This is a genomic window from Streptomyces sp. 1222.5 (assembly GCF_900105245.1).
Taxonomy (GTDB): domain Bacteria; phylum Actinomycetota; class Actinomycetes; order Streptomycetales; family Streptomycetaceae; genus Streptomyces; species Streptomyces albidocamelliae.
Window position 1 is genome coordinate 56,319 of the sequence record NZ_FNSZ01000002.1, and the last position, 57,671, is coordinate 113,989.

The following is a 57,671-nucleotide window of genomic DNA, read 5'->3' on the forward strand; positions in this document are numbered from 1 at the left end:
CCGGCGAGGGGGCCGTAACCGCCGAAGGGCCGGTTGCCGTCCTCCACGTCGAAGGTGATGCGCTCCTCGCAGACGACGCTGGTCGCGATGCGTGTGGCGCCCGTGAGGGCGGGCTCTCCGAAGACGGAGACGTACATGCCGCGCGCCCGCTCCTCGGCGGAGTGCAGCCACCGGGTGATCTGCCGGGGGTCGTCGTACTCCATGGTGAGCACGACGGGGGAGAAGAACTCGGGCGGGTGGAAGGCGTCCTGCCAGGGCAGGTGCAGCAGGGTCGGCTCGACGACGCCGCCGGTGAGGTCGACCCGGCCGCCGTGGACGGTGAACTCGCGGTACGCCGAAAGGAATTCCGCCGCGTCCTGCACGGCGTCCGGATAGATCAGCGGTGCCACCCGAGTGGCGGGGTCGCCGCGCTCGCCCACGCGGATCGTTGCGAGTGCTCCGGTAAGCCGGGGCAGGACCTCGCGGACGAGCGAGCGGTGGACGAAGACGATGTCGGTGCACAGGCAGTCCTGGCCCGAGTTGTACAGCCGGGCGTCGAGCACGGTACGGCAGACCGCGTCGGGGTCCGCCCCGGGGCCGACGACGAGCGGGTTGGGGCCGGAGCCGAAGGTGAGCAGTAGCGCGTCGCCGGGCAGTTCGGCCGCGACCGCGCGGCCGTTGTCCGGCTGCCCGGTGAAGACGACGGCGTCGGAGCGGGCGCAGTCGGCGAGGAACCGCTTCTGCGAGACCGGTTCCATGACGATCCGTCCGGCGCCCGTGCCGCGCAGATGCGGGCCGAGGATCTCGTGGACGGCCATGGCCGCCGGCGCGACCCGTGCGGAGGGCCGGATGCGGACCTCGTCGGTGTACAGCGAGGGGATGACGCCGAACAGGACGTAGGAGTAGAGCAGGTTGTTCGACGGCAGGAAGGTCGCGAGCCGGCCGAGCCGACGCGGCGCATTGCGCAGCAGCTCCCACGGTGCGCCGGAGAGAGCGCGCAACGAGCGGAAGAGTTCGTCGTTCGCGGCCTGGGCGGTGGCCACGCGGGTGAGGACGCCGTGCAATTCGTCCCGGTGCCGCAGGAGTGTGTCGACGAATCGAGGGACGACCGCGTCCGCCACGGCCGCGAACGGCCTCGGCGGGGCCGCCGGCCGGTCGTTCGATCTCATGGTCGGCGACGTGTCGCGCCCCGCCTCGATGACGCTGCTGTGCATGCGCGTACCCCCTTGCACCTGCCCGTGACCTTCGGGCTCGATCAGGAAGCGTCTCCCGCCCGGACGGCCTCGCGCATCTCGGTTCGTGCTCTCTTTCAGAGAAAGCGAACCCACTGAGCATTCTCGGAGAACGACCGCGGGTCAGCGGCCACTAGCATTCACGACTACACCGGTGCACAGCCCAGGGCGCCGAATTCCGTCGTTTACGCAAAAGCCTCGAAAATATTCTGTGAAGAGGAAGGAGAAACGCTTTGTCCGCCAGTGAATTTCGTTTCAGCGTTTTCCTCTCCACGGTTGTTCTTGATTCGGGGATTCTGCTCGCCCATGGGCCGCGCCAGCAGCGGATCGTGCTGGACGCTGCGTGGGAGCGCTGCGTGCGCGACCTGTCGGGCACGGTGTTCGGGCCGGAGGCTTTCGCGGATCTCGCTCCGAACCGTGCGGCCGCCCCGGGTGTCCTGCAGGCGCTGAGGGAGCGGCACCTGATCGTGCCGGAGGGCTGCGACGAGGAGGCCGCGCTGAGGGCCTCGTTCACGGACCGGCCGGAGAGCTCCGGCCATGACCCGGCGGCGGCCGCTGCCGGGTCATGGCCGGTCACCCGCTACGGGCTGCCCCCGCGCCTGTCCGACACCGCCGCAGCCGCCGCGGGGGCCGGGGAGGCGGTGCGCGTGCTGTTGATCGGCGGCTGCGTCACGCAGTTCACCGAGGAGCCGCTGCACGCCCTGGGCCGCGAACTGGGTCTCGACGTGCGCATCGAGCACCTGTGGCCGGGGCCCTCGGCGGGCCTCGCCCGTGCGGTGCGACGGTCGCGTCCCGATGTCACGGTCTACCAGCCCGGTGTCCAGCCGTTCCTGACGGGCCTGTTCGACGGCGCGCACACCTGCGACGACGAGGAGCGGGCGCACCGGCTGGCGCTGATGAAGAACGCGCTGACCCTGGCCGTCCGCGCCCTGGCGGACGCGCTGGAGGGCTCGCTGGGCCTGGTCCACAACATCGCCCCGCCGGCGCTGTCGCCGTTCGGCCGGTACGACTTCGCCGAGGAGTACGGTCTGCGGCGCCTGGTCGCCGAGCTGAACCAGCACATCGACCGGTGCGTGCGCAGCCACCCCCACTTGATGGTCGTCGACGAGGAACGGCTCGTCGCCCGGTACGGCGCCGCCGCGCTCTTCGACGACCTCGTGTTCCCCTTCGGCCACCACGGCGGCTCGGTCGATCCGGGCGACGAGCGCCCGCACCAGTTGCCCGCGCTCGGCCGTGCCCTGGCCGGCGAGTACCTGGCCTGTCTGCGGGCCCACCGCGGTACCGGCCGGATCAAGCTGGTCGTGACCGACCTGGACGGCACGCTGTGGCCGGGCATCGCCGCCGACGACGGCTTCGACTGGGTCGACGGCGACGCCACCAGCCGCTGGCTGCACGTCGGCCTGCACCAGGCGCTGTCCGTGCTCAAGAGCCGGGGCGTGCTCCTCGCCACGTGCAGCAAGGGCGACGCGCACGCCACCCTGGGTGTGTGGGAGGAGGCGGGCGGCCGGCTGCCGCTCGCTCCCGGCGACTTCGTGCTGCACCGCATCAACTGGCGGCCCAAGTCGGAGAATATTGCCGACCTGTGCGCCCGCCTCGGTTTCACCCCCGACCAGGTCCTCTTCCTGGACGACAACCCCGTCGAGCGGGCCGAGGCGGCCGCCGCGCTGCCCGGCCTGCACATCGCTGAAGGGCCCGTGCACGGCTTCCGCGAGCTGCTGCTGACCAGCGCCGCTCTGGAAGCGGGCCGGCGCACCGAGGAGGCGGCGCGGCGCACCGACACCACACGGGCGATGCTGCGCCGCGAGGAGCTGCGCTCCGGCCTGGACCGGGACGCTTTCCTGCGCTCCCTGGACGTCCGGGTGCGGGTGGCGGAGGCCGGGCCGGAGCACCTGGCGCGGGCGGCCGAACTCTTCAACCGGACCAACCAGTTCACGACGACGGCCTGGCGTACGGGCCCGGAGGAACTGCGGCGTGTCCTCGCCGAACCGGGGACGCGGCTGCATGTCGCGCACGTGTCCGACCGGTTCGGTGACTACGGCCTGACCGGCGCCTGCCTGGTGCGGGGCGGGACAGTGACGGCGTTCGCGCTGAGCTGCCGGGTGATCGGCCTCGACGTCGCGGTGCCGTTCCTGGTCGCCGCTCTCGAGGACGGTGCCGGCGGGCGGCGCGCGGCTCTGGCCGGGCTGGCCGGCCGGATCGTCGTCACGGACCGCAATACCCCGGCGCGGGAGCTGTTCCTGGACGCCGGGTTCGGTGCGGCGGGGGACGACGGCCTGCATGTGCTGGCCGATCCCGGGCGGCTGCCCGAGCTGTCCGCCCTGCCCGTCGCCGTGCTGTCCGCGGCCGCGGCCGGTCCGGGTGGGCCGTGAGCGGCGCCGGCGGAACGCCGCCACCGCAGACCGAGACAGTCATCACTAGGGGGAGAACCGTGCGAGCAGTGGTCACCGGCGGTGCGGGTTTCGTCGGATCGCATCTGTGCGAGCGGCTTCTGTCCCGCGGCGACGACGTCGTCTGCGTGGACGACCTGTCCACGGGCCGCGCCGGCAACGTCGCGCACCTGCTCGACCACCCCGGTTTCCGCTTCGTGCACCAGGACGTGACCGAGGGCCTGGAGGTCTCCGGCCGGGTCGATGCGGTGTACCACCTGGCCTCCCCTGCCTCGCCCCGCGACTACCTGCGGCTGCCGGTGGAGACCCTGCTGGTGGGCTCGTACGGCACCCGCAACGCTCTGGAGCTGGCCCGTCGTCACGGCGCCGCGTTCCTGCTGACGTCCACCTCCGAGGTGTACGGCGACCCTCTGGTGCACCCGCAGCCCGAGAGCTACTGGGGCAACGTCAACCCGGTCGGCCCGCGCTCCGTCTACGACGAGGCCAAGCGCTTCGGGGAGGCGCTGACCATGGCCTATCGGCGCACCCGCGGGGTGCGCACCACCATCGTGCGGATCTTCAACACCTACGGTCCGCGGATGCGCGCCGACGACGGCCGGGCCGTGCCCGCCTTCGTCACGCAGTCGCTGGCCGGTCTGCCGCTGACGGTCACCGGCGACGGAAGCCAGACCCGTTCGCTGTGCTACGTGGACGACCTGGTGACGGGGCTCGTGCGGGCCTTGGAGGCGGGCGTTCCCGGTCCGGTCAACCTCGGTAACCCCGAGGAGGTGACCATGCGCCGACTCGCGCTGACGATCCGCGAGATCTGCGGGTCGTCGAGCGAGGTGACCTTCGTTCCGCGGCCGCAGGACGACCCGATGCTGCGCCGGCCGGACATCTCGGCCGCCCGCCGTGAGCTGGGCTGGGCGCCCGGGACCGCGCTCGCGGACGGTCTCGCGCGCACCGTCGCCTGGTTCCGGGAGGCCTCCGCGCCCGGTGCCCTTTCCCTTCCCGACCTCGTTCACTCCCGGCCCGTGCCGGCGCCGCCGACCCGGCGCCGGCGACCCGCAAGCTCCGGCCCGACCGCCGGACCCGACTCCCCCAGGAAGGGGGACACGATCCATGACCCAGCAGGAACGCTTCGCCGTCAGACGGCCGAGCGAGGTACCGCTTGACCGCCTGGTCGACCTGGTACGCGCCTACGAGGAACACACCACGGGAGTGGCCGCCTGCACCCGGGAGGACATCCTCCTGGAGACCGGCCACCCCGGTTACGAGGACAACAGCTGGTGCCTGACCGGCCCCGACGGCCAGGTGTTCGCCTGGGCGGCGCTGACCGCGCGCGGCGACACCCTGGACGCCGCGCTGACCGTACGGCCCGGCCGGCACGCCGAGAGCGCGGCCCGCACCCTGCTGGCCCGGCTCCTGGACCGGGCGGACGAACTCACCGCCCAGCAGGGCGTGCGGTATGCCCTCACCGTCGGTGGCGTGCTGGGCGGTGACGCCGTGGTTCCGTCGGTGCTTCAGGAGGCGGGATTCAGCCCCGGTGCCACCGCGGGCCAGTACACGATCGACCTGACGCTGCCGCCGCTGCCGCCCGTGCTCCCCGACGGGGGAAGCATCCGGCAGGCCGGCCCGGACGATCTCGCCGCCTTGCACACGCTCCATCTGACCAGCCGGGCCAAGGGTCCCAAGACCGAGGATGCGGGCCTCTTCGATGCCCGCATACGGCGGTTGCTCGACTCCGGTGGTGCAGTACTGCTACTGGAGGTCACCGGCCGTCCGACCGGCTACGTCCTGACCCAGGCCGCCGAAAGCAAGGAGGGCCGTGTGCTGGAACTCGCGGTCGCTCCGGCATACCGCGGACTGGGCATCGGGTACGCCCTGCTCACCGCGGCACTCGCCGAACTGCGGGCCCTGGGCGCGGCCCGCGCCCGGGTCCTGCTGGACACGGGCGACTTGCATGACCCCGAGGCGCTCGGGCGCGTCCTCACCGTCCAGGCGGCACGGACCGTCACCCGTTTCCACCGCTTCGACGACTGACCCGGCTCGCGCCCGGAAACCGGGCCGCGTGCCGCGCACGGTCGTGCATGACGGGGACGGTGCTCCCGACCGAGTCCGTCCCGACGTCTGACCGCAACGATACCGATCCGCCCGCGCCATCGAAGCACTCGCCGGACGTTCGGCGCTTCTTTGTGAAGTCCCCGCCGTATCCGGCTCCGTGAAGCCCCGCCCCGCCCGGCCCACCGGCCCCCCGTATCCGAACGGAGCCCCTGATGAACCGCACCGCCGCCTCCCGGCGCCTGCTGATGGTGATGCCCTACAGCCAGTTCGTCCGCAAGGCCGCCGAGGCCGGCTTCGAGGTCTGGGCCATCTGGGACCCCTCCCTGCGCGAGCAGGCGTACCTCGACGAAGTCGCCGTGCACGCACAGGAGTTGCTGCTGACCGACTTCGGTGACGAGGCCGGCCTGCGCGCCCTGATCGCCGAGACGGTCCGCGCCCACGGCATCGGCACCGTGCTGCACCTCGGTGCGGAGGAGTCGATGCCGCCGGCCCTCGCGGAGGCCGAGGCGCTCGGGGTGTCCCCCAACCCGGCCGCCGCGGTCGGCGCCCTCAACGACAAGGCCGCGATGCGGGCGCTGCTCGCCGCGCAGGGCCTGTCGCCGGTGCGCTCGCGGACGGCCGGGACCGCCGAGGAGGCCGCCGCCGCGGTGGCCGGGCTGCCGCTGCCCGTCGTCGTCAAGCCGGCCCGCGCCTCCGGCAGCCGCGGCATCGCGCTGATCCGCGACGCCGACGACCTCCGCGAGTGGACCGCCCGCGTCACCGAGGCCGGCCTCGCCGGCCCCTACCTGGTCGAGGAGTATCTCGAAGGCTCCGAGTACAGCGTGGAGACCCTGTCCGCCGACGGCGAGCACCACGTCATCGGCATCACCGCGAAGCAGACCACGGGCGCGCCCTTCTTCGTCGAGACCGCGCACCTCCACCCCGCCCCGCTCGGCCCTGACGAGCGGGCCGCCCTGCATGCGGTCGTCATCGGGCTGCTCGACCTGGCCGGCTACCGCTTCGGGCCCGCCCACACCGAGGTCGTCCTGACCGCGCACGGCCCGCGCATCGTGGAGTCGCAGACCCGGCTGGGCGGCGACCGCATCCCGCTGCTCATCGAGACCGCGTCCGACTACGACATCGAGGCCGCGATCTTCCGGACCCTGGCCGGAGCCCCCGTCGAACCGCCGGCGCCGCGGCACACCGCCTCCGTCGGCTTCTTCCTCCTGCCCGCCGGCCGGCTGGAGTCCGTCACGGGACTCGACGCCATCCGCGCGCTGCCCTTCGTGCAAGTGCTGCACTTCCCCTTCCGGCCGGGCGACGAACTGCCGCCCACCACCAACTCCGCCACCCGCCACGGCTACGTCGTCGTCGACGCCGAGTCGCCCGCCGAGGCCCGGAACCGCATCGCCCGTGTCCGCGGACTGCTGCGCGCGGACGTCCGCGAAGCCGCCCTCACCACCACCCCGAAGGGAGCCCTTCGATGAGCACCCGCAAGACCGTGCTGCTGATCGGCGGCGTCGACGCCCACGTGGACCGCTTCACCGCGCTCGGCGTCAAGATCGTCCTGATCCAGCACCCCGACAAGGTCACCGAGCACCAGATGCGCGCCGTCGACGTCCTGCTCGTCGTCGACTACACCGACTGGGACACCGTGCGGCCGTACGCCGAGGCGGCGCGCGCCGTCCACGGCGTGGACGCCGTGGTCTCGCTCACCGAGCCCGGCCTGAACCCGGCGAGCCGCCTCGGCGACCTGTTCGGGCTGACCGACGGCCGCCGGCACGAGGTGAGCCGCCGGATGCGCGACAAGTGGCTGATGCGCCGCCATCTCGCCGACCGGGGCCTGCCGGTGCCGCACACCGCCCAGGTGTCCGACCGGGCCTCGCTCGACGCCTTCGGCGAGCGGGCCGGGTATCCCTTCATCGTCAAACCGGTCTCCACCACGGCCGGGTTCGGCCTCCTGCGGGCCGAGAGCCCGCAGGACCTGGACCGGGTGTGGGCACGCGTGCGGGAGCTGGACGGCGGCCGCACGGACCGCGGGTCGACCATGTTCACCGTCGACGGCTTCCTGATGGAGTCCTACATCGACGGCCCCGAGTTCAGCGTCGAGGCGCTCAGCTTCGCCGGCCGGCACGTCGTCGTCGCCGTCACCGAGAAGCTGACCGCCGAGGAGCACTTCGCGGAGCTCGGGCACGCGGTGCCCGCCCGGCTGTCCGGCACCGACCGGCAGCGGCTGACCGGCGCCGTGGAGGAGTTCCTGACCGCCATGGGCGTCACCGACGGTCCCAGCCACACCGAGATCCGGCTGTCCTCGCGCGGGCCGGTGGTCATCGAGTCCCACAACCGGCTCGGCGGCGGCCACATCGTCGACCTCGTCGAGGCGGCATACGGCATCGACATGATCGCCTACGGCGCCGCCTGGCCGCTCGGGCTCGTCGAGCCGCTCGCCGCGCCACCGGAGCCGAAGGCGGCGGCCGCCATGCGGGCCGTGGTCCGCGAGCCGGGCACCGTCACCGCGGTGAGCGGCGTGGAGCGGGTCCGGGCCCGGCCGGACGTGCTGGCCGCTCAGGTCTCCGTGCGTCCGGGCGACACCGTACGGCCGCTGGGCGACAACTGGGATCGCCTTGGCAGCGTCGTCGTCACCGCCGCCGACACCGACAGTGCGGTGGAGCTGTGCGAGCGCCTGGTGCGCCAGGAGATCCGTATTCGCCTCGAGCCCGCGGCGGCACCCGTGCCGGCCCGGGCCGCCTGAGCGGCGGGCCTCGCCGGAAGGAGTCGACCGCGTGTCCGAAGAACTCCCGCTACTGCGCACCCTCGGCGAGGATCTCGCCGTAGTCGTCGCCCGCGACCCGTCGCTGTCCAGTCGTCTGCAAGCCGTCGGCCACACCGGGCTGTCCGCCGTGTGGACGCACCGGGTAGCGCACCGGCTGTACCGGCGGCGGCTGCGGACGGCGGCGAGCCTGCTCGCGCGGATCGCCCGCCGCCGCACCGGTGTCGAGATCCATCCCGGTGCGGTCCTGGGCCGCCGTGTCTTCATCGACCACGGCGCGTCCGTGGTGATCGGGCAGACCGCCGTCGTCGGCGACGACGTGACCATCTACCAGCAGGTGACGCTGGGCGCGGTGGGGTGGTGGACCGACAACGACCGCCCGCCCGGCGCCCGCCGGCACCCCGTCGTCGGCGACGGGGTGATACTCGGCGCGAACGCGACCGTGCTGGGTCCCGTGACCATCGGCGACCGGGCCCTGATCGGCGCGATGGCCACCGTCACCGAGGATCTGCCACCCGGGGCCCGGGTGTACGCCCCGCGCTCCGTTGTCCGTCCTGGCCCCGGCCTGCGACCGGTACCGGACACCGCGGCCGGCACCGCCCGGGGCCCCGCCCCCGCCGACGGGCCCGGCGTCACACCCGGCACCGCGCCCGACACCGCCTCCGACGCCGTACGGCTGCTTGCCTCGGCAGGTTCCTGGTGACCGTACGCCCCACCCCACCCCCACCCCACCCCTCTCCCCTCCCTCCCCCTCCAGGAGTCGGTCCATGACCACCGCCCTGCCCGCGGCGACCGCCACCCGGCGCGTCGCCGCAGACCTCGAAGAACTCATCGGACACACACCGCTGGTCCGCCTCGCTGTCCCCGGCGCCGCCCCCGGCACCGAGGTCCTCGCCAAGCTGGAGTCCGCCAACCCCTTCGCCAGCAGCAAGGACCGCGCCGCCCTCGCCATGCTCAGCGGTGCCGAGCTGCGCGGCGACCTCGGGCCCGGCGGCACCGTAGTGGAGTCCACCTCCGGAAACACCGGCATCGCCCTGGCCGCGCTGAGTGCCCGACGCGGCTACCGCTGCGTCGTCGTCCTGCCCGACAGCGCCACGCCCGAGCGGATCGGGCTGCTGACGGCGCTCGGCGCACGGGTCGTGCAGACGCCCAGCGACGAGGGGTTCGCCGGCGCCATCGCCAAGGCCGAGGAGATCCAGGCCGCCACCCCCGGCTCCTGGTACGTCCGCCAGCACGAGAACCCCGACAACGTCCGGGCCCACTACGAGAGCACCGGGCCCGAAATCTGGGCGGACACCGGCGGCCGAGTGGACGTCCTGGTCGCGGGCGTCGGCACCGGCGGCACCCTCACCGGTGCCGGCCGCTACCTGAGGGAACGCAATCCCGCGCTGGAGGTCGTCGCCGTGGAGCCGGAGGGCTCGCCCGTCCTCTCTCGCGGCCACGCCGGCACCCACCGAATCCCCGGTCTGAACGGCGGCTTCGTCTCCCCCACCACCGACGTCTCGCTCATCGACCGGGTGCTCACCTGCTCCGACGAGGCGGCCCTCACCACCGCCCGCACGCTCACCCGGGAGCAGGCCGTCTTCGCCGGGCTCTCCTCCGGTGCCGCCGTGCACGCGGCGTCGGTGCTGGCCCGGGACGCCACCTACGCGGGCCGGACCATCGTCACCGTGCTGCCCGACACCGGGGAGCGGTACGTCAGCATCTGGAACGAAGGGACCCCCGCATGACCACGCTCGTCCTGCACCGCGGATCGCTGCGCGCCAACCCCTACGAGCGGTGGCTGGCCGACCACGGCGAGAAGCTCGTCCTGCTGGGCTCGGCCGAGCAGCTGGCCCTGTTCGGCGAGGAACTTCCCACCGGGGCGCCGTACCTGCACGCCGAGGTGCTGGCGGACTACGACACCGGACCGCACGTCCTCGCCCGGGCCGCCGAACTCGTGGAGGAGTTCGGCGTCACCGACGTCGTCGCCTGCCAGGAGTTCGACATCGAGCGGGCGGCCGTCCTGCGGGAGCGCTACGGCCTGCCCGGCCAGCGGCCCGACACCGCGCGGGTGTACCGCGACAAGTGGGAGATGAAGCAGGCGGCGACGCGGGCGGGCATCCCCGTCGCCGACCACGCGCTGCTGCGCTCGCCCGGGGACCTCGACGCCTTCGCCGACCGGCACGGCTTCCCCGTCGTGCTCAAGCCCCGCAAGGGCGCGCTGTCCGTAGGCGTGTCCGTGCTGCGCACCCCGGAGGAACTGCGCGAGCGGCTGCGGGAGGTGGAGCTGTTCGACGCGGACGGCAGCCCGCAGTGGCTGGCCGAGGCGTTCGTCGAGGGCTCCATGTGCCACATCGACGGCACGGTCCTGGACGGCCGGATCGCCACGCTGTGGCCCTCGCAGTACCAGTACGCCCTGGCAGACTTCCGGGATCGCAAGGGCCGGGTGGACATCGCCCTCGACGTCGCCGACCCGCTGGCCCGCCGGCTCGTCGCGTTCGGCGAGCGGGTGCTCCAGGCGTTCGGCGGGCCGGAGCACTTCGCCTTCCACATCGAGGTGTTCCACACCGCCGACGGCGAACTGGTGCTGTGCGAGGCGGCCTCCCGGGCGGGCGGTGCCGGCGTGCGGGACGTGCAGCGGGTGCTGTTCGGCTTCGACCCGATGGAGTACCCGGTCCGCCGCCAGCTCGGCCTGTCCGTGCCGGCCGGCGAGCGCCGGGACCCCGAACGCCTCGCCGGCCAGCTGCTGTTCACGAAGCGGCCCGGTGTGCTGCGGTCGCTGCCGGACCCGTCGACCCTGCCGCCGGGCGTCGTGAAGTACACGACGTACGCCGAGGTGGGGCAGACCGTCCAGGACGCCGGGCACTCCGGGGACTTCCTCGCCGCGTTCGTCGTCACCGGCGCGGACCGGGCCGAGACGGAGGTCCGGATTCGGAGCGCGGAGGCGTGGTTCAGGGCCGGTCTCGCCATCGGCTGACGCCGTCGTCACCCCGTGCCGTGACGGCGCAGCACGGCGACCAGCCGGCCGGCCAGGACCACCGCGAGCGCGGCGATCACGACCTCGCAGACCATGGCCGGGGTGTACTGCAACGGCCGAGCGGCCGACGCGGGGTAGAGGACGATGCCGACCACGGCGATGCCGAGCGCCGCGGCGAGCTGCTGCGTGGTCGCGAGGACACCGGCCCCGGCTCCCGCGTCCTTCGGTGGAACCCTGCTCATCACGGCACCGGTCAACAGCGGGACGATCATGCCGTTGCCGAGGCCGTACACGGCCATGCCGGTGAGCAGTACGGCCATGGAGGCGCCGTCGGAGTCGAGGGCGGCGGCGGACGGCGCCGCGGCGAGACCGAGGGCGATCAGAGCGGCGGCGAGGACGAGGACGCGCTCGCCGAGCCGCGTCCGCAGCGGGACGGCGAGCCGTGAGCCGACGGCGATGGCGACAGCGGCGGGGGTGAACGTCAGCCCTGCCTGGGCGGAGCTGAGCCCGGCCTCGTCCTGGAGGTACAGGGCGAGGACGACGGCGAAGGGCACACTGGCCATGTAGAGCAGGAAGTTGAGCAGGACCCCGTGCACGAAGACGGGTACGGAGAACAGGTCCACCGGCAGCAGCGCCGGCCGTCCCCGGCGCACTCTGGCGCGCTGGTTGCGGACGAACACGGCGGCAAGGACGCATCCCGCCGCGCACAGCGCCAGACCCGTGGGCACGAACGGCCACTGCCGGACGGCTGCGAGGGGCAGCAGGATCAGCGCCACGGACACCGCGCTGAGCACCGCGCCGGTCACGTCGGCCCCCTTCCCGGCCAGGGCCGGCCGGTCGGCGTCCAGGGTGGCGGGCAGCAGCAGGAAGACCGCCAGACAGAGCGGTACGGCCACCAGGAACACCGGGCGCCAGCCGAGACCGAACACGTCCCAGGCGGGCAGGGCGCCCCCGAGGATCTGGCCGAGCACCATGCCGAGGCTCATCGACACCGCGAACCAGGACAGCGCCCTGGGCTGCTCGGCGGACGGGAACTGGGTCCGGATCAGGGCCAGTACCTGCGGCTGGAGGAGCGCCGCAGCCGCGCCCTGGGCGAGCCGGGCCGCGATGAGCGAGCCGGGCGACCAGGCGAGCGCGCAGGCCAGTGTAGTGAGCGCGAACACCGCGATGCCGGCCCGGTACATGCGCCGCCGTCCGAAGAGGTCGCCGAGCCGGCCGCCGGTGATCAGCCCGAGTCCGTAGACCAGCCCGTAGCCGCCGACCACGGCCTGGAACTCGAACGGCGTCATACGGAAGGACTGATTGACGGACGGCGCCGCGAGGTTGACGCAGAACTGGTCGAACAGCGACAGGAAGGGTCCGACCAGCAGGAGGAGCAGCGCCCACCAGCGGCGCGGGTTGGGCGGTGGCGGAGCGGTGCTGTGTCCACCATCGGCGCGCTCGTGCCCCCCGAACCGTGCCACGGGCTGCCGGTCGACGAGTTCCGTCATGTGTGCCTGTCCCTCCACGCGTGTCCTGCGGGACATCCCACGAGCAGCGCGTGGGGGCCGGCAAGCGGACATGGCGGAGTCGCCTCGGGTCACCGGGAGCCGTGAAGGCTTGCGCAACTCGCCGTGGACACGGCCCGGACGGGCCGCACATTCTGCCGACGCAAGCGGACGCAGAAAGGCTGTGCGATGAGAAGCGGTCGTTCGGCGATGCACCTGTCCTTCGAAAACGAAGCCGGCCCTGACGAGGCCCGCTCCCTCGTGCTGCGGTTCCTGAGCGGTGACGTCCACGTCGACCCGTACCCGGTGCTGAACCGCATCCGGGAGGCGGGCCCGGTATGGCTCGGTGACGACGTGGTCGTCCTGTCCTCGTACGCGCACTGCGCCGCTGCACTGCGCGCGGCCGACCGCGCGCCGGCCCCTGTCGGCACATGCCCGGTCCCGGTGCCCCGGCCGCACCGTGCGCTGGACCGTGTTCTCGGCGCGGACGCGACGGCGGACCTCGCGCCCCTCGTGCGGTCCCTCGTCGACGACCGCCTGGACTCGGTGGCGGCCCGGGGCCGTCTGGAGGTGGTCAGCGACCTGGCGCACCCGGTGCCCATGGCCGTCCTGTCTCGTCTGCTGGGCCTGCCGGCCGGCGACACCCAGTGGCTGCACCGACGGGTCACAGCACTCGGCGCGACCTTTGAACGGCCCGTCACCGGCGCCGGGAACCCCGCGAGCCCGGCCGAGCGGCGCTGGGCCGAGGCCGAGCTGGAGACTTACCTCGCCGAGGCGGTCCGCAGCCGGCGGGGCCGGGCGGACGGGGACGACTTGCTGTCCCGGCTGATCCGGGCCGGCGAGCACGGGGAACGGCTCACCGACTCCGAGGCCGTGTCGGCCGGCCGGTTCCTGCTCGCCTCCGGGTACGAGACGACCGCCGCCCTCGTGTCGGCGTGTGTGCTGGCGCTGCTGCGGGCCCCGCACGAGATCGACGCAGTGCGCCGCGACCCCTCGCGCGCGCGGCGGCTGGTGGAGGAGACCCTCCGTGTCGATCCGCCCGTGCAGGTCGTCGAGCGCCTGGCCGGCACCGACCTCGACCTGTGCGGGACGCGCGTGCCGCGCGGCACCGTGATGGTGCTGCTGCTCGCGGCGGCCCATCGCGACCCCGCACTCACCCCGGACCCCGACGCGTTCGCACCGGATGGCGGCTCGCCGCACCTGGCGTTCGGGGCCGACCCGCACCACTGCCCCGGGGCGCCGCTGGCCCGGTTGATCGCGCGGACCGTGCTCGTGCGCTTCGCACAGCGCGTCGCCGGTGCGCGGTTCGCCCTCGGCAGCACGTCCTACCGGCCCTCCGTCGCGCTGCGCGGTCTGCGGGCGCTGTGGGTGGACGCGGACGGTTTCGCCGCCCGGGACTTGCCCTGGCGGCCGGCCGGCGCCCCGGCGCCGGATCTTCGACCACCCGCCCATGCCGCGCGCGACGCGGCGGGAAGGACATCGTGACAGTCACGCACCCCGGCCTTACCCGGACGGCCGCCCTGGACTGCCTCTTCGTCAGGCCCGGAGACGACGGGAGGGCCCGAACCGCCGGCCGGCACGTGCTCGGCAGGGTGACCTACGGCCACGGCGGCAGGCCGCCCCAGCTGCACGACGGCGCCCCCCTGGCCCGGATGGCCATGGCCGCCGCGGACGACGAGCGCATCACCGAGGTGTGGACCACCGACCGGCCCGTGCGGTACGGCCGGGACGGAGGTCTGGTGTACGCCGAGGACGGCGAGCACTTCCTGTGCGCGGTACGCATCGAGGAGCAGGACGTCTACCGCGACACCGTGCGCGCGGTGTACGAGGCGGCGTTCACGCTCATGTGGCGGCTCGGTTACACGGAACTGCTGCGCATGTGGAACCTCGTGGGAGCCATCACCGGCCGCAATGGGGAGGGCATGGAGAATTACCAGGACTTCTGCGTGGGCCGCGCCCAGGCGTTCGAGTCCTGGTCGGGGCGGATCCCGGGCATGCCGGCAGCCACCGGCATCGGCTCCCTGCGCCCCGGCATCGACCTGTACTTCCTGGCCTGCCGGGACGGCCGGGCCCGGCACCTGGAGAATCCACGCCAGACCCCGGCGCACCGGTATCCGGACCGGTACGGGCCGAAGTCGCCCAGTTTCGCCCGCGCCACCCTCCTGGAACCGGCGGATGGTTCCCGGCCTGTGCTCTACGTGTCGGGTACGGCCAGCATCATCGGCGACGACACCGTCCATCCCGGCGACGTCGAGCGGCAGTGCGCCGTCACCCTCGCCAACATCCAGGCTCTGGTGGCGCCGGACAACCTGCGCCGGCACGGCCTGGCGGGCGGTTTCCGCCTGACGGACCTCGACTGCGTCAAGGTCTACGTCCGCGACGCCGAGGACCTGCCGGCGGTCCGCGCCCACTGCGCGAAAGCGCTGGGGGCAGGCCCTGACATCGCCTTCTTCAACGTCGACGTGTGCCGACCCGACCTGCTGGTGGAGATAGAGGGGATATGCCGATGACCAACTTCGTCCAGCGGCTTGAGGAGACCGCCCTGTCCCGGGGCTGGCTGGAGCGGCCCGCGTACCACGTCGATGACAGCGTGTACCGCTTCGAGGACGTGTACGCGGGCGGGGCCCGGGCCGCCGCCGCCTTCGTTTCGCACGGCTTGGGGCGTGGCGACCGGATCCTGATCGCCCTGCCGGACGGCATCGATTTCGTGTGGGCGTTCCTCGGTGCGCTGCGCATCGGGGCCGTGGCTGTACCGGTCAACTCCATGTTCCATCCGGAGGAGATGCGGCGCGCGGCACTCGTCGCCGAGCCCGCGGCCGTCGTGGCCGAGGCCGCGTTCGCGGACCGGTTCACAGCGCCGGTGCTCACCTCTGATGCCCTGAACAGCGACGCCGTCGCGCCGCCCTACGCGCCGGTCTCCGAGGACGCCCCGGCGTTCGCGGCTTTCACCTCCGGCACGACCGGCGGTCCCAAGCTGTGCTTCCACTCCCATGGCGATCCGGAGGTCCTGGTGCGGGCGGCCGGCGGTGCGGTGGGGGTGCGCACCGCCGACGTGAGCTATTCGGTGCCGCGTATGAACTTCGCCTACGGGCTCGGCAATTCACTCTTCTTTCCCCTGCTGACCGGTGGCGCCACCGTGCTCACCCCCCGGCGGCTCGCGCCGGGCGACGCGCTGGGGGTCCTGGAGAAGCACGGCGTGACCGTGTTCTATACCCAGCCCACCTTCTTCGCGCACATGCTGGGCCACCCCGACGCCCGGCGGGTGCTGGGCGGGCTGCGGGTGGCGGTGGTGGCCGGGGAGGTGCTGCACGAGTCCCTGGAGCAGGAGCTGCGCGACGTGCTCGGGCCGCGGCTGCTGAACGTGTACGGCACGACCGAGATCGGGCACGCGGTCCTGGCCAACGGCCCGGATCACGTCAAGGAGTTCACTCTCGGACGGGTCCTGGCTCCGTACCGGCTGCGGATAGTCGACGAGGCCGGCCGGCCGGTCCCGGCCGGTGTCGAGGGCCGGGTGGAGGTGTCGGGGCCGACCATCGGGCTCCCGGTGCCGCGCGGCGGTGACACCCCCGTCCGGCTCGGAGCGGACGCCTGGTTCACGACCAGTGACGCCGCCACGATGGACGCCGAAGGGTTCGTCCGGATCTACGGACGGCTTGACGACGTGGAGATCGTCGCCGGCATCAACGTCCACCCCTCGGAGATAGAGGACCGGCTGACGGCGCACCCGGCCGTCGAGGAGGCCGCGGTGTGCGCGGTGCGGCGCGGCACCGGTGTCTCGGTGCTGCGCGCCTACGCCGTCCTGCGTGACGGGGTGGACGGTACAGCCGCCCAGTCGCTGCGTGCGGAGCTCCTCGACGCCTGCCGCGCATCGCTGACCTGGTACAAGGTGCCGGAGGACATCGCCTTCGTCACCGGGCTGCCCCGCAATCCGACCGGGAAGCTGCTGCGCCGCACCCTTCGCGTGCTGGCCGCCGAGGACGCCCTGAGCTGATCTCGGACGCGCCTCCGCTCCCCTGTTTCGTCCCACCTTTCCATCCCTTTCCCTCACCCCGCCTATGCCTGGAGTGAAAGCGTTGACCTCAGTCGAGACTTCCGCCGCCGCCGTCTCCTTCGACGGCCAGACCCTCACCACCGACGCCGTGAGGCGCATCGCCGAGGAAGGGGCACGGGCAGCCGTCGACCCCGAGGCGGTCACCAGGACCCTGCGCAGCCGGGCGATGCTCGAGGAGCTGGCCGGGCAGAACGTCCCCATCTACGGCGTCACCACCGGGTACGGCGAGATGATCTACATGCAGGTGGACAAGTCGAAGGAGGTCGAGCTCCAGACCAACCTGGTGCGCAGTCACAGTGCGGGTGTGGGACCGCTGTTCGCGGAGGACGAGTCCCGGGCCATCGTGGCGGCCCGCCTCAACACCCTGGCCAAGGGGCATTCCGCGGTGCGCCCGGAGATCCTCGAACGCCTGGCCCTGTATCTGAACCGGGGCATCGTCCCGGCGATTCCGGAGATCGGCTCGCTGGGCGCCAGCGGTGACCTGGTGCCCCTGTCGCATCTGGCCAGCACGCTGATCGGCGAGGGGCACGTGCTTCGCGACGGCCGGCGGGTGGAGACGGCGACGGTGCTGGCCGAGGAGGGTATCGAGCCGCTGCGGCTGCGGTTCAAGGAGGGGCTCGCGCTGATCAACGGCACTTCGGCGATGACGGGTCTCGGCTCGCTGGTCGTGCAGCGCGCCCTGGCCCAGACCCGGCAGGCTGAGCTGGTCTCGGCCCTGCTCAACGACGTCCTGCGCGGTTCGGCCAGCCCGTTCCTCGCCGAAGGACACGAGGTGGCCCGCCCGCATCGCGGGCAGATCGACTCGGCCGCCAACATGCGGGCCCTGCTGGCCGGCAGCCGGCTGATCGCTGAGCACGCGGAGCTGCGTCGGCAGGTCCAGGACGTCAAGGAGGACGGCCGGGACGTCCAGCGGACCGACACCTACCTCCAGAAGGCGTACACGCTGCGGGCCGTCCCGCAGATTCTCGGCGCGGTGCGCGACACCCTGTACCACGCGCAGGACAAGCTGGAGATCGAGCTCAACTCCGCCAACGACAATCCGCTGTTCTTCGAGGGCCAGGAGATCTTCCACGGCGCGAACTTCCACGGCCAGCCGATCGCCTTCGTCCTGGACTTCGTCACCATCGCCCTCACTCAGCTCGGTGTGCTCGCCGAGCGGCAGCTGAACCGGCTGCTGAACCGTCATCTCAGCTACGGCCTGCCCGAGTTCCTGGTGGCCACGGACCCCGGTCTGAACTGCGGGTTCGCGGGCGCCCAGTACCCCGCGACGGCGCTGGTCGCGGAGAACCGGACGATCGGGCCGGCCTCCACCCAGTCGGTGCCGTCCAACGGCGACAACCAGGACGTGGTGAGCATGGGCCTGATCGCGGGCCGCAACGCCCGCCGGGTGCTGGGCAACAACAACCGCATCCTCGCCGTGGAGTTCCTCGCCGCCGCCCAGGCGGTCGACGTCTCACGCCGCTACGACGATCTGAGTCCGGCCTCCCGGGCGACGTACGACGCGGTGCGCGCGCTGGTGCCCGCGCTGGGCGTGGACCGGTACATGGCCGACGACATCGAGCTCGTCGCGGCCGCGCTTTCGCGCGGCGAGTTCCTGACCGCGCTCGGCAAGTACACCGGGATCGAGCTGCGCTGACCCGGCCGTAACGGCAAGCGCCGCCGGAGGGCCCGTGGGGCCGTCCGGCGGCGCTTGCCGTTACGGGGTGAGCGGGAGCGTCAGGCGGCGAGGATCTTCTCCTCCGTGGACTCGGCGTCGGCCGTGGTGGCCTGCTCCTGGCCGATCGGCGGGATGTGCCGCATCAGCGCCACGAAGAACACGCCCGCGACGGCGATCAGGCCGGCGGCGACGGCGGCGACGATGTGGATGCCGCCGGTGAAGGCGGTACGGACCGGCTCCATCAGCGCGTCGGCCACCTGCCCGGGCAGGCTCTGCGAGGCGGCGGCAGCGCCGGAGACGCTGTCGCGGGCGGCGTCGGCCGCACCGGCGGGGACGCTGGCCGGGACCGTGGAGTGGATCTGGTCGCGGTAGACGGCGAGACCCAGGGTGCCCAGCGTCGCGACGCCGAGAGCGGCACCGAACTCGTTGCTGATCTGGGAGAGCGCGCCGGCAGAACCGGCCTTCTCCGGCGGGACGGTGCCGACGACCATGTTGGTGCCGAGGGCGACCAGGGGCGCGCCGCAGAAGGAGAACACCGCGAAGCCGACGATCAGGGTGGCCGTACCTGAGTCGGCGCTCAGCTGGGAGAAGACCAGCAGCACGGTGACCACGCCGACCAGGCCCGCGCCGATGACGTAGGCGGGGCGCACCTTGCGGGCGATGATCGGGCAGATCATGAAGGAGACGGTGGCCGCCGCCATGCCCGGCAGCAGGCCGAGACCGGACTCGACGGGGCTCATGCGCTGGGCGGCCTGGAAGTACTGGGTCATCAGGAGCATGACCGTGCCGCCGATGAGGCTGTAGGCGAGCAGGCCGAGCAGTGAGGCGTTGAAGCGGCCGTGGCGGAAGAGGGACACGTCGAGCAGCGGAGAGGTCAGCGTGCGCTGGCGGCGGACGAAGAGCGTGCCGAGCACCACGCCGAGGACGATGGCGGCGACGGGCAGCGGGTGCCAGCCGTTGCGGGCCAGGTCCTTGATGCCGTAGATGACCGGGATGGTGGTGCCGATGTTGAGGGCGACGCTCGGCAGGTCGATGCTGCCGGCCTCGGGGTTGGCGGCCTCGGGCAGCACCTTCGGGCCGGTGACGAGCAGCAGGACCATCACCGGGACGCCCATGAGGAAGAGCGAGCCCCACCAGAAGTGCTCCAGCATGACGCCGCCGAGCATGGGGCCGATGATGGCGCCGAGGGTGAAGCAGCTGGCCCACATGCCGATGGCGGCGGCCCGCTGCTTCTCGTCCTTGAACATGGTGGCGATCAGCGCCAGCGTGGACGGGCTGATCGCGGCGCCGGCGATGCCGAGCAGCACCCGGGCGGCGATCAGCATGCCGGGGCTGGTGGCGAACGCGGCGAGCAGGGACGCGGCGCCGAAGGCCGCGCCGCCCATCAGGAGGAGCTTGCGGCGGCCGATGCGGTCGCCGAGGGTGCCCATGGGCACCAGGAAGCCAGCGACCATGAAGCCGTAGATGTCCATGATCCACAGCTGCTGGTTGCTGTTCGCGCCGAGGTCCGCACTCAGGTGCGGCAGGGCGAGGAGCAGTACGAAAACGTCGAGGGCCACGAGCAGGGTGGGAAGGGCGAGGATTCCCAGCCCGATCCACTCCTTCCGCCCGGCCTTGGGAGCACCGCCTGCAGTCATGTGCCTGTTCTTCCCGTCGTCGTGAGTGGTGGGGGCGTCGGCGTCGCTGCCCGAGGACATGCGAGGCCCGCCCCCGAGCGTCTCCCTCCGAACGGGTGGACCGCATCTCGCAGAATGCCTTTCTGCAGCGGGATCCGAGTGGGTTTCATGAAGCAACCTCGAAGATGCCCGGGCTGATCATCGGCTCCTAATGTCATTGGCGGACACCGGGACACGGCCCCGAGAACGACCCCGATCCCACGGTCCTCCTGTTTCCCCTCACATCTGACATGGAGTCAAAAGACATGACCGTCAAGAACAAGCTCGGCCTCGCCACCCGTATCGCCGCCACCGCCGCCGTCGCCGCGGGTCTCGCCGTTGCCGTCCAGCCCTCGGCCATGGCCGCCTCGCCGGTCGTCTCGGTCTCGCCGGCGACCGGCCTCACGGACGGCCAGCAGGTCACCCTCACCGCGTCCGGACTGACCCCGAACACGGTCTTCCACGTCGGTCAGTGCGCGTTCGTGGAGCCGACCAAGTACGGCTGTGACGCGACCACGTCGAAGGACGTCGTCTCCGACGCCCAGGGCAAGCTGAACACCACGCTGGTGGTGCACAGCTCCTTCCAGGCCGTGGTGACGGCCGACGGACAGGTCTGGGGCAAGGTCGACGCCAAGACCACCGCGACCCAGGTCGGCCTGGGCAGCGACACGGGTGAGGGCGGCGGTCAGGTGATCAGCTTCAAGTAGTCCGGTCCCCGCTCCCGCATCCCCTTCCGAAGCCCCCGGCACGTCGGCCGCCCGCTGGCCTGTCGGGGGCTCGGGCGTGTCCGGGGTGCAGGGCCGGAGACGACACGACGGTGCGGGCCCAGGTGGGCCCGCACCGTCGGTATCCGGCCGGGTGTCAGCCGGCCGTGCTCGCCCCGGGCGCGATGTCGCCGGCGAAGCGCCGGTGCGGGTCGATCCTGGCCCGTACCCGGTCCACCGCGGCGACGGCCTCGGCGTCGAGGTGGCGCTGCGGCCGGTCCGCGCCCTCGACCAGGGACGGCACGGTGCGGCCGGTGTTCCACGGGTCCAGCGCGGCCCGGACGGTGGCGCAGTGCGTAGTGAGGTCCTCGGGGGTGACCGGCCCGAACGGGGGTCCCGATCCCATGTAGGCGTAGGCCGCGTCCACCTGGTTCAGTACGCCGCCGCGGGGGTCGGCGTCGGCGAAGGCACCGCCGAGCTGACGCAGCGTCGCCACGGCGAGAGGTGAGCCGGAACCCACACCGAGCACGCTCAGGAACGCCTCGGCCGTGTCGTCGCCGAGTTCCCCGAGGAGCAGGTGGTCACCGATGAACGGGACCGGCTCCGCAGGGTCCATGTGGGCGTCGAGGACACCGGCGGCGTCGGTGAGCGCCCAGGTGTCCATGAGCGGCTCGGCGATGCCCCGCAGCGGTGCGAGCAGGTCCTCGGCCTGGCGCCGGGCCTCGGCCACGTCGTCCGGGGATGCGGCGAAGACCGCACCGTCGATGCAGATCACCGGGCCGGCCGCGAGCGCGGGCGGGACACCGGGGACCGGTGGCAGGTTCATCACACGCAGCGAGGTGGTCGCCCGGCGGGGCGCGTCCGCGGCCCAGTCGCGCCAGGCGGTGAGCAGCGGACGGGCGTGGGCCGCGGACCAGTAGGTGCCTCCGGTGACCACCTTCGCCACCGGGAACAGCTCGAACTCGACGGCGGTGACGATGCCGAAGCCGCCTCCCCCGCCGCGCAGGGCCCACAGCAGCTCGGGGTCGTTCTCGGCGTCCGCGCGGACCGACGCGCCGTCGGCGGTGACGAGTTCGACCGCGCGCACGCTGTTGGCGGCCAGTCCGGTGTGACGGCCGTAGAAGCTGACACCTCCGCCGAGCAGATAGCCGACCACGCCGACGTGGGCCGCCGAGCCGTGCGGGGCGGTCAGGCCGTGGGGCGCTGCCGCCGCGACCACCTCGCCCCACGTCGTGCCGGCCGGTACCCGGGCGATCCGGCGATCCGCGTCGACGATGACACCGCCCTGAAGACGGGTGCGGATGAGCAGGCCGCCGTCGACAGGCTGCCGGGCGCCGGAGGCGTGACCGGTGGTGTGCACGCGGACGGGCAGGTCGCGGGCGGCGGCCTCGCGCACGGCGGCGCGGACCTCGGCCACGCTGCGGGCGGTCACGGCCGTCTCGGGCCGCGCCGGTGCGGCGAGGTTGAAGACGGCCGTGGCCTCGTCGTACTCCGCCGTGCCGGGTGCCGCGAGGACCGTCCGCAGGACGTCGGGCTGATTCATGACAGCGTTCTTCCTTCTGTGCGTCGGTGCCGCGTCGGGCTCGCCGTTGGTCAGTTCTCGCGTACGGCCGTGATGAACACGAAGGTTCCCGGGCCGCTCTCCTCGCGCACCGTCAGGCCGGCGTCGGCCAGCCAGCCCCGGAGCCGGTCGAGGTCGAACAGCTGGAGACCGCCCTGGTGCTGGGGGAAGCGGTGGGCAGACTGGAAGTAGCCGTAGACCGGGTCGTCGGAGCGGCGGAAGGTCATCAGGGTGAACGTGCCGCCGGGCCGCAGCACCCGGCTCACCTCGGCGATCGCCGCACCGGCGTCGGCGTAGAAGGCCTGGAGGGCGTTCCAGCACACGACCGCTCCCAAGGAGGCGTCTTCGAAGGGGAGTTCGGCGGCGGATGCCAGCACGGACGGCACGTCGGGCAGCCGCCCGCGCAGTACGTTGAGCATGGGCAGCGCGCTGTCGAGGGCGATGAGCCGTTCGGCGCCCACGGCCTCGGCGATAACGGCAGTCCACCGGCCCGCTCCGGCGCCAAGGTCGAGGACGGGCCCGTCAACGGGTCGCACGTGGTCGGCGATGTAGCGGTCCTCGTCCTGCGGGGTGACGGCGCCGCCCCAGTTCGAGCCGGAGACGCGCAGAAAGGCGGGGCGGGCCACGGCCTCGTAGAACAGGCCCATGCTGGGCACCCGGGACAGCTTCTCCAGGAAGTCGGCGGAGGCGTCGCCCTGTTGCTCCGTAGCGGGCGCGGTCAGGTCGAGGATGCCACCGGCCACGGGGTAGCGGGCCGCGCAGTCGGCGCAGCGGGCGACACCGTCGTGCGAGGCCAGGGAGCCCCGGCAGGCGGGGCAGCGCAGCGCGCCGAGGTGCCGGGCGAACAGAGCCGCGTCGGCGACGGGGGCACTGACGTCGCGGCTCTCGGGCAGGGGAGCCTCGGGCAGGTTGCGCGGCTCGCCGTGGCACACCGCCCAGTAGGCGCGGGCGCCGGTGCAGCCGAGGACCGTACGGGTGTCGTTCTCCCAGTTCGCCTCCAGCTGCTGCGGCGTCAGTTCCTTGATCCAGCTCTGGTCGAAGGCACGCTCGTCCGCGTTGAGAGTCCACGCCGACGGAGACGGCCACACCCGGCCGAGGTCTGGCCGGGAGGGGTCGAGCGTGCTCAGCGCGCGGTCCAGGCGGGAGAGGTCCTCCGCCTCCAGGTCGAGCCCCGAGACCGCTGCGAGGATGCGCTCGCGGTCGCCGGGGAAGTGCGACAGCAAGTAGAGCAGGGCGAGGGTGAGCGGTGTATCGGTCTCCTCGGTGCCCAGGAGACCGAGATAGAGGCCGAGGTGGTCACGCACGGCGCTGCCGAGCGGTCCGTCGAGTACCGGGTACTCCGTCTCGGCCAGCAGGCCCAGCAGCACGGCCGGGTACCCCTTGCGTGCGGTGTCGGACCTCTCCAGGGCCGCCACGAGCGCGGGCACCGCAGCGAGAGCGTCCGGGTGCGCCCGGCCGTCGTTCCACAGGGCGTCCACCAGCGCGTGGAAACGTGCGGGCACGTCTTCCGGCCGGGCCTGCACGAACGCCTCGGCGAGACCGACGGCGGCAGGGGCGGGGGAAACGGTCATCGGGTGTGTCCTTCCTGGGTCGGTGCGGCAGGCGCCGGCGCCGCGCGCGATGCGCCACGCTGCCAGCGGTCGCGGCGGCGCTGCATCTTCCTGGCTGCGCTCCTGCGGTGGGGGCCGCCGCGGTCGGGCGGTGCAGCAATCCGCAAGATGCGGGCGGGTCGCGGGGCGGCGGACGATACGGCTGGGCGCCCCGGGTGGTCCGGGAGCCGATCCCCGCCCTGTGCGAGCGCGCCCGTGTCCCCTCGACCGACGACCGCCTGACGGTCAGCCACTGACGGAGCGCTCATGCATCCCTTCCGCATCGACATCCCGCAGGCCCAGCTCGACGATCTGCACCGCCGCCTGGACGCGACGCGCTGGCCGGACGAGCTGCCCGGTGTGGGCTGGGACCGCGGAGTGCCGCTGAGTTACCTCAAGGAGCTCGCCGAGTACTGGCGCACCTCGTTCGACTGGAGGGCGGCCGAGGCCCAGCTGAACGCGCACCCGCAGTTCACCGAGGAGATCGACGGCGCCCGGGTGCACTTCCTGCACGTACGCTCCCCCGAGCCGGACGCGACGCCGCTGTTGCTCACGCACGGCTGGCCGGGCTCCGTCGCCGAGTTCCTCGACGTGATCGGGCCGCTGACCGACCCGCGCGCGCACGGCGGCGACCCGGCGGACGCCTTCCACCTGGTGATCCCGTCGATCCCCGGCTACGGATTCTCCTCGCTGACCGAGACCGGCTGGGACACCCCGCGGATCGCCCGCGCCTGGGCCGAGCTGATGGCCCGGCTGGGCTACGACCGCTACGTCGCCCAGGGCGGCGACGCCGGTGCGGTGATCTCCCTGGAGCTCGGCCGCATCGATCCCGAGCACGTGGCCGGCGTGCACGTGAACATGCTGATGACGTTCCCGTCCGGCGATCCCGCCGAGCTGGCCGCCCTCGACGAGCGCGATCAGGCGCGGCTGGGCAAGCTGGCCCGCTTCGACGCGGAGCTGTCCGGCTACATGAAGCTGCAGCAGACCCGCCCGCAGACGCTGGCGTACGCGCTTACCGACTCCCCCGTGGGCCAGCTGGCCTGGATCGTGGAGAAGTTCCTGGATTGGACGGGGGCGACGGAGCTGCCCGAGGACGCCGTCGACCGCGACCGTCTGCTGACGAACGTGACGATCTACTGGCTGACGGCGACCGCGGGTTCGTCGGCCCAGTTCTACTACGAGGGCGCGGCCGGCGTGCGCGCCGCGGCGGCCGGTGCCGTACCGCCGCCGCTGACCGTGCCGGTGGGCGTCGCCGTCTTCCCGGACGACATCTTCGTGCCCATCCGCAGCCTCGCCGACCGGGACCTGCCCACCATCACGCACTGGTCGGAGTTCGAGCAGGGCGGCCACTTCGCCGCGCTGGAACAGCCCGCTGCCCTCACCGGCGACGTCCGGGCCTTCGCCCGCACCCTGCGCCCCGCGGCCGTGACGGCCTGACGGCGCGATCGCCCCCGACCCGGTACGACAGACCAAGAGAGACGAGGCACCGCATGACCGCCAGGACCGTGATCGACGTCTGGGTGGCCGACCTGACGTTCCCCGGCTACATGGACCGGCTCCACCGGCTCGGAGCGGAGTTCGAGAAGGCGCACCCCGAGTACCGGATCAACATCGAGGGCCGTGACTTCCGGCTGCTCTCGCAGCAGATCGCCGAGGCGGCGGAGGAAGGCCGTCCGCCGGCCGTCGCGGAGTACTACTTCGCCGTCACCCAGGCGGCCCGCGACTCGCGCGCCGCCGACGGCAGGCCGCTGTTCACCTCGGTGCAGAAGGCGATCGCGGGCCGCAATGAGATCCTCGGCGAGCCGGTGGTCGTCGACGATCTCATCCCGGCCGTGCGCGAGTACTACTCGGTGGACGGGGACCTCACCTCGATGCCCGCCGTCGTCACCGCCATGCTGATCTACGGCAACCAGACAATCCTCGACAAGGCCGGCATCGGCTCGCTGCCCACGACGTGGGGCGAGATAGAGGCGGCCTGCGAGGCGGTGGCGGCCCTGGAGGGCGGCCCGTCGCACGGTGTCACTTGGTCCAACCACGGGCTGTTCTTCCAGCAGGCGCTCGCGGTGCAGGGCGGCGAACTGGCCGACAACGCCAACGGCCGCGCGGGCCGCGCGACCCGTGTGGACCTGTCGTCGAAGGAGATGCTCACCTGGGCCGAGTGGTGGCGGACGCTGCACAGCAGCGGCCACTACCTCTACACCGGGAAGATCCCGGACTGGGAGGGCAACATCAAGGCGTTCGCCGACCAGGACGTGGCGCTGCGCATCACCTCGTCCAACGACCTCAACTACATGGCGATGGCCGCCGAGAACGCGGGCTTCGAGATGAGCGTCGGCCGCTTCCCGGGCCGGGAGAGCGAGCCGTACGGCGGCAACATCATCGCGGGCACCTCGCTGTGGCTGGCGAACGGCCTCGACGAGGTCACCCAGGACGGCGCGCTGGCCTTCATGCAGTTCCTGAACAACCCGCGCAACGCCGCCGACCGGCACATCGCCTCCAGTTTCGTCCCGGTCACCCGCTCCTCCTACCGGCTGCTGGAGGACGAGGGCTGGTTCGACGCCAACCCCTACCACCGTCTCGCCAGCGCGCAGCTCGGCTCCTCTACGGAAGGCGAGGGCGTGCCGCCGTGCCGCGGCGCCCTGTTCGGCGACTTCGCCGGCGCCCAGGACGTTATGACCCGGGCCATGGACGACGTGCTCCAGCGAGGCGCGGAGCCCGCCGAGCGCTTCGCCGAGGCCACTGTGGAGGCGCAGGAACTCCTCGAAGCCTACGAGAAGGACCGCGTCGACAACGGCGTACGCGACCCGCAGAGCCTGCGGGTGGAGTACTTCCGTGACGCGGAGGCCTACACGGGCGCCCAGCTGGAGGACGCGGTGAAGGGCACGAAGTAGCCACCGGTAGGGACCATGAGGGGGGCGGACCGGATGGTCCGCCCCCCTCATGGTGGGCCCGCTGGTCCGGTCGGTTTCAGGCCGCCAGGCCCGACGGCATGTGTGCTGCCCCGTCCGGCTCGGCCGGCACTGGGCGGTAGTAGTCGTCCAGGTCCACGGCCTGGCCGTCGAGGGCGACGCGGAGTTCGGCGAGGGCGCCGCGCAGGGCGGCCTGGACGGCCGGCACCCGGCATGCGCCACGGAGGTCCGAAAGGGTGCGGTAACTCTGCAGTAGACGGTCCCGCTGCTCAGGCGTGAGCGAGGTGTCGTTCGTCATGAAGTCGTGCCGCCTTCCACTTGGTTCGGGGCAGGCTGCCCTGCGGGGCGAGCTCCACCTGGGGCCGGATGCCGATCTCGCGCTTGAACTCGTCCGCGATGCGCGCGCACAGGGCCTTCGCGGCCTCGCCGGTGAGGTCGCCCGCCTCGGTCAGGACGTGGATGGTGTCGAGTCCGCGCACCGTACGGATGGACGAGCGGAATTCACTGACCTCGGGGAAGGAACGCAACACGTCCTCGATCATCACCGGGGTCACCGAGACACCGCGGATCTTGCGCATGTCGTCGACGCGCCGCAGGATGCCGCCGTCGAGGAAGTCCCAGGTGCGGCCGCAACCGCATTCGCTGTAGGGCCGCTTGACCACGATGTCCTCGGTCCAGTGGCGAAAGAGCTGCATGCCTTCGCGGTAGAGGCCGGTGGTGACGCGGACGCCCTCCTCGCCGTAACCCACCGGCTGCCGCGTCTCGGGGTGCAGCACCTCCTCGATGACGGTCGGCTCGTTGATGTGGCACGCGCCTCGGCGCGTGGGACACTCGAACATGAACACCCCGCCGAACTCGGTCGTCCCCGCGGCGTTGAAGACACGGGCGCCGAACGCCTGCTCGATGGTGCGGGTCGTGAAGTCGGAGCGCGGCTCCGCGCCCGCCAGCATCACCTGCACGTTGGCGTCCCGGGCGAGGTCGACACCCATCTCGCCCGCGGTTTCGATCAGCCGCATGGCGTAGCTCGGGGTGAGGCCGAGAACCTCGATCCGGTAGTCGACCAGCAGCCGGACCACCGTCCTGGAGTCCAGGCCACCGGCCGGTACAACCGTGCAGCCCATGCGCTCCAGGGCGTAGTGCATGCCCCAGAAGCCGGCGAACAGGCCGTATCCGAAGGACACCAGGGCCTTGTGATGGGAGCGCACACCGTTGCCGTACAGCGCGGTGCAGAACGTGTCGCTGATCCACTTCCAGTCGCGTTCGGTGTCGAACGTACGCACCGGCGGATTGCCGCTGGTGCCGCTGGTCTGGTGGTGGCGCACCCCGTGCACCGGATCGAGCGAGGGCCAGGTGCCGTACGGCGGCGCGGCCTGCTGCGAGGCAAGGAGGTCCGCCTTGTACAGCAGGGGCATGCGCTCGGTGTACGCGGCCATCGAGGTGATGCCGTCGGGGATGCGCTCGGCCCAGAAGGGCGAGTTGTGCCGGGCGTGCTCCAGTGCGCGCCGCAGGCGGCGCCACTGCCACTGCTCCAGCTCCTCGCGGGGCATGGTCTCCGCTGTGCCGTTCCAGTACTCCACGTCGCCTCCGGGGTGCGTGACTCCGACCCGGCGAGCCCATCATGGGCGCGGACGGCGGCGCATCTCGATCCGTGCCCTCTTCGAGGATGCGGGCTCAGGCCGCCAGGACGTGGCCCCGTTCGGTGGCGAATCCCCGTACACCGCGCAGGAAGTTGGAAATCATGCGCATGCCGTGCTCGGTGCGGAAGCTCTCCGGGTGGAACTGGACGGACTCGATGGGCAGAGTGCGGTGGCGCAGTCCCATCACATAGCCGTCCTCGGCGGAGCGTGCGGTGACCTCCAGAGCGGCCGGCACGGTCGTCTCCGGCACGATCAGCGAGTGGTAGCGGGTGGCCGAGAAGCGGTCCGGCACCCCGGCGAACACTCCGCGTCCGTCGTGCTCGACGTGGCTCGCCTTGCCGTGCATCAGTCGTCGGGCCGGTACGACCTCGGCTCCGTAGGCGCGGCCGATGGCCTGGTGGCCGAGACAGACGCCGAACAGCGGCAGCCGGCCGGCGAAGGTCTGCACGATCTCGACGTGCCCGGAGTCGTCCGGGTGCCCGGGCCCCGGGCCGAGCAGGATCGCGTCGGGGTGGCGCCGTTCGACCTCCGTCAGTCGCAGGGCGTTGGAGCGCACCATCAGCGGCTCGGCCCCGGCCGACATCAGGTACTGGCGCAGGATGTCGACGAAGCTGTCGAAGGCGTCGACGACCAGGATGCGCGGTCGCGGACCGGGGTGCCCGGCCACGGTGGGCGAGGGTGTCGTCACAACAGCTCCTTTCCGGTGACCGCCCAGTGGGCGGCGCTCATCTTGGCCAGCGTCTCGCGCCACTCCTTCGCCGGTTCGGAGTCGGCGACGATCCCCGCCGAGGCACGAGTGCGGTAGACGCCGTCGTGGTGGAAGAGGGTGCGGATACACAGCGCGAGGTTGGTGTATCCGCCGATGTCGATCACACCGAGCGCACCGGCGTACAGGCCGCGGCGGCTGCGTTCGAGGGACTCGATGATCTCCATGGCCCGGATCTTGGGCGTGCCGGTCATGGTGCCGGCGGGAAACAGGGCGGCCACGGCGTCGAAGGCGTCCTTGTCCGCCTCGGCCTGCCCGGACACGGTCGAGACCAGATGCAGGACGTGGGAGTACTGTTCGACGGCGAACTCGTCGGGCACGACGAGGGAGTCCGCCTTGGCGATCCGCCCGATGTCGTTGCGGCACAGGTCCACCAGCATGGTGTGCTCGGCGATCTCCTTGGGGTCCGAGCGCAGCCGCCGGGCGCCCGCCTCGTCGTCGCCGGTGCGCGGCAGCGTCCCGGCGATCGGCCGCATGGTGACGGCGCCCTGCTCGATGCGTACGAACAGCTCGGGGCTCGCGCCGATGACGTGCTGCCCGCCAACGCTCGCCAGGTACATGTACGGGGAGGCGTTGCGGCGGCGCAGCCGCTGGTAGACGTCGACGGGGTCGGCGCCGGAGCGGATGCTCAGTTCGTGGCCGATCTGCACCTGATAGATGTCGCCGACCGCGATGTGTTCCAGGCAGCGTTCCACGTCGCGGCGGAATGCCTCGGGGTCGGTGTCGTCGCTCACGAGCGCCTCGGGGACGTCGTCCGCCTCGGGTTCGGGCCAGGAGCTCTCGGCGTCCTCAAGCAGTGCGGTGATGTCCTGTGGGTCGAACGCCGGCCACGCATCGGACTCGTGCAGCAGCAGCTCGGTCCTGTCCTCGGCGACGTCCCGCACCACTAGCCCCTGATGGACGACGAGTTCCACGTCCGGCAGGTCGGGGCCTTGCTCGATGAGGTGGGGCAGGTCCTCGACGTAGCGCACGGTGTCGTAGCCGAAGTAGCCGAGGAAACCGAACCGGAAGCGGGTCGCGGAGCCGGGGGTGTCGAACAGGCCCTGGGCGGTGCGCAGCAGCGGCCACAGGCCGGCGAGGGTCCGCAGCCGCAGGGTGCCGTCGACGCCCTCGGCGACCAGCGGCCGGATGCGCTCCAGCAGCGGATCGCGCAGCGCGGGGACGCCCTCGACGCGGACGGCTCCGCCGGTGACGGCCACGGACAGCAGTGCGCCGAAGCCGACGAATTGGAAGCGGCACTCACGGATCGGGCCCGCCGCCGATTCGAGCAGGTAGACGCTGTCGTCGCCGAAGCGCGCGGCCAGGGCGCGGTAGGCGGGCAACATCGGCAGCCGGGACAGAGTGCGCGTCCGGGTGGTCACCCGGACCGCGGCCGGTGCCGTGCGGGGCTCGGTCATCGCGGGTTCCTTCTGTTCACGTGGTGATCGCGTAGCGGTGCGCGACCTGCCGGGCGGTGACGGCGGCGCTGTCGGGAGCCGACCGCTGATCGAGCACCCGGGCCGCCTTCCAGCTCACGAAGGAGCCGGTGTGGGTAACCGGGTCGAGGTCGGTCTCGATGACGGCCCTGGCATGGGCTCCGGTCAGCGCGCGCAGTCGCCCGGCCACGGCGTCGGCGACGGCGTCCGGATCCGCGGACCCGGGCAGCAGGTCCATGCGGACGGTGATCTCGTCCTCGCCGCCGCTCGTGCGGTCGATGACGACCTGGTAGCCCAGGCAGCCGCGCACCCCGTCGAGGACAGCCGCCTCCAGCTGCCCGGGGTGGAGCCGGACCCGGCCGAGGGCGATGCGGTCGGCGACCCGGCCGACGACCTCGACGACGGGGCCGGGCAGAGGTGCGTGGGCCGGTGCGGGGGTGATGCGGACCAGGTCCCCGGTGCGGTAGCGGATCAGCGGCTTGATGCCGTCGACAAGCATGGTCAGCACCAGTTCGCCCGCGCCGGTGTCGCCGAGCACGGCCCCGGTGTCCGGGTCGATCAGCTCGGTCACGTAGTTGGGCGCCGATAGGTGCAGCAGGCCGTCGTCGGCGCCCGTGGCGATGCACAGCGCCTCCTGGGAGCCGTACAGCGCGGGGCGCACGACGGCTTGCGGCCAGACGGTCGCGACGTTGGCGGCGAACTGGGGCGTGCAGATCTCGCCGAGCACCAGGAACAGCTTCACCGGCAGCTGGGCGAGGTCGTAGCCGTAATGCAGCGCGGCCTTGGCGAGGCTCAGGCAGAGGGCGGGCGCGCAGACCACGACCTCGACGTTCAGTTCCTCGATCAGGCGCAGCGCCTTCTGGAAGCCGACCCGGGGCGACTCGGGCCAGATCTTCACGTGGCACGCACCGAGTGAGGCGGTGACGGCGCTGAACACGTCGCCGAACGCGTAGAGCTCGGAGGGGCCCATCAGGCCGACGACCGGCATGCGGTCGCCGAAGCGGGACCGGAACAGCCGGCGCCAGGACTCCTCCACGGCCGCGTTGGAGGTGGCGATGTCCCTGGGGCCGCGCGGGCACGGTGTGGCGGCGCCGGTGGTCCCGTTGGTCTCGTAGTAGATACTCGCCTCGCCGACCCGTCCCGACAGCACGTCGTACATTTCGCGGCGCAGGTCGTCCTTGGTGGTGAAGGGCAGCGACGACAGGTCCTCGGGGGTGACGGCGTCGATGTCCACGCCCGCCAGGTGACAGCGGTAGAACGGGGAGCGTTCGGTGACGTGGTGGAGCACGGTGGTCAGCTGCTCCTGGCGCCAGTCGGCGAGCTGGGCGTCGGTGAGGGTGGAGTCGTAGAAGGCCCGGCTGACGTTCCGGTAGGCGGCGAGGAAGTCGTCGAGGCCGAGGCCGCGCGCGGGGGCCCGCAGCGTCTGGAGCGCGGTGGTCATGCCGGCACCTGCGTCTCGTTCAGGGCCAGGCCGACGCGCTCGTTGACGTCGTCGGAGGCCAGCAGGTCGTCCCGGCCGGTCAGCCGGCGGTGCTCGTCGAGCAGCTGGATCATGTCGACCATGCGGTCGACCAGGCGCTGCACGTTCGTCAGCCCCTCGTCGTCGTTGAGCGCGTCGCCACGGTGCAGCGCGTGCACCGTGGCCGGGAATCCGCTGCCCACCACGATCATCCGGTTGAGCAGGGCGTTGACGGTGAGCTGGGCCCACACTTCGCCTGCGCTGTAGCGCCGGGCGACGGAGATGATGCCGGCGACCTTGTTGCTCAGCGGCCGGTCGAAGCGCAGGTAGCCGACGCCGGCCCGCTCGATGAAGGTCTGCATCAGGCTCGCGGTGCCGAATCCGTGGACCGGGGCCGCGAAGACGATGCCGTCCGCGTCGATCATCTTCTGTACGACGCCGGGCACACCGTCCGCCAGGGCGCAGGGCACGGGGCGGTCGTTGCAGTTGCCGCAGGGGCCGCAGCGCTCCATCCAGATGTTGCGCAGGTCGACGATCTCGAACTCGACACCACGCTGCTCGGCGATCGCAGCCGCGTGCCGGAGGACGTCGGCGGTGTTGCCGTCCCGCTCCGATCCGTTGATGGCGAGGATCTTCAGACGTGTTGTCACGAGGTGTCTCCTTCGAAGGATCCGGCCGGCGCCGGTGCCCGGCGAGCACATTCCCTGCCGTTCTCGGCCCGTTGACTCCCTTAAATCGTCATGTCTCCGCACGGATCGAGGCATCTTCGTAAATGCTGGATGGACCAACGGCCCCGGACCTGGTAGAGGTCCGGGGCCGTCGGAGGCGTGCCGTCGTCACGGCGGTGGGGCGGGAGGGTGTCGCCGGAAGGGGTGCGGCGCGGCTGCCGCTCAGGCGGTCACGGCGACGGGGAAGGTGTCCAGGCCGCGCACGACCCAGCGGTCGCGGTAGACGGGCGGCTCCGTCGCGGCCAGGCGGGGGAACCGGGCGAAGAGCCGGGGCAGCGCGATCTGGGCCTCCAGGCGGGCGAGCGGGGCGCCCAGGCAGAAGTGCCCGCCGGCGCCGAAGCTCAGTGGCCGGTTGTCGCGCCGGTCGGGGTCGAAGCGGGCCGGGTCCGCGAAGCGCCGTGCGTCGCGGTTGGCGGCGGCCAGGATCAGCGTCAGCCGGGTCCCCGCGGGCACGGTGACGCCGGGCAGCTCGGTGTCGGCGGCCGCCCAGCGGCTGGTGACGTGCACAGGCGGTTCGAAACGCAGGATCTCCTCGACGTAGCCCGTGGCGAAGTCCGCTTCCGCGCGGAGGCGTTCGGCGAAGTCGGTCCGCTCGAGGGCGAGCAGCGCGCCGTGCCCGATGAGGAAGCTCGTTGTCTCGAACCCGGCCGTGAGCAGCACCATGAGAGTGCCCATCAGCTCGTCGTGGCCGAGCCGTCGTGGGTCCTCGTCGTGGGTGTTCACCAGGTGGGTGACGAGGTCGTCGCGGGGCTCACGGCGGCGTCGGCCGGCGAGGTCGGCGAAGTAGGCGGTCATCTCGTCCATCGCGCGGTCGGCGCGCTCCAGGGCCGCGGCGTCACGGAATCCGTCCGTGGAGACGGCGATGGTCGAGGCCATGTCGCGGAACCACACCTGGTCCTGCTCGGGGAAGCCGAGCATGGCGCTGATGACGGCGACGGGAAGCCGGGAGGCGAACTCGGCGATGAGGTCGACGGCCGACCCCGCGGCGCCGAGACCGGCCATGCGGTCGAGCAGCTGCTCGGTCATCTCCTCGATCACCGAGCGCAGCCGGCGGATCCGCGGCGGGGTGAAGGCGAAGCCGGCCACCGTCCGCAGCCGGGTGTGGTCGGGCGGATTGCTGTAGAGCATCGAGCTGGTGAAGGCGCGCAGCGAGGAGTGGTCCCGCCACCCCGGTGCCGACGTGTCGTAGCGCGCGGCGTCCTGGACGTGGAGGCGGGTGTCCCGCAGTGCGCGGTCGCACTCCTCGTACCCGACGACGACGAGCTTGCCGGGCCCGAGCCGGACGGTTTCGCCGTGGGCCCGGATCGCCTCGTACAGGGGGTAGGGGTCCTGGCGGCCGCCGACGGTCGCCAGCGCCGCCCATGCCTCCTCGGCCGTGGCCGGCCTGGCGTCCGGCTGGGTCCTCATCGGGCCGCGGCCAGCTCGATGATCACCGACGGGCCCGCGGGGTGGACGGCCACGACACGGAGTCCGGCGGCGGCGCCCAGCGCGGAGAACTCGGCGACGCCCCGCTCCTTGGCGCCGTACACGCACAGCATGCGCAGGTCCATGCCGGTGTGCGGGGCGTGTCCGGCGGAGCCGACCGTCTCGATGACGAGGACCGAGCCGTTCTCGCCGGCCGCCTCGGCGCAGCGCCGCAGGATGGCGGTGGCGGGCTCGTCGTCCCAGTCGTGCAGGACGAGCGAGAGCACGTAGCCGCCCGCGCCCGGGGGCAGCGGGTCGAAGAAGCTTCCGGCGACGGTGTCGGCGCGGTCCCCCAGACCGGCGGCGGCGAACCGCTCCTTGGCGGTGTGTGCGGCGCCGGGCAGGTCGACGACCGTGCCGCGCAGCGCCGGGTTGGCACGCAGCAGTTCGGTCAGCAGCGAGCCGTCGCCGCCGCCGACGTCGACGACGTGGCCCAGGGACGCCCAGTCGAATCCGGCGACGACGCCTGGGGCACGCTCGGCGACATCGGCCCCGAGCAGCTTGTTGAAGGAGGCGACGCGGTCGGGGTCGTCGGTGAGGTCCTCCCAGTACTCGCGTCCGTAGCGGACCGGGAAGGCGGCCTCGCCGGTGCGGACGCTGTGCAGCAGCTCGACGAACGACAGCTCGCCGCGGCCCGCGCCCTCGATGTCGAACCAGGCCCGGATGCCGGCCGGGTGGTCCTCGCGCAGTGGTTCGCCCAGGGCCGTCAGGGCGTAGCGCCCGGTCTCGTCACGTTCCAGGACGCCCCGGACCGCGAGGTAGCGCAGCAGGCGGTCGAGCGCCTCGGCGTGCGCGCCCGCGGCCTCGGCCAGCTCGGCCGCGGTGCGGCGCCCCGCGGCGATGTGGTCGGCGATCCGCAGCGTGGCCGCCACGCGCACGGCCATCGGCGTGCCCAGGCTCGCCATCGCCCACAGCTTGGCGGCCGATCCGTCCCCGTCACCCAACACGGCATGTCCTCCCTTGGTCGGCGGCCCCCTCCCGGAGCCCGTGGCTTCATCGTCGCGCACGGGCGGGCGGGGGCCATCTCCCTTGTTGCGATGCTGAGTTGAGGTCCGGGACGGACGGCGCGTCGCCCCTAGACGTTCTCGAGCGTCTGCCGGTGCTCCGGCTCGACGGCCGCGGGTGCCGCACGGTTCGCGGACAGCCGGCCCGGTGCCCAGAAGCGCCGGCCGAGGTCCAGGGCGAGCGCGGGCACCAGGACCGTACGGACGAGGAAGGTGTCGATCAGGACGCCGATGCAGACGACGAAGCCCATCTGGGCCATCGCCACCAGCGGGAGCCCGGCGAACACGGCGAACGTCGCGGCGAGCACCAGGCCGGCCGAGCTGATGACGCCGCCGGTGCTGCTCAGGCCGATCAGGATGCCCTTGGTGTGCCCGTGCAGGGCGGTCTCCTGCTTGACCCTGTGCATCAGGAAGATGTTGTAGTCGATGCCGAGTGCGACGAGGAAGACGAAGCCCAGCAGCGGCACTGTCCAGTCGACGCCGGGGTAGCCCATGACGTGCTCGAACAGGAGGTTCGAGGCGCCCAGGGCGGCGAAGTAGGACACGACGACCGTCGCCAGCAGGACGAGCGGCGCGACCAGGGCGCGCAGCAGCCACACCAGCACGAGCAGGACGACGAGCAGGACCAGCGGCACCACGACGTCCAGGTCGCGTTCGGCGGCGTTCTCCTTGTCCAGGGCCTGGGCCGCGGTGCCGCCGACGAGTCCGTCGACCCGGTCCCGAAGGGCCTCGACGGTGTGCTTGGCCGCGTCGCTGTCGGGCGTGCCGGGCAGCACGGCGGCCAGCTGGGTGAGGGTGCCGTCCGGGGTGCGGCCGACGGTCCTGACCTCGACCACGCCCTTGGTGCCGCGGGCGGCGCGGGCGTCCTTCTGCGCGTCCGGCGTCTTCACGATGATCGTCGCAGGGTCGGCGGAGCCGGACGGGAAGTGCTGGGAAAGTTTCTCCTGGGCGACGACCGACTCCGGCTTGTTCGCGAACCAGTCGGTCTGGCTGAGGCCCATGTTCAGGCCCAGTGCGCCCAGCGCGAGGGCGCCGGTGACGGCCAGCGAGGCGATCCACGAGGTGCGGGGCCGGGCCGCGACGGCCTGGCCGACGCGCTCCCACAGCGGGCGGGCGGCGCGCACGGGAGCACCCTCGCGCGGCACGAGCGGCCAGAACACCCAGCGGCCGGCGATGACGAGCAGGGCCGGCAGGATCGTGACCATTGCGAGGAAGCCGCACAGGACGCCGATGACGCCGACCAGTCCCATGGAGCGGGAGGAGTTGATGTCGGCGAAGGCGAGGCAGGCCAGGCCGATCGCGACGGTGCCCGCGGAGGCGAGCACGGCGGGGCCGCTGCGGCGCAGCGCGGCCTGCATGGCCGTGTGCCGGTCCGCGTGGCGGTGCAGTTCCTCGCGGTAGCGGGCGATGAGCAGCAGCGCGTAGTCCGTGCCGATGCCGAAGACGAGGACCATCAGCACGCCCGAGCTCTGCGGGTCGACCTGGAGGCCCGCTCCCTTGGCGAGGAGGTAGGTGCCGGCCTGGGTCAGGACGGATGCGAAGCCGACGGCGAGCGCGGGGAAGAGCCACAGGACGGGGCTGCGGTAGGTGAGCAGCAGCAGGACGACGACGATGAGTCCGGTGGCCATCATCAGCGTGCCGTCGAGGTTGTCGAAGACGGTGAAGGCGTCGGTGAGCGAGCCGGCGGGGCCGCCGACGCGGGCGTCGAGGCCGGGCGGGGCGTGGGCGTCGGCGATGCGGCGCAGGTCGGCGACCTTGTCGGCGACGACCGACTGCTCCTTGCCCGGCAGCGGCACGACCACCATGAGGGCCTTGCCGTCCTCCGACTCGATGGCCGGCGGCACCTGCCGTCCCTCGGCGGCGACCTTGCCGAAGGCGGTGCGGTCGGCCCGGACCTTGGCGCGGGCCTCGTCGCCCAGCGAGCCCGGGCTGCTGTAGACCACGACCGCCGAGGTCAGGTCGTCGGTGCGGAACTTCTCCAGCTCCGTGTTCACCTCGGCCGACTCGGCGCCGCGCGGCAGGAAGGCGTTGGCGCTGGTGTCCTGGACCTCGCCGAGCTTGCCGGCGAGCGCGCCGAGCGCCATCACCGCGATCAGCCAGGTCACGAGGACGAGCCATTTTCCGCGACGGCCACCGGGCACGACGGCGGCTCGCTCGAACCATGCTCGCATGGAGATCTCTCCTTTTGGGGGACGTTCCGCGGCCGGGCGCGCTGCGGCCGCACGGCGGGGACGGTTCATCGTCCCGGGCGTTCATCCGGGGTCGCATCTTCCGTATTGCTGAATGCGCGCATGCGGCAGCGCCCGTGGAACCGCGCTCCACGGGCGCTGTGCTGTGCCGCCCGGCGGGCCGGGCCTAAGTGCGGCACGGATGACCTCAGTTGGCGAAGAAGTTCTTCAGCTCGGGCGCGAGGACGGCCGGGTCGACGGCGATGCCCTGGCCGGCCAGGGCGTGACGGCGGGCGTCCGGCAGTGCGTCGGTGACCGCCTGCGCGGAGGCCTTCAGCCACGCGTCCGCCTCGCCGCCGTGCACCACGAACACCGGGGCGGTGACGGACGCCAGTTCCCCGGTCGGCAGGGCGAAGTCGTCGCCGACGATGGTCGTGTCGTACGGCAGCGTGTGCGCCAGGGCCTCGAGGCCCGCCCAGAACGGCGCGAACTTCATTCCGGCGACGGCCTCGGCCGGCGCGCCCATGCCCTCGACCATGAAGAACTCGACGGCCTCGGCCCGCTTGCCGGACGCGCTCAGCTCCGCGAGACGGGCGGTGAAGCCGGCCGGGGGACGCGGGCCGGACTCGTCGACGACGTACGGCGGGTCGTAGACGGCGATCTGCGTGATGCCAAGACCGGCGGCCGCGGCCTTGAACGCAAGGGCGCCGCCGGCCGAAAGACCGAAGACCCTGGCCGAGCCGCCGGCCTCGGCGATCAGTGCCGCGAGGTCCTCGATCTCGCGTTCCACGGCGTACTCGGCAGCGTCGCCGCTGTCCCCGCGGCCGCGGCGGTCGTAGTTGAAGACAGTGAAGTGGGGGGCCAGTTCCTCGGCCAGCTGCGTCATGGTCGGATGCGCCCGCTCGCTGAAGGAGCCGCCGATGAGGATCAGCGGTTCGCCCTGGCCGGAGCGGTCGTAGGCGATCGTGGTGCCGTCGGCGGACTGAACTGTGTTCATTGTTCTCCTGAAGACGTGGGGGCGCCGGGCTGCGCGGACGGATGTCGGGTTTGTGTGCCCGTCCAGCCTGCGGACGGCGAGGGTCGCGGCGCATCTTCGGAATTGCTGCGTCCGCACCGGCGGCGCACGAAGCCCCGGGGGCCTGCGGGCCTCCGGGGCGGGTGGTTCGGGGTTCGTGCGCTGGTCAGCGCGGTCCGGCGACGGTGTAGGCGTCCTGTGCGGTGGCGGCGGTCCGGGTGGCGCCGTCCTTGCGGGCAGCCCAGCGGCCGACGGCCTTCACGATGGGACGTTCGATGAGGTAGTGGCTCGCGGTGGCCGCCAGGATGCTGCCGACGAGCACCGCGGTCATCAGCTCCGGGAAGCCGATCGTGCCGCGCAGCTGGTTCATCAGGCCCGGCTGGGTGCCGAAGACGCTGCCGGTCTTGAACCAGAAGTACATGATGGCGAAGTGCCACAGGTAGATGCCGTAGGAGATGCGTCCCAGGTAGCGCGAGACGGGGTTGGCGACGATCGCGTCGACGACCCGGGACTTGGTGCCGGGGATCGAGAGCGGCATCACCGTCAGGTAGGAGAAGACCAGCAGCAGGAAGTACTGGGTCAGGGCGAGGCCGACGCCCTCGTAGTCGCCGTAGCCGGGGCGGCCGAAGGGCTGGGTGCAGTTGAAGGCGTAGACGGCCAGGGCGCCGACCCAGAACAGCAGCGGATGGCTGGCGGCGATCCGGTACAGGGCGGGCTTACGGTCGGGCCGCAGCTCGGCGAGGACGTGCAGGAGCGCCATGGCCATACCGAGGGCGAAGGCACCGCCGACGCCCAGCGGCCACCAGTACTTGGTGGGGTAGATGCCCATCGACGGGCGGTGGATGTAGTAGGTCCACACCGCTGATCCGACGGTGATGAGCGCCAGCGGGACCATCATGCGGCGCACCTTGCGCACCGGATCGGCTGTGCCCCGGGCCAGCCAGTGCATCAGTACGGCGAGCAGGGGGAGGGCGAGGTAGTACTGCATCTCGGCCGGGACGGTCCAGGCCGGGTCCATGCCGGCGATCCACGTGTAGTCGTAGACCTGGAGCATCAGGATCGGCCGCAGCACGTACCAGACCCCGTCGACTGCGTCGAAGTTGAGGAGGAACACGCAGACCAGCGAGAGCAGGATGTAGGCGGGCCACAGCCGGGCGAGGCGCTTGGCGAGGAACGGGCCGACCTTGGGGCGCTCGCCGCCGCCGAGGGTCCAGCGGGCGAACGGCCGGTACAGCAGCATGCCGGACAGGACGAAGAACGGGCCCAGCGCCAGTGGACGCATGCCGGCCAGCAGGTCGGCGAGGGCCTGGTTGCCGGGCCGTGCCGTGTAGGCGCCCATGACTCCGGCTGCGAAGGATGTGTGGACGGCCGCAACTCCGAGGGCACACAGCGCGCGGACACCGTCGAGTCCCCCGACGCGCTTGGTCTGTTGGGCCGGTGCCGCGGCCCGATTGGCATTCACTGCGTCAGCGCTCCTCTGTGTCTCGATGGCTTGTTCAGCATGGGCATGGCGTGATTGCGGCGCCATCTTCTGCCGTGCGGTGTTGCCGCGACCCGCCGTTGGGCCGCCAACCGCCCTGTGACGCACGGCAATCCAGGAGATGCAGCGCCCGTCGGCCCTGTGTGACCGTTCCGGCTGACCCGTCAGGCCGCCTGCGTGCGGGCTGCCCTCGGCAGGGACGAGCGATTGGACGTAAGCGATGGTCTCCACCTCGATTCACGAACGTTTCGCCGCGCAGGCGCGCCGGACGCCGGACGCGGTGGCGGTGTCGGCGGGGGACGCGCAACTGACCTACCGTCAGCTCGATGAGCGGGCCAACCGGCTCGCCCACCGCCTGATCGAGGCGGGCGTCGAGCCGCGGGATCCGGTTGCGGTGCTGATGGAACGCTCCGCCGACGTGGTGGTCGCGATCCTCGCCGCCCTCAAGGCGGGCGCCTTCTACCTGCCGCTGCACAGCGCCTACCCGCTGCCGCGAATGCAGCAGATCATGGACCGGGCCGGCTCCCCCGTGCTGCTCACCGACCTGGCGAGCGAGGCACGCGGGCTGCCCCGCACCCGTCAGGTGATCCTGCCCGCCGGCGACCTGGCCACGGCGGGGGCACCCGCCACCGATCCGGGCGTCCCGGCCGGCCCGGACGCGCCGGCCTACGTCATCCACACCTCCGGCTCCACCGGTGAGCCGAAGGGCGTCGAGGTCCCCCACCGCGGTGTCCTCGGCCTGGCCGACGACACCTGCTGGGACGGCAGGGCACACCGGCGGATCCTGGCCCTCGCCCCGTACGCCTTCGGTGTCTCCACCTACGAGCTGTGGGTCCCCTTGCTGCGCGGCGGCGAGATCGTGCTGCCGCCGCCCGGCGACCTGGACGTGCGCACGGTGCGACGGCTCATCACCGCGCACGGCATCACCGCGCTGCACGTCACCGCCGGTCTGTTCCGGCTCTTCGCCGACGAGGCCCCGGACAGCTTCGCCCCCGTGCACGAGGTCCTCACCGGCGGGGACGTCATCTCCCCGACAGCCGTGCAGCGCGTCCTCGACGCCTGCCCGGGCCTCGTCGTGCGCGCCATGTACGGCGCCACCGAGGTCTCGTCGTTCGCGGCGAGCGCCACGCTCACCGCGCCCTATGAGCCGACGGCGGTGATCCCCGTCGGCCACCCGCTGGACACCGTCGACGCGCGGCTGCTGGACGAGGAGCTGCGGCCGGTCGCGGACGGCGGGATCGGCGAGCTCTACATCGCCGGTGACCGGCTCGCCCTCGGCTACTACCGGCGACCCGACCTGACGGCGGAACGATTCGTCGAGGACCCCGGGGCGCCGGGGTCCCGGATGTACCGCACCGGCGACCTCATGCGCCGTGGCTCCCGGGGCCTGGAGTTCGCCGGCCGTGTCGGCGACCAGGTCAAGATCCGGGGCTTCCGCGTGGAGCCCGCCGAGGTGGAGCACGTGCTGGCGGGACAGCCGGGCGTGGCGCACGCCGCCGTCGTCGCCCAGGAGCAGGAGGGCGGCGACCGGCGCCTGGTCGCCTACCTCGTGCCGAAGACCACAGGCCTGGACGAGGCGGCGCTGCGGTCGGCGGTTGCCGCCGTACTGCCCGACTACATGGTGCCCGCCGCGTTCATGGAGCTGGCCGAGCTGCCGCTGACGGCCAACGGGAAGCTGGACCGCGCGGCGCTGCCCGCGCCCGTCCCGCAGAAGGCGGTGGGCTCCACGCCGGCGGCCGGCGCCCGGCAGGACGTGCTGTGCGCGCTGTTCTCCCGGGTCCTCGGCGTCCCCGGCGTGGGCGTGGACGACGACTTCTTCACCCTCGGCGGCGAGTCGCTGCAGGCCGTACGCCTGGCCTCGCGCATCGAGGCCGAGCTGGGCTACGAGATCTCCGTCGGTGACGTGCTGAACCATCCGACGGTCGCCGAGCTGGACCGCCGTATGGAGCAACTCGCCCAGGCGGACGGACTCACGGAGGCGGCGCGGTGACCGGCCGGCCCCTCCCCGACGGCACCGCCGGGCGCGACTGCGTCGTCCTCGTCAACACCCTGGGCCGGCACTCGCTGTGGCCCGTCGACCTCGACACCCCGGCCGGCTGGCCGGTCGCCTACGGCCCGGCCTCCCGCGCGCGATGCCTGGACTTCATCGACCGGGCCTCGAGCCGCCACCCCGCCGCTGCGGCGACCGCCGCCTGAACCCGTCGGCCGCGCCCGCCGGCGCACCGCCCCACCACTCGGAGAGGACTCGATCACCGTGAGCATCACCGCCGCACCCTTGGAGGCGGAGAGCACCGCCGACCGCATCCCGCTGTCGTACAACCAGGAGTTCCTGCGCGCGTTCGACAAGGGCGAGACGGACGGTGCGTTCGGTCACCGCCACACCCTCGTGTGCGGCTGGCGGGTCACCGGCGCGATCGACCTCGCCGCCCTCCAACTGGCCCTGGACGACGTCGTGGTCCGCCACGAGGTGCTGCGCACCGCGGTGCGTGGCGATGAGCAGGGCGGCTACCAGGTGGTCGAGCCGCCGTCGCCGGTCGCGCTGGAGATACGGGAGCTGGGCGAGGGCGACGGCGCGCCGCGTGATGTGCGCGCCGAGGAATTCCTGAACGAGCTGGACGCTCGCCCCTTCGAGGTACGCGAACTGCCGCACCTGCGGGCCGCGGTGGGACGCTTCGACGCCACCGACGCGGTCCTGGTGCTGGCCACCCATCACACCTCCACCGACGCCTGGTCGCTGCAGGTGATCATGCGCGACCTGGCAGCCGCCTACGCGGCCCGCGTGGCGGGCGGGCACGCCGGGCAGGACGCGGCCGCGCAGTACCAGGAGTTCGCCCGCTGGCAGCAGGGGACCGCCGCGAGCCCGCGGCTGGACCGGGCGCGCGGCTATTGGCGCGAGCGGCTGGAGGAGGCGCGGATCACCGGGATCACCTCGGACCGGCCGCGTGACGAGAACCTGGCGAGCGCCTACGGCGTGCACCGGTTCGTGTTCGACGCGCAGCTGTCCTCGGCCGTCCTGCGGTCCGCCCGCGACACCCGCTGCACGCCGTTCATGGTGATGGCCGCCGCCTACAGCGTGCTGCTGCGCGAACGCACCGGCACCAGCGACGTGGTCTTCCCGACCTTCTCCTCGGGCCGCTATGAGGAGCGGTTCATGGACGCGGTCGGCCCGTTCTTCAACTTTGTGCCCGTCCGGATCGACACCACCGGCTGCGCCACCATGGGCGAGGTGCTGGACCGGGCCCGCGAGGCATGCGTGGGCGCCTACCAGCACGAGATCCCCTTCGCCCGGATCGCCGAGGACAGCCCCGCGCTGCTCGCGCCGTTCGCCGACGGGTCACTCGCCGTCGTCGCGTTCGAGGTGCTGCAGACCGCCTTCCCGATGACGGGGACGGACGCCGGCGGCCTCGGGTTCGCCGAGATCCGGCACCGGACCCGGTCGCAGCGGGTCAGCTCGGCCATCCCGGACGGCGGCCTGTGGGCGATGGACGTGCTGCCCAACGGGCAGCTCGCCGGAAGCCTGAAGTTCGACCACCACCGCTTCGACGAGTCCACCGCGGCCGACCTGGTGGCCCGCTTCCGCGAGCTGCTGAGCACGCTGGCCGACGCGCCCCACACCCCGCTGGACTGACCCGCGAGCCGAGCCCCTTCGACGCCAAGAGGACCGATCGACGATGACTACCCTGGCCCCCTTCGCCCCTGTGGCTCCCCCGGAGCCCGGCCTGACCCCCGAGGAGATCGTCGCCCGGGCCGAGGCCCTGGCCGCGACCCTGGTCGAGCGGCAGGCCGAGACCGAGCGGCGCGGCTTCTACGCCGAGGACACCCACGAGGCCTTCGCCCGCGCCGGCTTCTACCGGATCCTCGTACCGCGCCGTTACGGCGGCTACGAGTTCGGCCCGGAGACCTTCGTGAAGGTCTCCATGGCGCTGGCCCGCGGCTGCCCGTCGACCGGCTGGATGTACCTCTTCGGCGCGGCGCACGCGCTGGTGGTGGGCACCCTTTTCGACGAGGCCACCCAGGCTGAGCTGTTCGCCGGCGGTGACTTCATCTGCCCCGCGACGGTCGCCCCGGCGGGCTCCGCCCGGCCCGACGGCGAGGGCGGCTGGCTGCTCGACGGCACCTGGAACTACTGCTCCGGCGCCCCCTACGCCACCCACTTCGTCGGCCACACCCTGGTGGCCGGTGGCGAGGGCGAGCCGCCCGCGCCGATGCTGTTCATCGCCCCGCGCGAGCAGTTCGAGCGCCTGGACGACTGGGGTGCCCAGCTCGGTCTCAAGGGCAGCGGCTCGCACAGCATTCGCATCGAGGGCGGCCGGGTGCCTGGCAACCACACGCTCGGCGGCCACCTGAGCCAGCTGGCGGTCACCGACGAGCTTCCGGGACGCCGCCTGCACGGCCCTGAGTACGGCGGCGGTCCGCTCAGTTTCATGCTGCTGGAGCTCGGCGTGCTCGCGGTCGGCATGGCCAAGGGCGCGCTGGACGCGTACGACGAGCTGATGCGCTCCCGGACGACGGCGTTCTTCCCCATAGTGCCGCGCACCGAGGACCCCGACTTCCAGTTCCGCTACGGCGAGGCTGCCGGCATGATCGCCGCGGCCGAGGCGGCGGTGCTGCACGCCACGCAGCAGTGGCAGGAGCTGTGCCGCAAGGAGGCGGCGGCCTTCACCCGCGAGGAGGAGCTGCGGCTGGCCACCATCAGCCGGGAGGCCGTGCGGCTGGCCTGGCGTGCGGTCGAAGGGCAGCTGTTCCCGACCGCCGGGTCCAGCTCGGTGCGGGCCGGGGAGCGTATCGAGCGGGTCTGGCGCGACCTGTCCACGCTGCACAGCCACGCCGGGAACGGCGTCTTCCTCTCCTCGCTCGCCAACCGCGAGCTGGCCCAGGCGCACTTCGGCACCGGCGTCCGGTGAGTGCCGCAGCGCTGCGCCCCTGGACACCGCGTCCGCACACGAGTCCACGTCCGACAGATCGGGATGAACCCATGGAACAAGGCTGCCCCTTCGCCCTCGACACCACCGGCCGCGACATTCACGGCGAGGCCGCGGCCCTGCGGGCCCAGGGCCCGGCGACCCGGGTGGAACTGCCGGGCGGCGTGTTCGCCTGGTCACTGAACGGCCACGCGGTGATCAAGCAGGTGCTCGCCGACCCGCGCGTGACCAAGAGCGCCCGCAACCACTGGCCCGCCTTCGTCAACGGCGAGGTGCCGCCGGACTGGGAGCTGATCAGCTGGGTCGCGATGGACAACATGGTGACGGCCTACGGCAAGAACCATGTGCGGCTGCGCAAACTGGTCGGCGCGGCGTTCACCCCGCGCCGCGCCGAGGCGTTCCGGCCCCGCGTGGAGGAACTGACCGACCAGCTGCTGGACGCGCTGGAGCAGGCGGGGCCGGGCGAGACGGTGGACCTGCGCGAGCGGTTCGCCTACCCGCTGCCGGCCCGGCTGGTGGCCGACCTGATCGGCATGCCGGAGGAGGCCCGCGCCAAGACCGCCAAGGTCATCGACGCGATGGTGGACACCACCATCACCCCCGAGCAGGCCCAGGCAGTGCTGGCGGGCTGGCGCGGCGCGATGGCCGACCTGATAGCCGACAAGCGGCGCGAGCCGGGCGAGGACATCACCAGTGACCTGGTCGCCGCCCGCGACGAGGACGGCTCGCGGCTGTCCGAGGACGAGCTGACCGACACGATCTTCGCGATCCTCGGCGCCGGCTCGGAGACCACGATCAACTTCTTCGACAACGCCATCACCGCGCTGCTGAGCGACCGTTCCCAGCTGGAGCTGGTCCGCTCCGGGCGCGCCACCTGGGACGACGTGATCGACGAGACGCTGCGGGTGGAGTCGCCGCTGGCGCATCTGCCGCTGCGGTACGCGGCGGAGGACATCGAGCTGGACGGGGTGACCATCCCGAAGGGCGACCCGATCCTGGTGAATTACGCGGCGGTGGGCCGCGACCCCGAGCTCCACGCCGAGGCGCCCGAGGCCTTCGACCTGACGCGGACCGACAAGTCCCACCTGTCGTTCGGGTTCGGCCCGCACTACTGCATGGGCGCGGGCATCGCCCGCCTGGTGGCCACCACCGGCCTGTCCCGGCTGTTCGAGCGCTTCCCGGACCTGGAGCTGGCCGTGGAGCGCGACGCGCTGCAGCCGCTGCCGACGTTCATCATGAACGGCCACCGCAGCCTGCCGGTGCGGCTGACCGCGAAGGTGCCGGCGGGCGCGGGCGCCCGCTGACCCACGCACACCGAAGGGCCGCCCGGGACGTTCGGTCCCGGGCGGCCCTTCGCGCTGCCGTGGCGCCGGCCGCGGACACCCGGCGGCACGAGTGAGCCCGCCCCGCGGCGGACGCGGGACGGGCTCGTGACTCAGGCGGGGGACGCCGTACGACGGCCGTGGCAGGCTAGGCGGCGAGGGGCGCCGCGGCCTTGGCCGCGCCTTCCTCGACCCGGCGCAGCATGTCCGGGCTCATCAACGCGTCCGGGGTGGCGACCAGGCCCGCGACCCGCATGAACGTGGCCGTGACCTCGCCGTCGACGACGGCGGCGGCGTGCAGCGCGGCCATGAAGGCGCCGGACGCCTCCCACTCGGGGGTGCGCTCGCCCTCGACCTCGGGGTAGCCGAGGTCGGCCCCGGCGGAGAACTGCCAGGGCACCTCGATGACCTGCGCGATGTCCGCGAGGAACGCCTTCGGGTCCACCTCGCCCCGGCTCAGGTGCTCGCGCAGCACCAGCGTCTCCAGCGCGGCGACCGTCATACCCTGCCCGTACACCGGGTTGAAGCTGCACGCGGCGTCGCCAAGGACCAGGAAGCGGTTCGGGAAGCGGGACAGCCGCTCGTAGCGGCGGCGCTGGCTGGCCGGGTAGCGGAACACTGCACCGTCGTCGACCGGCTCGGCGTCGTGGATGACGTCGTGGATGTCGGACACCGGCAGCGTGCGGGTCCACTCCAGGAAGCCCGGGAGGTCGGCCGGGGCGCTGTCGCCGAGGACGCCGGTGAGGGAGACCACGACGAGGCCGCCCTCGATCCGGGACAGGAACGCGCCGCGCCGGTGGCTCGGCGAGGAGACGGGGTTGATCGACAGGTCGCCGTCGAGCACCGCGTCGTCGCGCAGCCGGAACTTGCGCGTGGTGTAGCTGAGGTCGATGCGGATGCGCTCCTCGTCGGGGCGCTCGTAGCCGAAGTCCTCCAGCCACAGTGGGGTGCGCGAGCCGCGCCCGGTGGCGTCGACGACGAGGTCCGCCTCGATCGTCCGCTCCTGCGCCCCGGCTTCCTGGGACTGCACGCGGACCCCGGTGACCGTGTCGCGGGTGTCGTCGGCGACCAGCCCGGCGATGTCGTGCCGCTCCAGCAGGACCACGCCGGGCAGTGCCGCGACCCGCTCGCGCACCCGGCTCTCCAGCACTGGGCGCGTGGCCGAGACGCAGATCAGTCCGGTCGTGCCGGGGCTGAGCCGGCGGCCGTTGAAGAACCAGCGCAGTTCGCCCAGGTCTCCGGTCGGGACGCCGGCCTCGACGGCCTCGTCGGTGAAGCCGGGGAACAGCTCGTCGAGGATCTGCTGGCCGCGGGCGAGCAGTCCGTGGACGTGGCGTCCCTGTCCCACGCCCTTGCGGGCCGTGGTCGTTCCCGTGATCGTGTCGCGCTCCACGACGAGCACCTCGTCGTAGGAGTCGGCGAGCACGCGCGCGGCCAGGAGCCCCGCCATGCTGCCGCCGAGCACCACCGCGCGCTCGCCCACCCTGTTGGTCATGTACGTCACCTCTTCTGCGATGGGGGTGCCGTCAGGCGGCGTGGCGCGGGCTGTTCTGGTACGCGGCGAGGAACCACTGGCCCTCGCGCTTGACGACGACCCAGGAGGCGTGGACGGCGCGCTCGGCGCTCGGCTCGGTCTCGCCGGGGGCGAGGATGCCGCCCCGGGTGATCAGGATGCCGGACTCGCTGTTGGCGAAGCGCAGGTCGACGGGGGTGCCGGTGACGCGGGTGCCCTTGAAGGGGCCCTGGAACGCCTGGGTCAGGAAGGCCCTGATGGCGTCCCGGCCCTTCTGGAAGTGGCCGGGGATGATCATCGTGCCGTCGGGAGTGAAGACGTCTGCGAAGGCGTCCGCGTCGTGCGCGGCCCACGCCTCGACGACGCGCTGGGGCAGCGCGGCGATGGCGGCCTTGTCTTCGTCGGTCGCGGTGGCGGTCACGATGGTCTGCGCGGTCATGTGCTGCTCCTGGGTGTTCGGTCGGAGTTTTCCGAGCCGGGTGTCGGGTGGCTGAAGGCGCTCAGATGTAGAGCGTGTTGGGCTCGAGACCGCACAGGACGCGGCCGTACAGCTCGTTGTTGGTGTCCGGGTTCATCAACGCGTGCAGGCTGACGGCCTGGATGTCGCGGCTGATCCGCTGCATCGGGACATCGCGGTAGATGGAGGAGCCTCCGGAGGCGGCGGCGAGGATGCCGACGGCCTCCTTGGCGAGGCGGACCACGGCGCCCATGTCGGCGCGGGCGCGGGCCCGCTCCTCCAGGGTGAACTCCTCGCCGGCCAGGCCCTTGGCGTCGACGAGGTCGGCCAGCCGGTAGGCGTGGAACTCGGCCTGGTCGATCTTCAGGGTGGCCTCGGCGACCTGGTGGTGGGTCAGCGGCGCCTGGGCCTGGGACTCGTAGGCGGTGTAGGTGAGGGTGCGGCCGGGGAGCCGCTCGAAGAAGGCGTCGCGCGCGGCGCGGGCGAGGCCGAGGGCGGTACCGACGGAGGAGGCGGCGGCGACCGGCAGCAGCGGGACGCGGTAGACGGGGCTCGCGGCGTTCAGCTCGGAGGCGTACTGGCCCTGCAGGATCGCCGGAAGCGGGATCACCCGCTCCTGCGGGACGAAGACGTCCTGGGCGACGGTGCTGACGCTGCCGGTGCCGCGCAGCCCGGAGGTGTCCCAGTCGTCGATGATCTGCAGGTCCGACATGGGCACGAGGGCCATGACCGGCAGGTGCTGCCCGTCGGGCGTCGGCTGGACGGCGATGATCTCCTGCCAGTGGGCGTGGCGGGCGCCGCTGACGAAGCCCCACTTGCCGTTGACGACGATGCCGCCCTCGGCGGGCGCGGCCAGCGCGGAGGGGCTGAGCGTGCCGCAGATGCGCACGTCGGGGGTGGCGAACACCTCGTCCTGGACGCTGTCGGGGAAGAGGCAGGCCATGAAGGTGGGGATCCAGTAGACGGACGTCGTCCAGCCGGCCGCCCCGTCGGCGCGGCCGAGTTCGGCGGCGACCTCGACCAGGGTGCGGGTGTCCGCCTCGTAGCCGCCGTACCGCTTGGGCACGCGCAGCTTGAACAGGCCCGCCCCGGCGATCGCCTCGATCGTCTCGTCCTGCAGTCGCCGGTCCTCCTCCGCCTGCGCGGCGTTCTTCTTCAGAAGCGGTGCGAGGTCGCCGGCGCGCTGCACCAGGTGTGCTCGCGTGGGGATGTCGGCGGTGAGCATCGTGGGTCCTCCCGGAAGGTACACAGGTGTCGGTCGCCGGAAGCGGGACCGTGTCGCGCACCTGACGCTCACATCGCGGCGGCCCTGGCGGCACCTCTCGTGTTGCGAAGTTGGGCCGGTCGCAGCGACTTCGGCACGTCGGTGCGGGGTCGGGCCCGCTGCCGCACGCAGCAAGAAGCCTCCCCGGCCGGCGGCTGCCACGATGAGGCCTATGACGGATCAGCAGCACGCCGGGGAAGGCCGCGACAAGGCGACGACCACCCGTCCGTTGACGGGCGACGAGTACGTCGAGAGCCTGCGCGACGACCGCGAGGTGTACCTGTACGGGGAGCGCGTCAAGGACGTCACCGCGCACCCGGCATTCCACAACCCGGTGCGGATGACGGCCCGCCTGTACGACGCGCTGCACGACCCGGCCCACCGCGAAGTGCTCACCACTGCGACCGACAGCGGCGGCGACGGCTTCACCCACCGGTTCTTCACCACGCCCCGCAGCGCCGAGGACCTGGTGGCCGACCAGAAGGCGATCGCCGCCTGGTCCCGGATGAGCTACGGCTGGATGGGGCGCAGCCCCGACTACAAGGCCGCCTTCCTCGGCACGCTAGGTGCCAACGCCGACTTCTACGCCCCCTTCTCGGACAACGCGCGCCGCTGGTACCGCGAGTCGCAGGAGAAGGTCCTGTACTGGAACCACGCGATCGTGCATCCGCCGGTCGACCGCAGCCGCCCGGCGGACGAGGTCTCCGACGTCTTCGTGCACGTGGAGAAGGAGACCGACGCGGGTCTGGTCGTCAGCGGCGCCAAGGTGGTCGCCACCGGTTCGGCGCTCACCCACCACAACTTCATCGCCCACTACGGTCTGCCGGTGCGCAAGAAGGAGTTCGCGCTGGTTGCCACGGTGCCCACGGGTGCGCCTGGCGTGAAGCTGATCTGCCGCCCGTCGTACTCGGCGATGTCCGCCGTGATGGGCAGCCCCTTCGACTATCCGCTGTCGTCGAGGCTGGACGAGAACGACACGATCCTCGTCCTGGACAAGGTCCTCATCCCGTGGGAGGACGTGTTCATCTACGGCGACACGGCCAAGATCCAGATGTTCTCGGGGCAGTCGGGCTTCCTTGAGCGCTTCACCTTCCACGGCTGTATACGCCTCGCCGTGAAGCTGGAGTTCCTCGCCGGCGCGCTGGCCAAGGCGCTGGAGATCACCGGGACGCAGGATTTCCGAGGGGTGCAGACCCGGCTCGGCGAGGTGCTCGCCTGGCGGAACCTGTTCTGGGGGCTGTCGGACGCGGCCGCGCGCAACCCGGTGAAGTGGCGGAACGGAGCGGTGCTGCCGAACCCGCAGTACGGCATGGCCTACCGGTGGTTCATGCAGATCGGCTATCCCCGGATCAAGGAGATCGTCCAGCAGGACGTCGCCAGCGGCCTGATCTACCTGAACTCCAGCGCCGACGACTTCAAGAACCCGCAGATCCGTCCGTATCTCGACAAGTACGTGCGCGGTTCGGGCGGCGTCGAGGCCGTCGAGCGCGTCAAGGTGCTGAAGTTGCTGTGGGACGCGGTGGGCACCGAGTTCGGCGGTCGGCACGAGCTGTACGAGCGCAACTACTCGGGCAACCACGAGAGCGTGCGCACCGAGCTGCTGTTCGCGCAGACGGCGAGCGGGCAGGTCGACGACTACAAGGCGTTCGTCGACCAGTGCCTGTCCGAGTACGACCTGGACGGCTGGACGGTCCCGGATCTCGATTCGTTCCCGGGGCTGCGCGAGGCACGCGGGGGCCTGCTCGGCGGCTGAGGGCCCTCAGGTCCGTTCCAGCAGGTCGGCCAGGAACGGCGCGATCACGCCGGGCACCACCTTGCAGTCCAGGACGAGGGTGCCCGGGCAGCCGGCCGTGCGCCACCGCCGTACGGCGTCGAGGTCGTCCGGGCGGCGCACTGTGACCGCCGTGGCGCCCAGGCCGCGGGCCACCGTGGCGAAGTCGGTGTCGGCGAAGGACAGCGTGGCCGGGTCGGCGCCCTGCGGCGCGTACATGTGCTCTTCGAAGCCGTAGGCCGCGTCGTCGTAGACGACGACGAGCGCGGGCCGGCCGGAGCGCACCAGCGTGTCCAGCTCCGGCAGGCCCATCAGCGCGCCGCCGTCGCCGACCGCCGCTACGGTCAGCCGGTCGGGGCGGCCCACCGCTGTGCCGACCGCGCCGGCCAGGCCCAGGCCGATGCTCTGGAAGGCGGCGCCCGTGAAGACGAACCCGGCCGGGTCGGGCACCGGCCAGTACATCCCGGGCCAGGCGATGAAGTGCCCGCCGTCCAGCACCAGGGTGCGTTCCTCGGGCAGCAGGGCGGCCAGGGCGCGGGTCAGGGTGCGCGGGTCGATCCGGTCGGCGGTGGACGCGTCCTCGTGGGCGAGGTCCGCCCATCCGGTGCGTGCCCGGGCGGCCCGGTCGGCGCACCGCCCGCGCCAGTCCGGCACGGGCAGTCCCCGTTCCTCCACCGCGTCGAGCAGCCGTACGGCGACGGCGTGGGCGTCGCCGCGCACCACGAGGTCGGCCCGCTGTGCTCGCTTGTGCCCGTCGACGTCGACCTGGACGACGGTGGCCGCGGGGTCGAGGATCCGGCCGCCGTGCAGGGTGAAGGTGTCCAGGCTCGCGCCGAAGGCGACGACGACGTCGGCCTCGCCCATCAGGTCGGCGGCGGCCGGTGCCGCGAAGCCCCCGCAGACCCCGAGTGACCAGGGGCTGTCCCGGAACAGCCCGCCGGCCATGACGGTCGTCGTGAACAGGGCTCCGAGGCGGTCGCCGAGTTCGCGCAGGATCTTGCCGGCGCCGGAGTGCCAGGCGCCGAGTCCGGCCAGGAGCAGCGGGCGGCGCGCCCCGGCCAGGGCGTCGAGCAGTGGCTCCAGGTCGGGTTCGGCCACGGCGTCCGTCGTGCCCGCCGCGGCCTGCGCGACGGTGCCTGGGGTGCCGGGCAGCGCGTGGTTGACCAGGTCGCCCGGCAGGAACACGGCGACGGGGCAGCGCTCCTCCCGGGCGGTGCGTACGGCCGCGGCGGTGTCGGCGCGGGCGGTGCGCGGTTCGGTGAGCCGGACGACGCGGACGCCGAGCGCGGCCAGGAGCGCGCTCTGGTCGATGTCGTGCGGCCGGGGACCGCTCACCGGGGCGTCGCCGCACAGCAGGACGGCCCCGCTGCGGTTCTTGGCCGCGTCCGCCAGCGCGGTGACGGTGTTGGTGATGCCGGGCCCGTGGGTGGTGGTGCAGACGGCGACGTCGCCGGTCGCCCGGAAGTAGGCGTCGGCCATCGCCATGGCCCCGCCCTCGTGCCGGGCCGCCGTGTAGCGCACGCCGGCCGCGGTGAGCGCGGCCGTGGCCAGGATGTTGCCGCCGCCCACCACCCCGAAGGCGTGCCGGATGCCGCTGTCGGCGAGGGTCTGCCCGACGGCCTGCGCGAGTGTGGTCATGCGTGACTCCATGGGTTGCGTCAAACAACTTACTGATCAGCGAAAAGTGCCCGGACGGGCTGCGGGTCCCCGGGCGGGCGTGGAGCGCCCGTCCGCCCGGGGACCGGTGTGCCTTTCGGATCAGGCGAGTTCGAAGATGACCTCGCCGACGGTGATGTCGATGCGGTTGGTGCGCACCAGCTCCCAGCCGCCCTCCTCGAAGACCGACTCCCAGTCGTCGACGGTCGGCAGGAAGGTGCCCATGAGGTCGTGTCCGAGCTCGAACCCGAGCGTGAAGACGGGCAGTTCGGTGTCGGGCAGCGCGGTGCGGGTGGCGTCGCCGATCAGCAGACGCCGGGCCGCGGGGAACACCTCGCGCAGCCGGCGCAGGGTGGCCACGCAGTTCTCCCGGGGCCAGAAGTCGTGGCCCATCATGAAGCAGGTGAGCAGTTCGATGTCGGCGTACTCGGGGCGCGGTTCGAGGCGCAGTACGTCGCCCTGCACGAACTCGGCGCGGTCGGCGAACCCGGCCTCGGACGCTTCCTTCCGCGCCACGTCGAGGGACGGCCGGGCGATGTCGACGCCGACGCCCGTCGCGCCGGGGTGGCGGTCGAGGATCTGCATCAGCCGTGCGCCGGAGCCGCAGCCGAGATCGGCGACGCGGCTGAAGGGGAAGTCCACCCGGTCCATCGCGGCCCAGAAGGTGGGCGCGTAGGTGACCTGGTCGATCTCCCGGCAGGCGTAGGCGATGGCGGCGGCGTCGCGGTGGTAGTAGTCGCCGCTGCGGTTCTCGGTGCGCAGGACGGCGGGCATCTGCCGGAACAGCTCGGCACTGCCACGGGTGAGCCAGTGGAAGAACGACTTGTTGCGGTACATGTCGTCGAAGCCGTCGAGGGTGTGGACCACGGCGCCGTCGCGGCGGACGAGCCCGACCGACGCGAGGGCGCGGAACAGGCCGGTGGTCGACAGCGGGTCGAGACCGGCCCGCGCGGCGAAGTCGGCGGTGTCCAGCGTCCGCGCGCGGTGCAGCTCGTCCAGGGCTCCGACCTCCCAGGCGGCGGCGATCGCCCATGCCGCCACGGCGGAGTTGTAGATGGAGGCAATGCCGCGCGCGTTGCCCTGTGCGATGTCAACAGTCACTGCTCAGCACCTCGTCCTTGGGAGTTCGGGGGTCTGTCACCCTTCGTTCCATGCTTCAAGCGCGTGGCGGGTGGGGCATCTCTGACGTTGCTGTCCGGCGGCGGCGCCACGGTCCGCCGGGCAGGTCACCCCGTCAGCTCCCTTTCCAGGGCGCGCTCCAGCGGGGTCAGCGGCAGGTCGGTGAGCCGCTCCGGGTGGCCGGGCGGGATCTCGCCCGCCGGGTCGGGGCCGGATGGGGAGGGCATCGGGCCGATCCACACCCAGCCGAAGTCGGACAGGGACCAGTAGGCGGAGCGCAGCAGCCGGCGGGCCAGCCGCAGGGCTGCGGGCCCACGGCTGCCGGCGGTGTGCGCGAAGGGCGTGGAGGAAGTGGTCACGGGCCGACCGTCACACCCGGTCGCCGGCCGGCGCATCTCGCAGGGTGCGCCGCTCGCCGGCGCGCTGCAGCGCGGCGTGTCCGCGCCGGCCCTCCTCCAGGGTGGGCGCGAGTTCGAGGGGGGCGCTTGCGTCGCCCTCGCGAAGGATGGCGGCGGCCCGGGCGAGTTGTTCGGCGACCCGGTCGAGGACGTCGGCGACCGGGCCCGCGTTGTGGGCGAGGACGTCGCCCCATAGCCACGGGTCGCCGCCCGCACTGCGGACGGCGTCGCGCAGCCCGTTCCCGGCGAGCCCGAGGAACGCCTCGGAGCTGTCGGCGAACCGGGTGGCGAGGGCGGCTGCGATCAGGTGCGGGCCGTGGGACAGTTCGGCGACGATCCGGTCGTGCACGTGGGGGGCAAGGTCGATCCGGTACGCCCCGCACACCTCGATCAGCGCGTCCATGGTCTCCAGCGCCCAGTCGGGCGTGGTCTCGTACGGGCACACCACCCAGGGCCGCCCGGTGAAGCGGCTGGCGGCCGCGGTGTCCCGGGCGGGTGCGTCGGAGCCGGCCAGCGGATGTCCCGGTACGTATCCCTTGAGGTCGCAGCCGCGCAGCTCGGCCTCGGCGCAGACGATGTCCTTGGTGCCGGCCGTGTCGGTGTAGACGTGCCCGAGCCCCCTGCTCTGCGCGCTGTGCAGGACGTCGACGACGGCCGAGGGGGCGGTGGCGACGACGACGATGTCGGCGGGGGGCTGTCCGGGCGTCCAGGCGGTGCCGGCACCGAGGGAGACGGCCTCTTCCAGGGCGCGTGGGTCCTCGTCGACGAGGGTGACCCGGACGCCGGCGAGGCCGAGGGCGAGGGCGAGGGAGGTGCCGGTGGTGCCGCAGCCGATGACGACGGCGGTGCGCAGAGTGGTGGTCATGGTGGCTCCTTGCGGCGGGGCGCCTTCGCGCCGTGGCCGGTGGGCTGCGGGTGGTGCGAGTGGTGCGGGTGCGGGAGGGGGGAGGCGGTCCGGGTAGGGGACCGCCGGTGGGGCGGCCCCCCTCAGTGGTCGCAGCCGGGGTGGGCGAACTGGCCCGGCTTGCGGCCCTCTCCGGCGGGGCCGCGGTAGGCCTGCGCGATGTCGAGCCAGCGGTCGGCCTCTGCGCCGGTGGCGACGAGGGCGAGGTCGTCGCGGTGGCGGCGGCGGGTGACCAGGAGGCAGAAGTCCTCGGCGGGTCCGGTTACCTTGTTCTCGGCGTCCTCGGGGCCGTACGCCCACACCTCGCCGGTCGGGGCCGTCACCTCGATGCGGAAGGGCTCGGCCGGCGGGGTCAGGCCGCGGGACAGGTAGCCGAAGTCCCGCGTGAGGAAGGCGAAGAAGACCAGGTGGCGCAGTCGTCCGGTGGCCTCGCGGTGCACGCCGAGGGCGTCGGCGATGTCCTGGCCGTGGCCGAAGATCTCCATGATCCCGGCGGAGGCGAGGACGGTCGGCGGCAGCGGGTTGACCAGCCACGGCACGACCTGGTCCTCGGGGACTGCGGCGAGGGCGTCGACGGACCGGCGGCCGAGGGCGCGGAAGCGGCCCAGCAGTTCGGCGGGCGGGAAGGCGTTGAACTGGCGCAGAGCGGCGTCGACGGCGGCGTCGAAGTCGCCCGCGGCGCCGGCGGCGAGCTGGGCGAAGGCCTCGGGGTCGGAGGCCGCGGTGCCGGCCAGGTGGAAGATGAAGGTCAGGTGGGCGATCTGGTCGGCGATGGTCCAGCCGGTGGCGGGGGTCGGGGTGTGCCAGGCCTGCTCGTCGAGGCCCTCGACGAGACGGGCGGTCTCCTCGATGTCGGTGGCGAGGTCCTTCACGACGTCGTTGAGCGTGCTCATGATGGTTTCTCCTTGTGAGGGTGGAGCGGGGGTCGGGGTGAGGGGCGTGCCGCCGGTCAGCGGGCGGCGGACGGTGCGGGGCGGACGGCTCCGCCGAGGCGGGCGCCGGTCCTCACGGCGGCGGTGAGCGCCGCCCAGGAGGCGAGTTCCACCAGTTCCCGGTCGCCGGGGTGGACCGCGCGGAACGCGTCGATGTCCGCGTCGGTGATCTGGTGGTGGTTGAGGGCTATGAGGAGGGCGAGCCGGGCGGCGGGCAGGTGCCCGTCCGGCAGAGCGGCGGTGGCCTCGCCCAGCCAGGCGCGGCTCGGGCCGGGCACGGTGCCGTCTCGCACGGCGAGTTCGGCGTGCAGCAGGTCGCGTACGGCTTCCGGGATCCAGCGCTCCGCCGCGGCGTCGACGGACGCTACGGCCCTGGAGAGGGCGCCGGCGACGGCCGGGCTGGTCTTCGCCCAGTCGAGTCCGGCCGGCAGCGGGGCGGCGGGGAGCAGGTCGAGCGAGGCGCCGGGCGCCACGGTCCGGCCCCGGTCGGGGCGCAGGGCACGGGCGACCATCCGCATCGCCGGTCCGCGGCCCGCGGCGGGGGCGGCGGCGGGGACAGGGGAGTCGGGCAGGAAGAGCCGGACCATCCGGTTGAGGTAGTGGAAGGTGACGGCGGTGCCGAGGATCTCGGGGGCCTCCTGCGCGTCGAAAGGTGCCGCCGCGGGTCCGGCGGCCGGGTCGGTGCCCGCGCCGCGGGCCCATTCGGCGAGCGGTCCGTGGCGGTCGGCGGCGCCCAGGGTGGCGAGCGTGGCCTCGTGGACCTCGACGCAGTAGGGGCAGTCGTTGGCTTGGGAGACGGCCGTGGCGACGGCTTCCTTGGCGGCCCGGCCGACGCGGCCCTCGGCGAGGAGGGTCTCGCGCAGCAGCAGCCAGGCGGCGGCGAGCGTCTCGGGGGCCGGCGAGTGCAGCGCGAGGGGCGGGGCGACGATGCCGAACTCCCGCCGGGCCTGGGCGTAGACCTCGGCCACCGGGCCGCCGGCCGCGTCCTGCGGGACGGCCGTGATGTGCCGGATCTGCTGCAGGGAGCCCTTCAGCAGGATTCTTACGAGCGGTCGCACCGCCGCCTCCTGGTTCCCGGTTCGGATCGGGTTGTGTGAAGCAACCCACTGGATGTGTCGATGGTTTTTTGAAGCAACTCACTGGGCCGCGAAAAGCCGTTCGGAAGGTTCACACGGTGGTGAGGCGGCGCTGCTTCAGCAGGGGCAGCACACCCGCGCGTCCGCTCTTGTAGCCGGTGGGGGCGGGGGCGCCGTAGGTGACGTCCACTCCCCTGGCCCGGGCGGCGGCCACGATGTGCGGCACGGCGCGTTCGGCG

The 57,671-nt window shown here is 72.6% G+C and carries 47 protein-coding genes (2 of these 47 cut by a window edge); 21 read left to right on the plus strand and 26 right to left on the minus strand.

Going from position 1 to position 57,671, the window contains the following annotated elements:
- Positions 1-1,193, minus strand: the 5' portion of a protein-coding gene (locus tag BLW57_RS39795; RefSeq protein WP_256339887.1) for an aldehyde dehydrogenase family protein. 79 nt of this gene lie to the left of the window's left edge; the window shows 1,193 of its 1,272 coding nt (coding positions 1-1,193); the start codon lies at positions 1,191-1,193; its stop codon lies beyond the left edge, outside the window.
- A gap of 347 nt (positions 1,194-1,540) precedes the next feature.
- Here BLW57_RS39795 and BLW57_RS39800 point away from each other — a divergent pair, with 347 nt between their 5' ends.
- The 8 genes from BLW57_RS39800 to BLW57_RS39835 all read left to right on the plus strand — a co-directional run bounded on the left by BLW57_RS39800 (position 1,541) and on the right by BLW57_RS39835 (position 11,349).
- Positions 1,541-3,580: an HAD-IIIC family phosphatase gene (locus BLW57_RS39800; protein ID WP_143050322.1), complete on the plus strand. Its 2,040-nt coding sequence runs from the start codon at positions 1,541-1,543 to the stop codon at positions 3,578-3,580.
- Positions 3,581-3,648: 68 nt separating this feature from the next.
- Entirely contained in the window at positions 3,649-4,752 is a 1,104-nt protein-coding gene (locus BLW57_RS39805; protein ID WP_256339902.1) for a UDP-glucuronic acid decarboxylase family protein, read from the plus strand.
- A complete protein-coding gene (locus BLW57_RS39810; RefSeq protein ID WP_093481198.1) occupies positions 4,700-5,620 on the plus strand; it encodes a GNAT family N-acetyltransferase in 921 nt (306 codons plus the stop codon). The genes BLW57_RS39805 and BLW57_RS39810 overlap by 53 nt, the downstream gene beginning before the upstream one ends.
- A 233-nt stretch (positions 5,621-5,853) precedes the next feature.
- Positions 5,854-7,107: an ATP-grasp domain-containing protein gene (locus BLW57_RS39815; protein WP_093481199.1), complete on the plus strand. Its 1,254-nt coding sequence runs from the start codon at positions 5,854-5,856 to the stop codon at positions 7,105-7,107.
- The gene (locus BLW57_RS39820; RefSeq protein ID WP_093481200.1) at positions 7,104-8,372 is read left to right on the plus strand and encodes an ATP-grasp domain-containing protein; all 1,269 of its coding nucleotides are present in this window, start codon (positions 7,104-7,106) and stop codon (positions 8,370-8,372) included. Before BLW57_RS39815 ends, BLW57_RS39820 begins: the two co-directional genes overlap by 4 nt.
- A 31-nt stretch (positions 8,373-8,403) precedes the next feature.
- Positions 8,404-9,093, plus strand: coding sequence for a serine O-acetyltransferase EpsC (epsC, locus tag BLW57_RS39825; RefSeq protein WP_093481201.1), 690 nt, complete (start codon positions 8,404-8,406; stop codon positions 9,091-9,093).
- 64 nt (positions 9,094-9,157) lie between these two features.
- Positions 9,158-10,120 (plus strand): PLP-dependent cysteine synthase family protein, encoded by a 963-nt coding sequence (locus BLW57_RS39830; RefSeq protein WP_093481202.1) that lies wholly within the window; start codon positions 9,158-9,160, stop codon positions 10,118-10,120.
- Positions 10,117-11,349: an ATP-grasp domain-containing protein gene (locus BLW57_RS39835; RefSeq protein ID WP_093481203.1), complete on the plus strand. Its 1,233-nt coding sequence runs from the start codon at positions 10,117-10,119 to the stop codon at positions 11,347-11,349. Before BLW57_RS39830 ends, BLW57_RS39835 begins: the two co-directional genes overlap by 4 nt.
- An 8-nt stretch (positions 11,350-11,357) precedes the next feature.
- Here BLW57_RS39835 and BLW57_RS39840 read toward each other — a convergent pair whose 3' ends face one another.
- Positions 11,358-12,839 carry an MFS transporter gene (locus BLW57_RS39840; RefSeq protein ID WP_093481204.1) on the minus strand — a complete coding sequence of 494 codons (1,482 nt, stop codon included), beginning with the start codon at positions 12,837-12,839 and terminating at the stop codon, positions 11,358-11,360.
- Between the two features lie 186 nt (positions 12,840-13,025).
- Between BLW57_RS39840 and BLW57_RS39845 the strand changes: the two genes are divergently transcribed.
- The 4 genes from BLW57_RS39845 to cmdF all read left to right on the plus strand — a co-directional run bounded on the left by BLW57_RS39845 (position 13,026) and on the right by cmdF (position 18,523).
- Positions 13,026-14,321, plus strand: coding sequence for a cytochrome P450 (locus tag BLW57_RS39845; RefSeq protein WP_256339888.1), 1,296 nt, complete (start codon positions 13,026-13,028; stop codon positions 14,319-14,321).
- Positions 14,318-15,346 carry an FkbO/Hyg5 family chorismatase gene (locus BLW57_RS39850; protein WP_093481206.1) on the plus strand — a complete coding sequence of 343 codons (1,029 nt, stop codon included), beginning with the start codon at positions 14,318-14,320 and terminating at the stop codon, positions 15,344-15,346. The genes BLW57_RS39845 and BLW57_RS39850 overlap by 4 nt, the downstream gene beginning before the upstream one ends.
- Positions 15,343-16,827 carry a class I adenylate-forming enzyme family protein gene (locus BLW57_RS39855; protein WP_093481280.1) on the plus strand — a complete coding sequence of 495 codons (1,485 nt, stop codon included), beginning with the start codon at positions 15,343-15,345 and terminating at the stop codon, positions 16,825-16,827. Before BLW57_RS39850 ends, BLW57_RS39855 begins: the two co-directional genes overlap by 4 nt.
- A gap of 82 nt (positions 16,828-16,909) precedes the next feature.
- Positions 16,910-18,523: a tyrosine 2,3-aminomutase gene (gene cmdF, locus BLW57_RS39860; protein ID WP_093481207.1), complete on the plus strand. Its 1,614-nt coding sequence runs from the start codon at positions 16,910-16,912 to the stop codon at positions 18,521-18,523.
- A gap of 80 nt (positions 18,524-18,603) precedes the next feature.
- Here cmdF and BLW57_RS39865 read toward each other — a convergent pair whose 3' ends face one another.
- Positions 18,604-20,181 carry an MFS transporter gene (locus tag BLW57_RS39865; protein ID WP_093481281.1) on the minus strand — a complete coding sequence of 526 codons (1,578 nt, stop codon included), beginning with the start codon at positions 20,179-20,181 and terminating at the stop codon, positions 18,604-18,606.
- A 284-nt stretch (positions 20,182-20,465) separates the two neighbouring features.
- Here BLW57_RS39865 and BLW57_RS39870 point away from each other — a divergent pair, with 284 nt between their 5' ends.
- A complete protein-coding gene (locus BLW57_RS39870; protein ID WP_093481208.1) occupies positions 20,466-20,906 on the plus strand; it encodes an enediyne antibiotic chromoprotein in 441 nt (146 codons plus the stop codon).
- 154 nt (positions 20,907-21,060) lie between these two features.
- Here BLW57_RS39870 and BLW57_RS39875 read toward each other — a convergent pair whose 3' ends face one another.
- The gene (locus tag BLW57_RS39875) at positions 21,061-22,446 is read right to left on the minus strand and encodes an FAD-binding oxidoreductase (protein WP_093481209.1); all 1,386 of its coding nucleotides are present in this window, start codon (positions 22,444-22,446) and stop codon (positions 21,061-21,063) included.
- A 50-nt stretch (positions 22,447-22,496) separates the two neighbouring features.
- Positions 22,497-24,035, minus strand: coding sequence for a class I SAM-dependent methyltransferase (locus BLW57_RS39880; RefSeq protein ID WP_093481210.1), 1,539 nt, complete (start codon positions 24,033-24,035; stop codon positions 22,497-22,499).
- Positions 24,036-24,320: 285 nt separating this feature from the next.
- Between BLW57_RS39880 and BLW57_RS39885 the strand changes: the two genes are divergently transcribed.
- Positions 24,321-25,490, plus strand: a complete 1,170-nt coding sequence (locus BLW57_RS39885) for an epoxide hydrolase family protein (RefSeq protein ID WP_093481211.1) — start codon at positions 24,321-24,323, stop codon at positions 25,488-25,490.
- A 53-nt stretch (positions 25,491-25,543) separates the two neighbouring features.
- A complete protein-coding gene (locus BLW57_RS39890; RefSeq protein ID WP_093481212.1) occupies positions 25,544-26,944 on the plus strand; it encodes an extracellular solute-binding protein in 1,401 nt (466 codons plus the stop codon).
- Between the two features lie 76 nt (positions 26,945-27,020).
- On the opposite strand, the gene BLW57_RS39895 is transcribed toward BLW57_RS39890, so the two are convergent.
- The 11 genes from BLW57_RS39895 to BLW57_RS39945 form a co-directional block, all read right to left on the minus strand.
- Positions 27,021-27,260: a DUF6052 family protein gene (locus BLW57_RS39895; protein WP_093481213.1), complete on the minus strand. Its 240-nt coding sequence runs from the start codon at positions 27,258-27,260 to the stop codon at positions 27,021-27,023.
- Complete coding sequence (locus BLW57_RS39900; protein ID WP_093481214.1) at positions 27,232-28,539, minus strand: phenylacetate--CoA ligase family protein; 1,308 nt, start codon at positions 28,537-28,539, stop codon at positions 27,232-27,234. Before BLW57_RS39900 ends, BLW57_RS39895 begins: the two co-directional genes overlap by 29 nt.
- Before the next feature lie 94 nt (positions 28,540-28,633).
- Positions 28,634-29,287: an anthranilate synthase component II gene (locus BLW57_RS39905; RefSeq protein ID WP_256339891.1), complete on the minus strand. Its 654-nt coding sequence runs from the start codon at positions 29,285-29,287 to the stop codon at positions 28,634-28,636.
- On the minus strand, positions 29,284-30,762 hold the full coding sequence (locus BLW57_RS39910) for an anthranilate synthase component I family protein (protein ID WP_093481216.1): 1,479 nt from the start codon (positions 30,760-30,762) through the stop codon (positions 29,284-29,286). Before BLW57_RS39910 ends, BLW57_RS39905 begins: the two co-directional genes overlap by 4 nt.
- A gap of 16 nt (positions 30,763-30,778) precedes the next feature.
- Positions 30,779-32,221, minus strand: coding sequence for a phenylacetate--CoA ligase family protein (locus BLW57_RS39915; protein ID WP_093481217.1), 1,443 nt, complete (start codon positions 32,219-32,221; stop codon positions 30,779-30,781).
- Positions 32,218-32,889: a flavodoxin family protein gene (locus BLW57_RS39920; RefSeq protein WP_093481218.1), complete on the minus strand. Its 672-nt coding sequence runs from the start codon at positions 32,887-32,889 to the stop codon at positions 32,218-32,220. Before BLW57_RS39920 ends, BLW57_RS39915 begins: the two co-directional genes overlap by 4 nt.
- Positions 32,890-33,129: 240 nt before the next feature.
- Positions 33,130-34,374 carry a cytochrome P450 gene (locus tag BLW57_RS39925; protein ID WP_093481219.1) on the minus strand — a complete coding sequence of 415 codons (1,245 nt, stop codon included), beginning with the start codon at positions 34,372-34,374 and terminating at the stop codon, positions 33,130-33,132.
- Positions 34,371-35,375, minus strand: coding sequence for a methyltransferase (locus tag BLW57_RS39930; RefSeq protein ID WP_218137985.1), 1,005 nt, complete (start codon positions 35,373-35,375; stop codon positions 34,371-34,373). Before BLW57_RS39930 ends, BLW57_RS39925 begins: the two co-directional genes overlap by 4 nt.
- Positions 35,376-35,506: 131 nt before the next feature.
- The gene (locus BLW57_RS39935; protein ID WP_093481220.1) at positions 35,507-37,606 is read right to left on the minus strand and encodes an MMPL family transporter; all 2,100 of its coding nucleotides are present in this window, start codon (positions 37,604-37,606) and stop codon (positions 35,507-35,509) included.
- 205 nt (positions 37,607-37,811) lie between these two features.
- Complete coding sequence (locus BLW57_RS39940; RefSeq protein ID WP_073901639.1) at positions 37,812-38,600, minus strand: alpha/beta fold hydrolase; 789 nt, start codon at positions 38,598-38,600, stop codon at positions 37,812-37,814.
- A 184-nt stretch (positions 38,601-38,784) separates the two neighbouring features.
- On the minus strand, positions 38,785-40,080 hold the full coding sequence (locus tag BLW57_RS39945) for an acyltransferase family protein (protein WP_093481221.1): 1,296 nt from the start codon (positions 40,078-40,080) through the stop codon (positions 38,785-38,787).
- 238 nt (positions 40,081-40,318) lie between these two features.
- On the opposite strand from BLW57_RS39945, the gene BLW57_RS39950 reads away from it, so the two are divergent.
- The 5 genes from BLW57_RS39950 to BLW57_RS39970 all read left to right on the plus strand — a co-directional run bounded on the left by BLW57_RS39950 (position 40,319) and on the right by BLW57_RS39970 (position 46,324).
- Positions 40,319-42,088 carry a non-ribosomal peptide synthetase gene (locus BLW57_RS39950; protein WP_093481222.1) on the plus strand — a complete coding sequence of 590 codons (1,770 nt, stop codon included), beginning with the start codon at positions 40,319-40,321 and terminating at the stop codon, positions 42,086-42,088.
- Complete coding sequence (locus BLW57_RS39955; RefSeq protein WP_073901633.1) at positions 42,085-42,294, plus strand: MbtH family protein; 210 nt, start codon at positions 42,085-42,087, stop codon at positions 42,292-42,294. The genes BLW57_RS39950 and BLW57_RS39955 overlap by 4 nt, the downstream gene beginning before the upstream one ends.
- 58 nt (positions 42,295-42,352) lie before the next feature.
- Entirely contained in the window at positions 42,353-43,726 is a 1,374-nt protein-coding gene (locus BLW57_RS39960) for a condensation domain-containing protein (protein ID WP_093481223.1), read from the plus strand.
- A 43-nt stretch (positions 43,727-43,769) separates the two neighbouring features.
- Positions 43,770-45,002 (plus strand): acyl-CoA dehydrogenase family protein, encoded by a 1,233-nt coding sequence (locus tag BLW57_RS39965; protein ID WP_093481224.1) that lies wholly within the window; start codon positions 43,770-43,772, stop codon positions 45,000-45,002.
- Between the two features lie 71 nt (positions 45,003-45,073).
- Positions 45,074-46,324, plus strand: a complete 1,251-nt coding sequence (locus tag BLW57_RS39970) for a cytochrome P450 family protein (RefSeq protein ID WP_093481225.1) — start codon at positions 45,074-45,076, stop codon at positions 46,322-46,324.
- A gap of 166 nt (positions 46,325-46,490) precedes the next feature.
- Here BLW57_RS39970 and BLW57_RS39975 read toward each other — a convergent pair whose 3' ends face one another.
- From BLW57_RS39975 to BLW57_RS39985, 3 genes are all read right to left on the minus strand, one after another.
- A complete protein-coding gene (locus BLW57_RS39975; RefSeq protein ID WP_093481226.1) occupies positions 46,491-47,837 on the minus strand; it encodes an FAD-dependent oxidoreductase in 1,347 nt (448 codons plus the stop codon).
- Between the two features lie 31 nt (positions 47,838-47,868).
- Positions 47,869-48,294 carry an SgcJ/EcaC family oxidoreductase gene (locus tag BLW57_RS39980; protein WP_073901625.1) on the minus strand — a complete coding sequence of 142 codons (426 nt, stop codon included), beginning with the start codon at positions 48,292-48,294 and terminating at the stop codon, positions 47,869-47,871.
- A gap of 61 nt (positions 48,295-48,355) precedes the next feature.
- Positions 48,356-49,537: an acyl-CoA dehydrogenase family protein gene (locus BLW57_RS39985; protein WP_093481227.1), complete on the minus strand. Its 1,182-nt coding sequence runs from the start codon at positions 49,535-49,537 to the stop codon at positions 48,356-48,358.
- A 211-nt stretch (positions 49,538-49,748) separates the two neighbouring features.
- On the opposite strand from BLW57_RS39985, the gene BLW57_RS39990 reads away from it, so the two are divergent.
- Positions 49,749-51,329 (plus strand): 4-hydroxyphenylacetate 3-hydroxylase family protein, encoded by a 1,581-nt coding sequence (locus tag BLW57_RS39990; RefSeq protein WP_093481228.1) that lies wholly within the window; start codon positions 49,749-49,751, stop codon positions 51,327-51,329.
- A 6-nt stretch (positions 51,330-51,335) separates the two neighbouring features.
- On the opposite strand, the gene BLW57_RS39995 is transcribed toward BLW57_RS39990, so the two are convergent.
- The 7 genes from BLW57_RS39995 to BLW57_RS40025 all read right to left on the minus strand — a co-directional run.
- Complete coding sequence (locus BLW57_RS39995; RefSeq protein WP_093481229.1) at positions 51,336-52,985, minus strand: thiamine pyrophosphate-binding protein; 1,650 nt, start codon at positions 52,983-52,985, stop codon at positions 51,336-51,338.
- A 120-nt stretch (positions 52,986-53,105) separates the two neighbouring features.
- Positions 53,106-54,104, minus strand: coding sequence for a methyltransferase domain-containing protein (locus BLW57_RS40000; protein ID WP_093481230.1), 999 nt, complete (start codon positions 54,102-54,104; stop codon positions 53,106-53,108).
- A 125-nt stretch (positions 54,105-54,229) separates the two neighbouring features.
- Complete coding sequence (locus BLW57_RS40005; RefSeq protein WP_143051671.1) at positions 54,230-54,481, minus strand: DUF6059 family protein; 252 nt, start codon at positions 54,479-54,481, stop codon at positions 54,230-54,232.
- Between the two features lie 10 nt (positions 54,482-54,491).
- Complete coding sequence (locus BLW57_RS40010; RefSeq protein ID WP_093481232.1) at positions 54,492-55,385, minus strand: prephenate dehydrogenase/arogenate dehydrogenase family protein; 894 nt, start codon at positions 55,383-55,385, stop codon at positions 54,492-54,494.
- 122 nt (positions 55,386-55,507) lie between these two features.
- Positions 55,508-56,317 carry a TIGR03084 family metal-binding protein gene (locus BLW57_RS40015; protein ID WP_093481233.1) on the minus strand — a complete coding sequence of 270 codons (810 nt, stop codon included), beginning with the start codon at positions 56,315-56,317 and terminating at the stop codon, positions 55,508-55,510.
- A gap of 56 nt (positions 56,318-56,373) precedes the next feature.
- On the minus strand, positions 56,374-57,414 hold the full coding sequence (locus BLW57_RS40020) for a carboxymuconolactone decarboxylase family protein (RefSeq protein ID WP_093481234.1): 1,041 nt from the start codon (positions 57,412-57,414) through the stop codon (positions 56,374-56,376).
- Between the two features lie 109 nt (positions 57,415-57,523).
- A protein-coding gene (locus tag BLW57_RS40025; RefSeq protein ID WP_093481235.1) for an FAD-dependent oxidoreductase crosses the window boundary here: on the minus strand, positions 57,524-57,671 show its end. The gene runs 1,520 nt beyond the window's last position; the window shows 148 of its 1,668 coding nt (coding positions 1,521-1,668); its start codon lies off the right edge, out of view; it ends in the stop codon at positions 57,524-57,526.

Coding starts and splice junctions, on each gene's coding strand:
- BLW57_RS39810 (WP_093481198.1), top strand. CDS start 4,700: ATGACCCAGCAGGAACGCTTCGCCGTCAGACGGCCGAGCGAGGTACCG.
- BLW57_RS39815 (WP_093481199.1), top strand. CDS start 5,854: ATGAACCGCACCGCCGCCTCCCGGCGCCTGCTGATGGTGATGCCCTAC.
- BLW57_RS39820 (WP_093481200.1), top strand. CDS start 7,104: ATGAGCACCCGCAAGACCGTGCTGCTGATCGGCGGCGTCGACGCCCAC.
- BLW57_RS39830 (WP_093481202.1), top strand. CDS start 9,158: ATGACCACCGCCCTGCCCGCGGCGACCGCCACCCGGCGCGTCGCCGCA.
- BLW57_RS39835 (WP_093481203.1), top strand. CDS start 10,117: ATGACCACGCTCGTCCTGCACCGCGGATCGCTGCGCGCCAACCCCTAC.
- BLW57_RS39840 (WP_093481204.1), bottom strand. CDS start 12,839: ATGACGGAACTCGTCGACCGGCAGCCCGTGGCACGGTTCGGGGGGCAC.
- BLW57_RS39845 (WP_256339888.1), top strand. CDS start 13,026: ATGAGAAGCGGTCGTTCGGCGATGCACCTGTCCTTCGAAAACGAAGCC.
- BLW57_RS39855 (WP_093481280.1), top strand. CDS start 15,343: ATGACCAACTTCGTCCAGCGGCTTGAGGAGACCGCCCTGTCCCGGGGC.
- BLW57_RS39865 (WP_093481281.1), bottom strand. CDS start 20,181: ATGACTGCAGGCGGTGCTCCCAAGGCCGGGCGGAAGGAGTGGATCGGG.
- BLW57_RS39870 (WP_093481208.1), top strand. CDS start 20,466: ATGACCGTCAAGAACAAGCTCGGCCTCGCCACCCGTATCGCCGCCACC.
- BLW57_RS39875 (WP_093481209.1), bottom strand. CDS start 22,446: ATGAATCAGCCCGACGTCCTGCGGACGGTCCTCGCGGCACCCGGCACG.
- BLW57_RS39880 (WP_093481210.1), bottom strand. CDS start 24,035: ATGACCGTTTCCCCCGCCCCTGCCGCCGTCGGTCTCGCCGAGGCGTTC.
- BLW57_RS39885 (WP_093481211.1), top strand. CDS start 24,321: ATGCATCCCTTCCGCATCGACATCCCGCAGGCCCAGCTCGACGATCTG.
- BLW57_RS39890 (WP_093481212.1), top strand. CDS start 25,544: ATGACCGCCAGGACCGTGATCGACGTCTGGGTGGCCGACCTGACGTTC.
- BLW57_RS39895 (WP_093481213.1), bottom strand. CDS start 27,260: ATGACGAACGACACCTCGCTCACGCCTGAGCAGCGGGACCGTCTACTG.
- BLW57_RS39910 (WP_093481216.1), bottom strand. CDS start 30,762: ATGACCGAGCCCCGCACGGCACCGGCCGCGGTCCGGGTGACCACCCGG.
- BLW57_RS39915 (WP_093481217.1), bottom strand. CDS start 32,221: ATGACCACCGCGCTCCAGACGCTGCGGGCCCCCGCGCGCGGCCTCGGC.
- BLW57_RS39925 (WP_093481219.1), bottom strand. CDS start 34,374: ATGAGGACCCAGCCGGACGCCAGGCCGGCCACGGCCGAGGAGGCATGG.
- BLW57_RS39935 (WP_093481220.1), bottom strand. CDS start 37,606: ATGCGAGCATGGTTCGAGCGAGCCGCCGTCGTGCCCGGTGGCCGTCGC.
- BLW57_RS39940 (WP_073901639.1), bottom strand. CDS start 38,600: ATGAACACAGTTCAGTCCGCCGACGGCACCACGATCGCCTACGACCGC.
- BLW57_RS39950 (WP_093481222.1), top strand. CDS start 40,319: ATGGTCTCCACCTCGATTCACGAACGTTTCGCCGCGCAGGCGCGCCGG.
- BLW57_RS39965 (WP_093481224.1), top strand. CDS start 43,770: ATGACTACCCTGGCCCCCTTCGCCCCTGTGGCTCCCCCGGAGCCCGGC.
- BLW57_RS39970 (WP_093481225.1), top strand. CDS start 45,074: ATGGAACAAGGCTGCCCCTTCGCCCTCGACACCACCGGCCGCGACATT.
- BLW57_RS39975 (WP_093481226.1), bottom strand. CDS start 47,837: ATGACCAACAGGGTGGGCGAGCGCGCGGTGGTGCTCGGCGGCAGCATG.
- BLW57_RS39980 (WP_073901625.1), bottom strand. CDS start 48,294: ATGACCGCGCAGACCATCGTGACCGCCACCGCGACCGACGAAGACAAG.
- BLW57_RS39985 (WP_093481227.1), bottom strand. CDS start 49,537: ATGCTCACCGCCGACATCCCCACGCGAGCACACCTGGTGCAGCGCGCC.
- BLW57_RS39990 (WP_093481228.1), top strand. CDS start 49,749: ATGACGGATCAGCAGCACGCCGGGGAAGGCCGCGACAAGGCGACGACC.
- BLW57_RS39995 (WP_093481229.1), bottom strand. CDS start 52,985: ATGACCACACTCGCGCAGGCCGTCGGGCAGACCCTCGCCGACAGCGGC.
- BLW57_RS40010 (WP_093481232.1), bottom strand. CDS start 55,385: ATGACCACCACTCTGCGCACCGCCGTCGTCATCGGCTGCGGCACCACC.
- BLW57_RS40015 (WP_093481233.1), bottom strand. CDS start 56,317: ATGAGCACGCTCAACGACGTCGTGAAGGACCTCGCCACCGACATCGAG.